The sequence below is a fragment of the Streptomyces sp. NPDC048277 genome, assembly GCF_040652235.1.
Classification (GTDB): Bacteria; Actinomycetota; Actinomycetes; order Streptomycetales; family Streptomycetaceae; genus Streptomyces.
In genome coordinates this window covers 172424-219042 of sequence record NZ_JBEZLQ010000019.1, presented here as the reverse complement: position 1 = coordinate 219042, position 46619 = coordinate 172424, and the positions used below count along the sequence as shown (strand labels likewise).

The window sequence follows — 46619 nt, the reverse complement described above, 5'->3', positions numbered from 1 at the left end:
ACGTGTGAGTTCCTGGTCGGCCAGGACGGCACGATCTCCTTCCTGGAGGTCAACACCCGCCTCCAGGTCGAGCACCCGGTGACCGAGGAGGTCGCGGGCATCGACCTGGTCCGTGAGATGTTCCGGATCGCCGACGGCGAGGAACTCGGTTACGGCGACCCGGAGCTGCGGGGGCATTCGTTCGAGTTCCGGATCAACGGTGAGGACCCGGGCCGTAACTTCCTGCCCGCTCCCGGCACCGTCACCCGCTTCGACGCGCCCTGCGGCCCCGGTGTCCGCCTGGACGCGGGCGTCGAAGCCGGCAGCGTCATCGGCCCGGCCTGGGACTCGCTGCTGGCCAAGCTGATCGTCACCGGCCGCACCCGCGCCGAAGCCCTCCAGCGGGCCGCCCGCGCACTGGACGAGTTCCAGGTCGAGGGCATGGCCACCGCGATCCCCTTCCACCGGGCCGTCGTCCGCGACCCCGCCTTCGCCCCTGCCGAGGGCCACTTCACCATTCACACCCGCTGGATCGAGACCGAGTTCGTCAACGAGATCAAGCCCTTCACGGTCCCGGCATCCGATACCGACGCCGAGGCCCAGGACGAGGCGGGCCGGGAGGCGGTCGTCGTCGAGGTCGGCGGCAAGCGCCTGGAGGTCTCGCTGCCCGCGTCGCTCGGCATGACCCTGGCCCGCACCGGCCTGGCCGCCGGTGCCAAGCCCCGGCGCCGGGCGGCGAGGAGGTCCGGCCCGGTCGCCTCCGGCGACAGCCTCGCCTCGCCGATGCAGGGCACGGTCGTCAAGGTCGCGGTCGAGGAGGGCCAGGAGGTCAAGGAAGGCGAGCTGATCGTCGTCCTGGAGGCCATGAAGATGGAGCAGCCGCTCAACGCGCACAAGGCCGGCACCGTCAAGGGCCTCGCCGCCGAGGTCGGCGTCGCCCTCACCTCCGGTGCCGTGATCTGCGAGATCAAGGACTGACCACACCCCCCGGGGAGGCGCGATCCAGATGTACTTCGACCCACGGGACGACCGCCGCGTCGTACGAGTCGTAGCCGTCCTGCCGGACGGCCACGGGCCCGCGACCCCGCCACCGCCCGCCTGGCGGCTGGCGGGCGAGGACGACGAGATCGATCGCGACCACCCGCACATCTGCCGGGGCGTCGACTGACGACCGGCACCGGCTCCACGGCCGACGCGGGCCCGGTTCCCGCCGGCCGCCCGCTCTCCCGGCACACCGGGCCTCCGGCACACCGGGCTTCCCGCAACACCGGGCTTTTCCCGCGGAATGCGACCCACTTTCCGCTCCCCCTGTCCCACGCACCATCACAAGGAGAGAGCTTCATGCACAGCACCTTGATCGTGGCACGCATGGAACCGGGCTCGGCAGCCGATGTCGCCAAGCTGTTCGGCGCGTTCGACGAGTCCGAGATGCCGCATCTCATGGGTACCCGGCGGCGTCAGCTGTTCCAGTACCGGGGCCTCTACTTCCATCTGCAGGACTTCGACGCGGACAACGGCGGCCGGCTCATCGAGGAGGCCAAGTCCGACGAGCGGTTCGTCCGCATCAGCGAGGACCTGAAGCCCTTCATCGAGGCGTACGACCCGGCCACCTGGCGGTCGCCCGCCGACGCGATGGCCACCCGCTTCTACACCTGGGAGGCGTCCGCATGACCGGCCGTCGCGTCGTCATCACGGGCATCGAGGCCCTCGCCCCCGGTGGCGTCGGCAAGGACAGTTTCTGGGAGCTGCTGAGCGAGGGCCGTACCGCGACCCGGCGGATCAGCTTCTTCGACCCCGGCCCGTTCCGCTCGCAGGTCGCCGCCGAGATGGACTTCGACCCCGAGCGGCACGGCCTCGCCCCGCAGGAGGCCCGCCGGATGGACCGGGCCGCCCAGTTCGCGGTGGTCGCCGCGCGCGGCGCCGTCGCCGACAGCGGGATCGACCTCGCCGCCCACGAACCGCACCGGGTGGGCGTCACCATCGGCAGCGCGGTGGGCGCCACGACCGGCCTCGACGAGGAGTACCGGATCGTCAGCGACGGCGGCCGGCTGCACCTGGTCGACCACGAGTACGCCATACCGCACCTGTACAACTACTTCGTCCCGAGCTCCTTCTCCGCCGAGGTCGCCTGGGCGGTCGGCGCCGAGGGCCCGAACACGGTGGTGTCCACCGGCTGCACCTCCGGTATCGACTCGGTCGGTTACGCGGTCGAGCTGATCCGCGAGGGCTCGGCCGACGTGATGATCGCCGGTTCGTCCGACGCGCCGATCTCGCCGATCACCATGGCCTGCTTCGACGCCATCAAGGCGACGACCCCGCGCCGGGAGGACCCGGAGCAGGCGTCCCGGCCCTTCGACGGCACCCGCAACGGCTTCGTGCTCGGCGAGGGCTGCGCGGTGTTCGTCCTGGAGGAACTGGAGAGCGCCCGCCGCCGCGGCGCGCACATCTACGCCGAGATCGCCGGCTACGCCACCCGCTCCAACGCCTACCACATGACCGGCCTCAGGCCCGACGGCGCGGAGATGGCCGAGGCCATCACGGTGGCGCTGGGCGAGGCCCGGATGAACGTGGACGCGATCGACTACATCAACGCCCACGGCTCCGGCACCAAGCAGAACGACCGGCACGAGACGGCCGCCTTCAAGAAGAGCCTCGGCGAGCACGCCTACCGCACGCCGGTCAGCTCCATCAAGTCCATGGTCGGGCACTCGCTCGGCGCCATCGGCTCGATCGAGATCGCGGCCTCGGCGCTGGCCATGGAGCACAACGTCGTACCGCCCACGGCGAACCTGCACACCCCCGACCCGGAGTGCGACCTGGACTACGTCCCGGTCACCGCCCGCGAGCAGCTCACCGACGCGGTGCTGACGGTGGGCAGCGGGTTCGGCGGCTTCCAGAGCGCGATGGTGCTCGCCCGTCCCGAGAGGAGCATGGCATGACCGCGGTGGTGGTGACGGGCCTCGGCGTCACAGCGCCCAACGGCCTGGGGGTCCAGGACTACTGGGAGGCGACCCTCGCAGGGAAGAGCGGCATCGGCCGCATCACCCGCTTCGACCCGGCGCAGTACCCGGCCCGGCTGGCCGGCGAGATACCCGGCTTCGAGGCCGAGGAGCACCTGCCGAGCCGGCTGCTGCCGCAGACCGACCGGATGACCCGGCTGGCCCTGGTCGCCGCCGACTGGGCCCTTGAGGACGCCGGGGTCCGGCCGCGTGACCTGCCCGAGTTCGGCATGGGCGTGGTCACGGCCAGCTCCTCCGGCGGCTTCGAGTTCGGCCAGGGCGAGCTGCAGGCCCTGTGGAGCCGGGGCAGCCAGTACGTCAGCGCGTACCAGTCGTTCGCCTGGTTCTACGCCGTCAACAGCGGCCAGATCTCCATCCGGCACGGGATGAAGGGCCCCAGCAGCGTGGTCGTCAGCGACCAGGCCGGCGGTCTGGACGCGGTGGCCCAGGCCCGCCGCCAGATCCGCAAGGGTACGGGCCTGGTGGTCTCCGGGGCCGTGGACGCCTCCATCTGCCCGTGGGGCTGGGTCGCCCAGCTCGCCGCGCAGGGGCTCACCACGAGCGACGAGCCGAGCCGGGCCTATCTGCCCTTCGACGAGGCGGCCGACGGGTACGTGCCGGGCGAGGGCGGCGCGCTGCTCGTCATGGAGTCCGAGGAGACGGCACGGGCACGCGGCGCGCGGATCTACGGCGAGGTCGCCGGGTACGCCGCCACGTTCGACCCGAAGCCGGGCAGCGGGCGCCCGCCGGCGCTCCGCCGGGCCATCGAACTCGCCCTGGACGACGCCGAGTTGGGCGCCGATGCGGTGGACGTGGTGTTCGCCGACGCGGCGGCCGATCCCGAGCTCGACCGGATCGAGGCGGAGGCGCTCACCGCGGTGTTCGGCCCCGCGGCCGTCCCGGTCACCGCCCCCAAGACGATGACGGGCCGCCTGTACTCGGGTGCCGCGCCCCTCGACCTGGCCGCCGCGTTCCTGGCGATCCGGGACGGCGTGATCCCCCCGACGGTGCACGTCACTCCGTCCCCCGAGCACAACCTCGACCTGGTGACCGACCGCCCCCGCGAGGCCCGGGTCCGCACCGCCCTGGTGGTGGCCCGCGGCCACGGCGGCTTCAACTCGGCGGCGGTGGTACGGGCCCTGCCCTGACCCCCGCCCCTCCGACCGGAAAACTGACCCGAAAGGAACAGCACGTGGACAAGCACGAGTTCACCCTCGACGACCTCAAGCGCATCCTGATCGAGGGCGCCGGAGCCGAGGAGTCCGTCGACCTCGACGGCGACATCCTCGACGAGGACTTCGAGCACCTCGGCTACGAGTCGCTGGCGCTCCTGGAGACCGGCGGCCGTATCGAGCGCGAGTACGGCATCGTCCTGGACGACGACGTCCTGACGGAGAGCAACACGCCCCGCGCCCTCATCGACGCGGTCAACGCCCAGCTGGACGAGGCGACCCAGACCGCCGCCTGACGTTCCGTCATCCCCCCCACTCCGCTGAACCGCCGCCGCCGGCACACCCCCCGACCGGCGGCGGCGCATCCCCCAACCAGCCCTCCAGCCAAGGGAGTTGAAAGAGCATGCCGGAAAAGACGCAGCGGGTCGCCCTGATCACCGGGGCCACCAGCGGAATCGGACTGGCGGTCGCCAGGCAGCTGGGTGCCGCCGGGCACAAGGTCTTCATCGGGGCACGCAACGCCGACAACGTGGCCGAGACGGTCAAGCAGCTCCAGGAGGAGGGCATCGAGGCCGACGGCGCCGCCCTGGACGTCCGTTCGGCGGACGCCGTCCGTGACTTCGTCCAGTCGGCCGTCGACCGCTTCGGCGCCGTCGACGTCCTCGTCAACAACGCCGGCCGCAGCGGCGGCGGAGTGACCGCCGACATCGCGGACGAGCTCTGGGACGACGTCATCGACACCAACCTCAACAGCGTCTTCCGGATGACCCGCGAGGTGCTCAACACCGGTGGCATGCGCGGCCGCAGCTGGGGCCGGATCGTCAACATCGCCTCCACCGCGGGCAAGCAGGGCGTGGTGCTCGGCGCCCCCTACTCCGCCTCCAAGCACGGCGTCGTCGGCTTCACCAAGGCCCTCGGCAACGAGCTCGCGCCGACCGGCATCACCGTCAACGCCGTCTGCCCCGGGTACGTCGAGACGCCGATGGCCCAGCGCGTCCGGCAGGGCTACGCCGCCGCCTACGACACCACCGAGGGCGCGATCCTCGAGAAGTTCCAGGCCAAGATCCCGCTCGGCCGCTACTCCACGCCGGAGGAGGTCGCGGGCATGGTCGGCTACCTCGCCTCCGACACCGCCGCGTCCGTCACCGCGCAGGCGATCAACGTCTGCGGCGGCCTGGGCAACTTCTGACCCCATCCGGACCCCCTGAGGAACCCCAGCCGGACCACCCGAAGAAGAGGACGAGGACGTGACCACGACGGACGCAACGACCACCCGCCAGGTAGCGCACGAGATCACCGTCTCGGCCCCCGCCGACGCCGTCTACCGGCTGATCGCCGAGGTGCAGAACTGGCCGCAGATCTTCCCCCCGACCATCCACGTCGACCACCTGGAGAAGGACGAGCGCGAGGAGCGCATCCGGATCTGGGCCACCGCCAACGGCGAGGCCAAGAACTGGACCTCGCGCCGCACCCTGGACCCGGACGGCCGCCGGATCACCTTCCGTCAGGAGGTCTCCGCGCCCCCGGTCGCCGCGATGGGCGGCGCCTGGGAGATCGAGGAGCGGGGCGGCGAGTCGCTGGTACGGCTGCTGCACGACTACCGGGCCGTCGACGACGACCCCGCGAGCCTCGCCTGGATCGACGAGGCGGTCGACCGCAACTCCCGCTCGGAGCTGGCCGCCCTGAAGGAGAACGTCGAACGCGCCCACTCCGCCCGCGAGCTGACCTTCTCCTTCGAGGACACGGTGCTGATCGAGGGCTCGGCCAAGGACGTCTACGACTTCATCAACGACGCCCACCTGTGGGTGGACCGGCTGCCGCACGTGGCCCGCGTCGGGTTCGAGGAGCCGACGCCCGGTCTGCAGGTCCTGGAGATGGACACCAGGGCCAAGGACGGCTCGACGCACACCACCAAGTCGTACCGGGTGACCTTCCCGCACCGCGCGATCGCCTACAAGCAGGTGACCCTGCCGGCCCTGATGACCCTGCACACCGGGCTGTGGACGTTCGAGGAGTACCCGCGCGGGGTCGCCGCCACCTCGCAGCACACGGTCGTGCTCAACCCGGACAACATCGCGCGGATCCTCGGCGCGCACGCCACGGTCGAGGACGCCCGCGAGTACGTCCAGGGCGCGCTGAGCACCAACAGCCGTGCCACGCTGCGGCACGCCAAGGACCACGCGGAGAAGAGCCGCTGACCATGGCCACCGACAGCTCCCCGGCCCGGCCCGCCAAGGGCCCGGCGGCAACCCGTGTGATCGTGGTGGGGGCGGGCCCCGTGGGGCTCTTCCTCGCCGGTGAACTCCGGCTGGGCGGCGCCGACGTGGTCGTCCTGGAGCGGCTGCGCACCCCCACCACGGAGTCCCGCGCCTCCACCCTGCACGCCCGCACCGTGGAACTGTTCGACTGCCGCGGGCTGCTGGCCGCGCTCGGCGATCCGCCGCGTGAACCGCGCGGCCACTTCGGCGGCGTGCCCATGGACCTGACCATGCCGAGCCCGCACTCGGGCCAGTGGAAGGTGCCCCAGACCCGGACCGAGGAACTGCTCCAGGAGTGGGCCGAGTCCCTCGGGGCGGATGTGCGCCGCGGCTGGGAGGTGCGCGGACTCACCCAGCGCGACGGGCACGTGGACGTCGTCGCCGAGACCCCGGACGGACCGCGGCGGCTGCGGGCGGCGTACCTCGTCGCCTGCGACGGCGAGGACAGCACCGTGCGCCGGCTGACCGGGGCGGACTTCCCCGGCACCCCCGCCGGACGGGAACTGCTGCGGGCGGACATCGCCGGGATCGACATCCCCGACCGGCGCTTCGAACGCCTCGACCGCGGCCTCGCCATCGCGGCCCGGATGCCCGGCGGCACCACCCGGGTCATGGTGCACGAGTTCGGCACCCCGGCCCCCGCCCGGACCGGCCCGCCCTCCTTCGCCGAGGTCGTCGGCGCCTGGCGGCGGGTCACCGGCGAGGACCTGAGCGGCGGCCGCCCGGTCTGGCTCAACGCCTTCGGCGACGCCAACCAGCAGCTCACGCAGTACCGGCACGGGCGGGTGCTGTTCGCCGGGGACGCCGCCCACCGCCAGATGCCCAGCGGCGGCCAGGCACTCAACCTCGGGCTGCAGGACGCGGCCAACCTCGGCTGGAAGCTGGCCGCGGTGGCCTGCGGCCGGGCCCCGCAGGGCCTGCTCGACACCTACCACGACGAACGGCACGAGGTCGGGCGCCGGGTGCTCGCCAACATCCGGGTGCAGGCACTGCTGCTGCTCGGCGACCGGGCGGTGGAACCGGCGCGCACCCTGCTCGGCGAGCTGATCGCCGCGGGACCCGCGCGGCAGCACCTCGCGGCGATGATCACCGGGCTCGACATCCGCCACCCCGTGGGCGGCGGCACCCATCCGCTGCTCGGCGCCCGGCTGCCGCTGGGCACCCTGCCGACGCCGGACGGACCGGTGAGCGTGGCCGGACTGCTGCGCACGGGACGCGGGCTGCTGCTCGTCTCCGAGTCCGCCCGCGCCGAACTGCGCTGGCTCGGCAAGGTCTGGTCGGACCGCGTCACCCCGGTCGCGGTACTGCCCGACGCCACCGGGCCGCTGCACGCCGCCGAGGGACGGCCGTACGAGGCCGAGGCACGGCCGTACGACGCCAAGTCGCCCCTGTACGACGCCGACGGGCTGCTGGTCCGCCCGGACGGCCATGTCGCCTGGGCCGGCACGGACCCCTGGGCGGCGACCGCGGCGATCCGCCACTGGTTCGGCCGCCCCGACCCGGGCCTGTGACCCCGGGTCCCCATCTGACTTGCCTTGCTCGTCCCCCTTGCTCGTCCCCCTTGTCCGACTCGGAGAGGAAAGTGCTGTGGACACGGATGTGATCGTTGTCGGCGCGGGGCCCTCGGGCCTCATGCTGGCCGGGGAACTGCGGCTGGGCGGCGCCCGCGTCGTCGTCGTGGAGAAACTGGCGGAGCCGACCGGGCAGTCCCGGGGGCTGGGATTCACGGCCCGCGCCATGGAGGCGTTCGACCAGCGCGGGCTGCTGCCCCGCTTCGGACAGCTGGAGAAGAGCCCGATGGGCCACTTCGGCGGCGTCCAGTTCGACTACACCGTCCTGGAGGACGCCCACTTCGGCGCCCGCGGCGTCCCGCAGTCCCAGACCGAGGCCGTCCTGGAGGACTGGGCCGGGGAACTGGGCGCGGACATCCGCCGGGGCTGGGAGCTGACCAAGCTGGCCGAGGACGCCGACGGCATCGAGATCGTGGCGGACACGCCCGAGGGCGAACGGCGGCTGCGCGCCGCGTACCTCGTGGGCTGCGACGGCGGCCAGAGCGCGGTGCGCAGGATGGCCGGGTTCGACTTCCCCGGCCTGCCGGCCACCCGCCGGATGTACCTGGCCGACGTCACCGGCTGCGAGATCCGGCCCCGCTTCCTCGGGGAGCGGCTGGAGAACGGCATGGTGATGGCCGCGCCGCTGGCGCCGGGCGTGGACCGGATCATCGTCTGCGAGCACGGCACCCCGGCCGGGGACCGGCCCGAGGACGTGCAGTTCGACGAGGTCGCGGCCGCCTGGGAGCGCATCACCGGCGAGTCGCTGGCCGGCGGCGGCGCCGACTGGGTCAGCTCCTTCACGGACGCCACCCGTCAGGTCTCCGTCTACCGCAAGGGCCGGGTGCTGCTCGCCGGGGACGCCGCGCACGTCCATCTGCCGGCCGGCGGCCAGGGGCTGAGCACGGGTGTGCAGGACGCGGTCAACCTCGGCTGGAAGCTGGCCGCGGTGGTCCGGGGCCGGGCTCCGGAGGGCCTGCTCGACACCTACCACGGCGAACGGCACCCCGTCGGCGCCCGGCTGCTGATGAACACCCGGGCCCAGGGCATGATCTTCCTCGGCGGTCCCGAGGCCGATCCGCTGCGGGCCGTGTTCACCGAGCTGATGGGGCTGCCGGAGGTACGCCGCCACCTGGCCGGTGTCGTAAGCCACTTGAACGTCGGCTACGACCTGGGCCCCGCCACCCACCCCCTGCTCGGCCGCCGCCTGCCGCCGCGCCCGCTGCACACGGCCGACGGCACGGAGACCACCACGACGGCCCTGCTGCACGCCGCCCGCGGTGTCCTCCTCGACCTCACCGACAACCCCGAACTCCGCGCGGCCGCGGCCCCGTGGGCGGACCGGGTCACGGTGGTCCGCGCCGCCCCCGACCACCTCGGCGTCTTCGCCGGCGCGACGGCGCTCCTGATCCGCCCCGACGGCCACGTGGCCTGGACGACGGGCGGCGGCCCTTCGCCGACCGGCCCTGGCTCCCTCATCGACGCCACCACCCGTCCCGCCTCCGAACCCGAATCCCGAGCGGAGTCCGCCTTGTCAGGCACCGGCGCACCCGATCCCCGTACGGCGGCCGCCCCGACAGCCCCCCGGCCCACGGGCGCCGTCTCCACCGCCCCCGCTCCCGCCTCCGTGTCCACCGCCTCCGTGTCCACCCGCACCGACCTCGCCACCTCGGTGGACGCCCTCGTCGTCGCCCTCCACCACTGGTTCGGTTCCCCGGAGGTGGGGTGAGCCATGGGCACCGCGTCCCTGTCCGTCGGCCCGCGGGTGCGGCGGATCACGCTCGACGCCGCCGGGCACACCCTGTCGGCCCTGCTGAGCGCACCCGAGGGCCCGCCGCGGGCCACCGTGGTCGCCCTGCACGGTGCCGGGATGAGCGCGGGGTACTTCGACGGCGGGGCGCAGCCCGACGCCTCCCTCTGCGCGCTGGGGGCGCATCTGGGGTTCGCGGTCCTCGCCGTCGACCGGCCCGGTTACGGCGACTCCGCGACCGGGCTCCCGCAGGGCCTGGACCTAGCCGGGCAGGCCCGCGTGCTGCGGGCCGCGCTCGACCGCTTCGGCGCCGAGTACGACATCGGCGGTGGAACGTTCCTGCTCGCCCACTCCTTCGGCGGCAAACTGGCCCTGACCCTGGCCGCCGAAGCCCCGCCGGCCGGACTGCTGGGCCTGGACATCTCCGGCTGCGGCCACCGCTACGCCCCGCGCTCCGCGGAACTGCTCGCCGGACCCGACCGGGCCCGCTGGAAGTACAACTGGGGCCGGCTCGCCCTGTACCCGCCCGCCACCTTCCAGTTCAGCGCGGCCCTGGTCAAGCCCATCCCGGAGCGGGAGCTGAGCGCCGCCCCGGACTGGCCGGGGGTGTTCGACACGCTCGCCCCGCACATCCGCGTCCCGGTACGGCTCACCTTCGCCGAGCACGAACTGTGGTGGCGGCACGACGCCGACGCCCTCGACGACCTGCGGGCCCGGCTCAGCGCCGCGCCCCGGGTGGTCGTCGACCGGCAGCCGGACGCCGGGCACAACATCAGCCTGGGCCGCACCGCCCGCTCCTACCACCTGCGCGCGCTCGCCTTCTTCGAGGAGTGCCTGCCGGAACGGGACGGGCCATGACACCGGCCGTCACCGAAGGACCGACCCGCCGGTTGCTGACCGGCAGCCTGCGCTCGCTGACCGTGCGGAACTTCCGGCTCTTCGCGGCCGGCCAGGTCGTGTCCGCCACCGGCACCTGGATGATGGTCGTCGCCCAGGACTGGCTCGTCCTCGACCTGTCCGGTGGCTCCGGCACCGCGCTCGCCACCGTCACCGCGCTGCAGTTCACCCCGATGCTGCTGCTGACCCTGTACGGCGGTCGGCTCGCCGACCGCCACGACAAGCGCGCCCTGCTGACCGGAGCCAACGTCGTCTCCGGGGTGCTCGCGCTGGCGCTCGGCCTGCTGGTCGTCTCCGGCGCGGCCCGGCTGTGGCAGGTCTGCGTGTTCGCCGCGGCCCTCGGCGTCGCCAACGCCGTCGAGGTGCCCGCCCGGCTGTCCTTCATCGCCGAACTCGTCGGACCCGACCTGGTGCCCAACGCCTCCGCGCTCAGCGGCGCCTACTTCAACATCGCCCGGGTGCTCGGCCCGTCCCTGGCCGGGCTGCTGATCGCGGCCACCGGCACCGGCACCGTGATGCTCCTCAACGCGGTGAGCTACGCGGCCACCGTGGCCGGGCTGCGCGCCATGCGGCCCGGGCAACTGCACCGCCCGCCCCGCCCGGCCGCCGACGCCCGGGTCATGGAAGGCCTGGCCGAACTCCGGTCGCGCCCCGACCTGGTGGCCACCCTGGCCCTGGTCGCGGCGGTGGCCCTGTTCGGCCTCAACCTCCAGCTCACCCTGCCGCTCATGGCGCGCACCGTGTTCCGCACGGACGCCGCGTCCTTCGGGCTGCTCACCGCCGCGCTCGCCGCCGGTTCACTGCTGGCCGCCTTCGCCGGCACCCTGCGCAGGGGCCGCCCCCCGGCCCGCCTGGTCACCGGCTGGGCCTGCGCCTTCGGCGCGCTCGCCGCGGCCACCGGATGGGCGCCGAACCTGCCGACGGCACTGGTCCTGCTCGTCCCGACCGGCTTCGCGTCCCTGTACTTCGCCCAGGCCGCCAACCACCGCGTCCAGCTGGGCAGCGACCCTGCCCACCGGGGCCGCGTCATGGCCGTCTACACGCTGATCCTGCAGGGCACCGCCCCGCTCGGCGCCCTCTTCGTCGGCACCGTCACCCACTACCTGGGAACCCGCTCCGCCCTCTGGGCGGGCGGCCTGATCTCGCTGGCCGCCGCACTCGTGGCGGCCGCCGCCGACCGCGGCGACGCACCCGCCGGGCCACCCCCGGCCACGCGGACGCCGGCCCACACCACCGGAACCGGGAGCCGCCCGTGAACCTCCCCCTCGTACCGAACGTCCCGCGCTCCACCCTGGAAGTGGGCGCGTCGGACCTGCACATCTGGCTGCTGCCGCCGCCCGCCTCGGAACGCGACGTACCGGTCGGCGAACTCGACATCGAGGAGCGACGGCGTGCCGCCGCCTACCGCCGCCAGGAGGACCGGCAGATGTACGCCGCCGCCCATGTGGGGCTGCGCCGGGTCCTCTCGGTCTACACCGGTGTCGCGCCCAAGCGGCTTCCCCTCGGCCGGGAGTGGTGCGAGGAGTGCGAGGAGCGGCACGGCCGTCCGGTCCTGGTCGACCTGCCCGGCGCCCCCGAGTTCTCCCTCTCGCACAGCCACGGTCTGGCCATGGTCGCGATCGCGCGCACCCGGGTCGGCGTCGACGTCCAGGTGCTGCCGTCGCCGGACACCGTGGAGGCCTGTCTGTCCTCGCTGCACCCGGCCGAACAGCAGGAGATCACCCGGCTGTCGGAGGACCGGCGGCAGATGGCCTTCGCCCGGCTGTGGTCCCGCAAGGAGGCCTATCTGAAGGGGCTCGGCACCGGCCTGGCCCGCGCGGCCGACATCGACTACCTCGGCGAGGCGGCCGAGTCCTGGCGCCCGACCGGCTGGGCGGTGCGCAACGTACCGCTGTGCGACGGCCATGTCGGCGCCGCGGCCGCGGCCGGCGACAAGGACTGGCGGGTCTCCATGTACTCCGTGCCCGCCGAGTGGCTCTACGCCCGGGACGCCGTGGAGCGGATCGCCACCGTCGAACCGGGCCTGCGCACCGTGCTGCGCGCCCACAATCCGTCCTCCGTCCAGACGCACGCCCTCATCGACACCCGGAACAGGAAGGAAAGGGCCCAGGCATCATGACCGTCATCGATCCCGGGACTCCCGTGCTGGAGACCGCCCCGGACGCCCCGGACGCCTGCGAGGTGGACCGGCTGACCGAGCTGCAGATCATCAAGGACCTGGCCCGTACGGGCCACGACCCCAAGGCCACCGAGCGCCAGCACGCCAAGGGCAAGCTGACCGCCCACGAACGCATCGAACTGCTCCTGGACCCGGGCTCGTTCACCGAGGTCGAGCAGTTGCGCCGGCACCGCGCCACCGGCTTCGGCCTGGAGAAGAAGCGCCCCTACACCGACGGCGTGATCACCGGCTGGGGCACGGTCCACGGCCGTACCGTCTTCGTCTACGCGCACGACTTCCGGATCTTCGGCGGCGCCCTCGGCGAGGCCCACGCCCAGAAGATCCACAAGATCATGGACATGGCCGTGGCGGCGGGGGCCCCGCTCGTGTCCCTGAACGACGGCGCCGGCGCCCGTATCCAGGAGGGCGTCTCCGCGCTCGCCGGCTACGGCGGCATCTTCCAGCGCAACACCCGCGCCTCCGGGGTGATCCCGCAGATCAGCGTGATGCTCGGCCCCTGCGCGGGCGGCGCCGCCTACTCGCCCGCCCTGACCGACTTCGTCTTCATGGTCCGCGACATCGCCCAGATGTTCATCACCGGCCCCGACGTGGTCAAGGCGGTCACCGGCGAGGAGATCACCCAGAACGACCTGGGCGGCGCCGACGTCCACGCCAGCGCCTCGGGTGTGGCCCACTTCGCCTACGACGACGTACGCAGCTGCATGGAGGACGTACGGCACCTGCTGTCGCTGCTGCCGTCCAACAACCGCGAGCTGCCGCCCAGGACACCGAGTTCGGACCCTGCCGACCGGCGCACCGACCGGGTGCTGGAACTGGTCCCCGGGGACCCCGGCCGGGTCTACGACATCCGTACCGTCATCGAGGAGATCGTCGACGACGGCGACTACTTCGAGGTGCACGCGGACTGGGCGACCAACGTGGTGTGCGCGCTGTCCCGGCTCGACGGCGACGTCGTCGGCATCGTCGCCAGCCAGCCGGCCTCCTTCGCCGGGGTCCTGGACATCGACGCCAGTGAAAAGGCCGCGCGGTTCGTGCAGTTCTGCGACGCCTTCAACATCCCGCTGGTCACGCTGATCGACGTACCGGGCTTCCTGCCGGGCGTGGCCCAGGAGCACAACGGCATCATCCGCCGCGGCGCCAAGCTCCTCTACGCCTACTGCAACGCCACCGTGCCCCGTATCTCCCTCGTCCTGCGCAAGGCCTACGGCGGCGCGTACATCGTCATGGACTCCCGCTCGATCGGCACCGACCTGGCCCTCGCCTGGCCCACCAACGAGATCGCGGTGATGGGCGCCGAGGGCGCGGCGAACGTGATCTTCCGCCGGGAGATCGCGGCGGCGGACGACCCGGAGGCCACCCGCGCCCAGAAGATCAAGGAGTACCAGTCGGAGCTGATGCACCCCTACTACGCGGCCGAACGCGGACTGATCGACGACGTCATCGACCCGCGCGAGACCCGCTCCACCCTCATCCGCGCCCTGGCGATGCTCCGCAGCAAGCAGGCCGACCTGCCGTCGCGCAAGCACGGCAACCCGCCTCAGTGAGCGCGCCGGAGGGGGCGGACGGCGCCCTGGTCATCAAGGTCGTGAAGGGACAGGCGAGCCCCGCCGAGCTCGCCGCCCTGACCACCGTCCTGCTCGCCCGCGCGGCCGCCCTGGCCGCCGCGGACGTCAGTCCTCTCGTACCCCGCCCGGTGGCCGGCTGGCACCGCCCGGAACGCCTCGCGACCCACCGCGACCCACGCGGCTGGCACGTCGCCGGCGCCCGAGCGGCCTGACGGCGCACGGACCCCCAATGCCCCCGCCCCCCGACCTCCCTCGACCGCGCCGACCCGGTCGAGGGACACACCGGGGCCACGGCCCGCCCACACGACGCACGACCGCACTGCATGACCGCGACCCGGGACCCGCGGCCCGGGACCCGCGGCCCGGGACCCGGGACCCGCGGCCCGGGACCCGGGACCCGCGGCCCGGGACCCGGGACCCGCGACCCGCGACCGCGACCCGGACCCGCGACCGCGACCCGGACCCGCGACCGCGACCCGGGACCCGCGACCTCGTCCCGCGTCCCGCGATCCACGACCGTGACGCACGATCGCGAACACCACCCGCGACCGCGGCGCATGACATCGACCCATGACCGCGACCCACGCCCCTCCCACGTCAGACGAAAGGACGATGAGACCGTGTCAGTCATACCGACGACGAATGCGCTGAACCTGGGCGCCCTGCGCGAGACCCCCGGTGACGACCGCCGGCGGGTGTTCGAGGTGTTCCTGTGCCGGAAGCTGGCGCAGCACCTGGACATCCCCCCGGCCCACCGCATCGCCCGCGACCGTCCCCTGCACACCCAGGGCCTCGACTCCCTCACGGCCCTGACCCTCCAGCGCACGCTGGAGACGGCCCTCCACATCCCGGTACCGGCCCACCACCTCCTGCGCGAACAGTCGGTCGGCGAACTGGCCGCGACCCTGAGCGAGCTGGTCGACCGGACCTGAGCCTCCTCAGACGATCCCGTGCACCGTCTTGGGCGGCGCCGATGCCGGTGCCTGGTAGGGCGGTGCGCCGGTGAAGGTGCCGAGCGCGGCCGCGGCCCTGCGGTGGGCGGCGGCCGTGCCGGGGTCGCCCAGCGCCTCCGCGGCGGCGGCCATGCCCAGCAGGGCACGGGCCTGCTCGACGCGGTAGCGGATCGCCGACGCCAGTTGGTGGGCGTGCGTGTGCAGGGCGAGCGCCTCGTCGTACTCGCCGCGGCGCAGCCGGAGCCGGCCGATGAGGTTCTCGACCTGCGCCTGGCGGGTGGGACTGTCGCTGGCGTGGGCGAGCCGGAGCGCGGGCCCCGCACAGGCCTCGACCTCGGCGTGGTCGCCGAGGCACTGGGCGACCTCGGCGGAGAGCGCGAGGACCAGGGCGAAGTCGCCGGGCGGACTGAAGTCGTCACAGCGCTCACGGGCGCGTCTCAGACAGGCCCGGGCTTCCCCGTACTCGCCGAGACCGACATGCGCGAAGGCGAGGTCGGTGAGGGCCATCACCTCGTTGTCGCGGTGGTCGACGTCCCGGTGGATCGCCAGGGCCTGCCGGGCCGCCTCGGCGGCCTCCGCGTACCTGCCCCGCTGCTCGTGCAGGGTGCTGAGGTTGGTGAGGGTCTCCGCCTCCGCCCGGGGGATGTCCAGTTCGCGCTCCAGGGCGATGGCGCGTTCCAGGTGCGGCAGCGCCTCGGCGTGCTGGCCGAGCACGGTCAGGAGCAGGCCGATCGTGGACTCGCTGTGCGCCTCGGTGTGCTTGTCGCCCAGGCGCCGGGCGATGTCCCGGCCCTCGCTGACGACCTCGATCCCCTCGTCGAAATGGCCGAGTTTCCAGCAGGCGACGCCCAGGTTGGACAGGCTCACGCCGAGCAGGGCGAGGTCCTCCAGCCGGCGGGCGGCGGCCACCGCGATCTGGCTGAGGTCCCGGAAGTCCTCGAACCGTCCACGCGTGTTGAGCTGGAAGACGATGTTCCGGGTGAGCGCGACCGTGTGCCGGTCGAGGCCGTGGCGGTCGGCCAGGGTGACGGCGGAGAGCAGGCTGGTGTGCTCGCGGTCGAACCACTGGGCGGCGCGTTCCGGGCCCGGGAGCGGCGGCAGCTCACCGGAGAAGGCGCCGATGCCGGTGGCACTGCGTTTGCGGCCGGGGAAGAGCAGCTGGCAGGCCTCCTCGGAGGCGGCCAGATAGTAGTCCAGAAGGCGTTCCACCGCCGCGGCGTCGTCGCGTTCGGTGGCGGGGCCGCGCTGGCTCTGGGCGAAGTTCCGTACCAGGTCGTGGAACCGGTAGAGGTCCATGTCCGGCTGCTGGAGGAGGTGCACGTCCAGGAGCCGCTCCAGGATGGTCTCCGAACCGCGGGGATCCATGCCGAGCAGGGCGGCCGTCGAGTGGGCGTCGAGGTCGGACCCCGGGTGCAGGCTCAGCATCCGGAAGGCGGCCCGGTGTTCCTCGTCCATCGCCTGGTACGACAGGCGCAGGCTGGCGGCGACGCTGCGCTCGCCGACGCTGAGCTCCTCGAGCCGGCGGGTCTCGTCGTGCAGCCGGTCGGCGAGGTAGCGGACGGTCCACCGGGGCCGGTTGCGCAGCCGGGCGGCGACGATCCGCAGGGCGAGGGGGAGCCGGCCGCAGAGTTCGACCAGTTCGGCCGTGGCATCCGGCTCGGCGGTGACCCGGGCGGTGCCGAGCATCTCGGTGAGGAGCTGCTCGCCGTCCCCGTGGGACATGGGGCCGATGGAGATCCACTCGGCGCCGTCGAGGTCGAACAGCCGGGACCGGCTGGTGACCAGGACCAGGCAGCCGTGGGCCGGCGGGAGGAGCGGCAGGATCTGCGCGGTGTCGTGCGCGTTGTCCAGAAGGAGCAGCACCCGGCGGTCGGCGAGCGCGGACCGCCACATCGCGGCACGGCCCTCGGCGTCGTCGGGGATGCGCTCGGCGGGCGTGCCGACCGCGCGCAGCAGGCTCTCCAGGGCCGCGGCCGGGGTGACGGAGCGCTCGCCGGGGGTGAAACCCTGCAGGTCTATGTGGAGTTGGCCGTCGGGGAAGAGGGCGGCGACCTGGCGGGCGGCGCGCACGGCGAGCGAGGTCTTGCCGCTGCCGCCCATGCCGTCTATGGCGACCATGGTGGTGCGCTGCGCGGGCGTACCGGCCGAGTCGGAATGCGGCGCATGCCCGGCCGCGCCCGAAGAATCGTTCTTTCGGTGAATGCAGGCGAGCAGGGCGGCGAGGTCCTCACGACGGCCGGTGAAGTCGGCGAGGTCGTAGGGGAGAGTACAGGGCGCCGGGGACGCGGACGGCGCGGTTCCGGCCACGCCGGTGCCCGGCCCGGTGGGTGCGCCGGCCACGAGGGCGGGTGGCGGGACGGGTGGGCCGGCCATGGCGGCGAGTGGTGGGGCGGGTGCGCCGGTCATGGCGACGGGGGGCAGGGCGGGCACGGGGACACCGGATACGGGCACACCGGACACGGGCACACCGGTACCGACAGCGGGGCCGGGGGTGAACGTGGGGGCAGCCGCGGGCTCGACGCGCTGAACGGCGTGATCCGGCTGAACCGACGGCAGGAGGGCTTGGCCGGGGTGGAGGGCCTGACCGAGTGGGCCGGGCTGGCCGGGCTGGAGGGCCTGAACAGGCTGGACGGTCCGACCGGAAGCAGGATCGGGCCGTGTGGGCAAGGGGGCCGAGGGCGCCAGGGGCGCCGGAGGCGTCGGCCGTTCCGGGGCGGCGAGTTCGGGGGCCTCCCGGAGGATGCCCTCGTAGAGGCGGGTCAGCGGGCGGCCGGGATCGATCCCGAGTTCCTCGGCGAGGAGTTCGCGGACCTTGCCGTACTCCTCCAGCGCCTCCGCCTGGCGGCCGCTGCGGTAGAGGGCGACCATCAGATGGCCGCGCAGGGTCTCCCGCAGCGGGTGCTCGGAGATCAGCCGGCGCAGGTCCGTGACGAGTTCGGCGGCCTCCCCGAGGCCGAGACGGAGTTCCAGGAGCTGCTCGGCGGCGGCGAGATGCCGTTCGCCGAGAGCGGTCGCGGCGGCCTCGATCACCGGGCCGTCCATGCCGGACAGCACCGGACCGCGCCAGAGCGCCAGGGCCCGGCGCAGCGCCGCGACGGCGTTCGCGGCGCGCCCTTCGGCGATGGCCCGGCTCGCGGTGGCGGTGCGGTCGGTGAACTCCAGGAGGTCCAGGCGGGTGCCGTCGACCGTCACGCGGTATCCGGGGCCCTGGGTGAGGATCAGCCCGCTGCCGCCGGGGATGCGCCGGCGCAGATGGGCGACGGCCTTGCGGACCTGGTGTGCCGCGGTGGTCGGCGGAGCCTCGCTCCAGACGGCCTCCACAAGCCGACTGACCGGTACGAGTCTGTGGGGTTCGAGCAGCAGCATGGCCAGGACCCGTTCCTGCACGGGTCCGCCGAGATGGAGTCTGGACGAACCCGACCAACCCTCGAGCGGGCCGAGGATGTTGAAACGTACGGCCTGTTGCTGCTTGCCTTCCTCGTACTCCGCGTTCTCCACATGCCCCCCTTGCCGGCCGAGGCGGTGGTTGGTCGCCTCACCGGTTCCCGCGTCCCCTGTCAGTAGCCGTGCGTACCGGCGAGATCATAGGCGGTCGTCCCGGGGGTTGACACCCTCAGTTACCGGCCGGGGGCGGAGGGCGGTACAGCGATGGGGGAATCGTTGGTTCCGCCTGCCGGGCGCGGCCGTGTCCACGGGACCGGCCCGGCCGTACCCGCCGGACCTGCGCGGTCGTACCGGCGGAAGCGGCGTCGCCGTGTCCACGGCGCCGGGAACGGCGTTGCCCGCAGGACCGGAACGGCGGCACCCGCGGGACGGTGACAGCCGTTCCCGCGCGGCCGTTCCCGCCCTTCCCGGCAAACCGGTACGGCGGTTTCCGCATGGCCGGTACGGCGATTTCCGCACCGTCGGTACGGCGGTTCCCGCACCGGCGGTACCGCCGTTCCCGGCCGCACGGGAACGGCGGTACCGGGGCCGGGAACAGGAGGGGACCGGTTCGGGAAGGGGCGGTTCGAGTATCGGTGCAGCCGAGCGAGAACCTCACCAACTCAAAGGGGAAACAGACGTGCGGAACAAGCCGAGCGGGTTCAAGGGATTCACCGGTCTCCTCACCGCGGCCACCCTGGCCCTGGGGCTGAGCCTGGGCCTGGGAGTGGCCGCCGGTACGTCGCTGACCGCCGGCGGGAGCGCCACCGGTGCCGTCACCCTCGCGGACAACCAGGGGCCGACGTCGGTCACCCCGTGAGGCCGCGGCCGGGCCGCACGCCGGTGAGTTCTCTTCGCCGGCCACCCTCCACCGATCCTGCCTTGGAGTCACCTTGGACATCCGTCAGCTGACGACCTTCCACAAGGTCGCCACACTCCTCAGCTTCACTCGTGCCGCCACCGAGCTCAAGTACGCGCAGTCCAGTGTGACGGCGCAGATCAAGGGGCTGGAGGCATCGCTCGGGGTCGAGCTCTTCGAGCGGCTCACGGGAAAGATCCAGCTCACCCCGGCCGGTCGGCGGCTGCTGCCCTACGCCGAACAGATGCTGTCGCTCGCGGGCGAGGCCCGTGGTGTCGCCCTCGGGGAGGGAGAGCCCTCGGGCGTCCTCACCATCGGCACCATGGAGAGCGTCACCTCCTACCGGATGCCGCCGGTACTGGAGCTCTTCCTGCACCGCTATCCGCTGGTGCACCTGGTGCTGCGGCCCAGCCTGTGCGCCGAGACCCTGCACTCGCTGCGTCAGGGCACCTTCGACATGGGCTTCCTGATGGAGGCCGAGACCCGGCACTCGGGTGTGGAGAGCGAGGTGCTGGGCCGCGAACCGCTGGTCCTGGTGGCCTCGCCCGGCCATCCGCTGGCCGGCGACGAGAAGGTCACCCTGGAGCAGCTGCGCGAGGTACAGGTACTGGCCCCGGAGGCCGGCTGCGCCTACCGGGAGCTGTTCGAGGCCGAGTTGAACGACGGGACCGGCGAGCCGGTGCCGTTCCTGGAGTTCGGCAACATCGAGTCCATCAAGCGGGGCCTGACGGTCGGGCTGGGTGTCAGCCTGCTGCCCAGGATGACCGTGGCCGACGACATCGCCGCGGGGGCGCTCACCGAGCTGGCCTGGGACCCGCCGTTCGAGGTCTACACCCAGCTCGCCTGGCGGCGCGGCCGGCGCATCAGCCGGGAGATGCGGCTGTTCATCGACCGGACGGTGGAGTGCATGGCAGGGGAGTACGCCACGCCGGCCGACAGCTGACCGGAGGCGGTACCGCCGCCAGGTGTGCGGTACCGCCCGCACAGCCTCAACCCGCAGATCGGACCGGATGATTCCCGGCATCGCGTATTCCGGGGGATCTTCCCTGGACGTCCTTGTACACACCCGGACATGATTTTTGGAGTCCGCTGGTCATGCTACGGAGGAGGAATACGTGTCGAACAATCTAGTGCGTAAGGGCCGGAAGTTCGTCGTCTCGAGCGTTTCCTCCGACGCACATATGTGGAACCTCGTTTTTCTCCAGCTATTACTGGAGGAACACGGCGGAGAAGTGCGCAATCTGGGCGCCTGCGTGCCTGATGAACTCATCATGGAGGAGTGCCGCGCCGAGCGTCCGGACGTCCTGGTCATCAGCACGGTCAACGGTCACGGGCACCTCGACGGCCTCCGGCTGATCCGGAAGATCCGTCAGGATCCCGGCCTCGCCGACCTGCGTGTCGTCATCGGCGGAAAACTCGGTGTGCGCGGCGCGGAGAACATCGCATTCGTCAAGGAACTCGTGACGGGCGGTTTTGACGCGGTGTTCGAGTCCGAGGGCGGACTGCAGGATTTCCAGGAATTCCTCTCCGGACTGGAGTCGGCCGCCCGGCCCGCACTCCCCGCGGCCGGCGGGATCACCGGAGTTTCCGGCACCTCCGCGACCACGGCCGCCGACCTCTTCGAACTCGCCCCGCTGGACGCGGCCGCATGAACACCGTCGGAGCACCCGGACAGTACACGGGCACCGGCCCGGCGCGGGGTCTGGTGGCACCGGTGGCCGCCCCCGGCCCGAGCCGCAGCCGTTTCTCCGCGTTCGTCCGGAAGTCCGCCGACGCCGGCCGGCTCGTCGTGCAGCCGCGCATGGGCTTCGCCGAACTTCCCGTCATGCGCGAGGGGTTGCGGGGCGTCCGGGCCGCCCGGGCCACCGCCGTCGGCACCATCACCCTGGACAGCTACACCCGGGTCAACGACCACGACTCCGCCCGTGCGGCGCTGCGCACCGGCGCCGAGCTCAACGGCTTCCCGCTGGTCGCCCACGGTCCGCAGGCGACCCGGGACATGCTCGGCGACCTGGCCGGACCCGACTTCCCGATCCAGGTCAGGCACGGCTCCGCGCTGCCGTACCCGCTGTTCCAGGCGATGGTGGAGGCGGGGATCGACGCCACCGAGGGCGGTCCCGTCTCGTACTGCCTGCCCTACAGCAGGGTGCCGCTCGCCGAGGCCACCGACGCCTGGGCGCGCTGCTGCGATCTGCTCGCGGCCCAGGACGAGCAGATGCATCTGGAGAGCTTCGGCGGCTGCATGCTCGGCCAGCTGTGCCCGCCGAGCCTGCTGGTGGCGCTCAGCGTGCTGGAGGCGCTGTTCTTCCGGGAGCACGGCCTGTCCAGCATCTCGCTGAGCTACGCCCAGCAGACCAACCAGGCCCAGGACCTGGAGGCACTGGCCGCGCTGCGCCGGCTGGCCGGCGAGCGGCTCGGGGCCACCGACTGGCATGTCGTCCTCTACACCTACATGGGCGTCTACCCGCGCACCCCGATGGGCTCCTTCCGGATCCTGGAGGACAGCGCACGCCTCGCGGTGCGCAGCGGCACCGAGCGGCTGATCGTGAAGACCCCGGCCGAGGCGTTCCGGATCCCGACCGTCGCCGAGAACGTCGACGCGCTGGAGTTCGCCGCCGCCGTCGCCGCCGACGCCGCCGAGCGCCCCGAGCCGGTGGCGGCCACCGCGACGGGCCTGTACGAGGAGGCCCGGATGCTGGTGGACAGCACCCTCGACCTGGCCCCGACGGTGGGCTCCGCGCTGGTGCGGGCCTTCGCCCGCGGCCACCTCGACGTGCCGTTCTGTCTGCACCAGGACAACGCCAACGTCTCCCGCGCCTATGTCGATCCGCACGGCCTGCTGCGCTGGGCGCGGCCCGGCGCGATGCCGCTGGAGCCGGCGGACACCGAGTCCGTGCGACCGCTCTCCGCGCAGAGCCTGATCGAGATGCTCGGCTACAACGAACGGCGCTTCGACCGCGAACAACTCGTCCGAGTCCGCCAGTGGAGTCTGTCATGAGCATCGCGACCGAGATCAACTCCCCGCTGACCACGGCCGCTTCGGCTCCGGCCGCGTTCCGCACCCTCGGCGAGGTCCGGGCGCGCGGTGCGCTGCGGGCCGCCGTCAGCCGGGGCATCGCCGGGCTCTCGCAGCGCGGTGCGGACGGGCGCTGGGCGGGGCTCGACACCGACATCGCACGGGCCGTGGCCGCCGCGGCCCTCGGCGACCCGGAGGCGGTCGAATGGCTGCCGTCCGACCCGGCCGAGCGGCTGGACCGGCTGGTGGCCCGCGAGGCCGAACTGACCGTCTGCAACCTGACCTGGACGCTCGGCCGAGAGGCGGCGTGGCCGGTGCTGTTCGCCGGGGTCACCTGTTACGACGGCGAGGGCTTCATGGTCCGCGCGGACAGCGGGATCGACCACCCGGAGCAGCTCGCCGGGGCCCGCCTCGCCGTGCAGGCCGGCACCACCAGCGCCGCCAACCTGGCCGCCTGGTACGGGAGAAGGGGCCTGGTGGCGGTCGAGCCGGTGGCCTTCCCGACCCCGGCCGCGACCCTCGCCGCGTACGCGGACGGCGACTGCCTCGCCTACGTCCTGGACCGTACGGCCCTCGCGGGCGAGCGGGCCGCGCTGCCGGACCCCTGGAACCACCGGGTCCTCGACGCCTCGATCTCCCGCGAGCCGATGGGCGCCGCCGTCCTGGACGACGACGCGCACTGGTACCGGCTGTGCCGCTGGGTGCTGCAACTGCTGACCGCCGCCGAGCACCACGTCGACGAGGCGGGCCCCGGCCACCGGGCCGAGGCGCTCGACGAGGCCGCCCGGCTCGCCGGACCGCACGGCCCCGCGGTGGGCCTCGACGAGAACTGGGCGCAGCGCGTCCTCGACGCCGTCGGCAGCTACGCCGACATCTACGAACGGAACCTGGGCGGCGCCTCCGGGCTGGGAGTGCCGCGCGGACTCAACGAGCTGTGGACCCGGGGCGGCCTGCACTACGCCGTCCCCCTGCACTGACCGGCGGGCCGGCCCCCCGCCGGCCCGACCCGCGGCCACCCCCGAAGTCTCCGAGGAGGGACTGTCCATGAGCACCGACCAACGTTCGACCAGCACGGAGCTGAAAGGAACGGTGGAACTGACGATCGCCATGGTGCTCTCGGGCACCCTCGGCGTCTTCGTCATCGAGTCCGGGGCCTCCCCGTTCAACGTCGTCTTCTTCCGCTGCGTCTTCGGCGCGGTCGCGCTGGGCCTCTACTGCCTGGCCCGCGGATTCTTCAGGAACCACAACTTCACCCCGAAGAAACTGGGCCTGGCCGCGCTGGGCGGTGTCTTCATCGTCTTCAACTGGGTCCTGCTGTTCTCGTCGTACAAGAACACCTCGATCTCCGTGGCGACCGTCGTCTACCACACCCAGCCGTTCTACGTGGTGCTGCTCGGGGTGCTGCTGTTCCGGGACAAGCTGACCGCCGCCAAGTTCGGCTGGCTGGTCGTCGCCTTCGCCGGTCTGATCCTGACCGCCGGGGTCTCGCTCTCCGACTTCGAGGGCGGCGGCGACTCGGCGTATCTGGTCGGCCTCGGCGAGGCGCTGCTCGCGGCCCTCTTCTACGCCCTGTCCACCGTCATCACCAAGCGGGTCACCGGGGTCCGGCCGCACCTGGTCGCGCTGGTGCAGGTGACCCTCGGCATCCCGCTGCTGCTGCCCTTCGCCTCCTTCGGCGCCATGTCGGGCATGGGCATGCGCTGGGGCTGGCTGGTCGGCCTCGGCCTGATCCACACCTGCCTGATGTACGTCCTCATGTACTCCTCGTACCAGAAGCTGCCCACCCCGAAGATCGCCGTCCTCGCCTTCATCTACCCGGCGGTCGCGATGCTCAGCGACTGGGCGGTCTACGGCCACCGGATCAGCCTCGTCCAGGCGCTCGGCATCCCGCTGATCGTCGCGGCCAGCCTGGGCGTGAACCTGGGCTGGACCTTCGGACCGCGCCGCCGCCCGGCCAAGGCCGAGGAGCCGGCCGCGGCCGCGCAGCCCGGCAGCGCACCGGCCGACGTTCCCGAGCCCGCGCAGGCCGCTGCCGCCGGCGCCGAGAAGCTCACGATCGGAGATTCCCGATGACCACCGCCACACCTTCCGCCGAGTCCCAGCCGGGCGGGGCCGACCCGTCCGCCGCGCCCCGGGTGGCGATCGTCGGTGCCACCGGCGCCGTCGGCAGCACCCTGATCGAGCTGATCGAGCAGCGCGGGCTGCGCTACCGCGAACTGCACCTGGTCGCCTCCTCCCGGTCCGCGGGCCGCGTGCTCACCGTCGGCGGGCAGGAGTACGAGGTCCAGGCGATCGAGAACTTCGACTTCGCACAGGCCGACGTGGCCTTCTTCTCCGCGGGCACGTCGGTCAGCGAGAAGTGGGTCCCGGTCGCCACCGCGGCCGGCACCCTGGTGATCGACAACACCATCGCCTTCCGCATGGACCCCGACTCCCCGCTGGTCGTGCCGCAGGTCAACGCCCACGAACTGGACCGCGCCCCGAAGAGCGGTGTGATCGCCAACCCGAACTGCTCCACCATCCCGCTGGTCCGGCTGCTGCGCGGTGTCGAGGACCGCTGGGGCATCCGGCACGTGGTGGTCAGCACCTACCAGGCCGCCTCGGGCCTCGGTTACTCCGGCATGGACGAGTTGCACGAGTCCAGCAGGGCCTCCCTGGACGGCGCCGGCGAGAAGTTCGAGTCGCGGCACTTCGAGCCGTCGCTCGCCTTCAACGTGATCCCGAAGATCGACCGCTTCCTGGACTCCGGTTTCACCCTGGAGGAGCAGAAGATGCTCCAGGAGTCCCGGAAGATCCTCGACCTGCCGCACCTGGACGTCACCACGACCTGTGTCCGGGTCCCGGTCGCCAACTGCCACTCCGAGGCCGTCTACGTCGAGTGCCACACACCGGTGGAGCGCGCCGAGCTGATGGAGGTGCTCTCCGGTCTCCCCGAGGTCGTCGTCGACGACCGGGACGACCCGAAGGAGTTCCCGACGCCGGCCGCCGTGGGCAGCTCGGACCTCGTCCACGTCGGGCGGGTCCGGATCACGCAGAGCAACCCCCGCGCGTTCTGGCTGTGGCTGGTCGCCGACAACCTCCGCATCGGTGCCGCGCTCAACGCCGTGCAGATCGCCGAGGAACTGGTGGAACGGGGCACTCTGTGACTGCCCCCTCCGCTCCGTCCGTACTGAAGTTCGGCGGCTCCAGCTTCCGCACCCTGGCGTCGTACGGGTCGCTGGCCGAGGCGCTGGGCCGCCGGATCGACGAGGACGGCACCAAGCTGGTGATCGTGGTCAGCGGCCAGCCGGGCGAGACCGAGCAGTTCCGGGACCGGCTCAGCCGGGTCAACCCGCACCCCGAGGACGAGACCGTGGCCGGTCTGCTGACCCTGGCGGACACCGTCGGCGCGCAGCTCCTGGCCACCGCCCTGCACCGGGCGGGCCGCAGCGCCACCGTGCTCGCCGGGCACCAGCTCGGCCTGGTGACCGACTCGGCGTTCATGTGGGCGCGGCTGGAGCACTCCGACCCGGAGCCGATCCGGACCGCGCTGCGCGAGCACGACGTGGTGGTCGTGCCCGGCGGCCAGGCGGCCGACTCCCAGGGTCGGCCGACCTGGCTCGGCAAGAACAGCTCCGACCTCTCCGCGGTGGCGCTGGCCGCCGCGCTGGGCGCCCCGCGCTGCGAGATCCACTCCGACGTGGACGGCATCTACAGCACCGACCCGCACCTGGTCAGCGGCACCCGGCTGCTCAAGGAGGTGTCGTACGACATCGCCGCGATGATGTCGCTCTACGGGGCGAAGGTGCTGCACCGCAGGTCCGTGCGGCTCGCGCAGAAGAACCGGGTGGAGATCGTCTGCCGGCTCAACAGGGCGCCGTTCCGGGCGGGTTCGGTCATCGGCACCCAGGGTGCCTCGGCCGCCGCCGTGGTCCTCAACCAGCGCTCGACCGTCCTGCGCTACGACCGTGAGCAGGACGCGGACCTCGCCTTCGCCGCGTTCCACGGCGCCAACATCGACACCGTCCGGCTCACCACCGGGCCGCTGGTCGCGGTGATCGGCGGCTTCGTCGACCTGGAGGAGTTCCAGCGCCGGAAGGGCCTGGTCCCCGGTGCGGTCGCGGGAGTTCCGGTCACGGCGCTGCGCGGCAGCAAGGCGGCCACCCATCTCGCCGCGGACGAGGACGACGCGCTGCACCTGGCGCAGCGCCTGCACGACGTACTGCAGGACCCCGACGCCCTGTTCCCCGAACCCGAACTGCTGGGAGTGTGACCAGAGATGAGCATCCTCGCCGACAGCGTTCCTCGTGTCGACGCGCCGCAGACCTTCGCCAGGATCGCGCTGTCCGACCGGGCGCGGGACGAACTGGGCGCCGGACTGGCCGAGTCGGGCGACCCCGGTGCCGACATCGACCGGTCGATGACCCGTTATCTGCAGATCTTCGCCGGACTTCCTACAGAAACGCTTCAGCAGATCCTCGACTTCGGCCGGCACGTGGACACCGCGGGGGTCGCCCTGGTCGACAACCTGCCGGTGGACGCGTACCTGCCCGACACCCCCTCGGACGGCGGCCCGTCCCGGAGCAAGCCGACCTTCGTCGCCGAGGGCGTGCTGCTAGGCCTGAGCGGGCTGATCGGCGAGCCGATGGGCGTACTGACCGAGAAGGCCGGACAGCTCGTCCACGACGTGATCCCCGTCCAGGGCGGCGCGAAGACCCAGACCAACGAGGGGTCGGAGGTCTTCCTCAACTTCCACAGCGACATCATGTACGACGCGATCGGCCGCTACGACATAGCCAACCCCGACTTCCTGGTGCTGAGCTGCCTGCGCGCCGACCACGAGGGCGTCGCCGCCACCCACTACGCCGACGCCCGCGACATCTCGGCGGCGCTCGCCCCCGGGACCCTGGAGACGCTCCGCTCCCCGCTGTTCCGGCTCAACGCGCCCGGCAGTTACACCCGCAGGGTGGCGGGCGGCGCGGAGGTGCTCTCGGAACCGGTGTCGCTGATCAGCGGCAGCGACGAGTACCCGGAGATCGCCATCTCGGCCAACGGCGTCCACCCGCTGACCAGCGGTGCGAGCGCCGCCCTCGAACGGCTCCAGGAGGTCTGCGGGGAGGTGGCGCACGGGGTGCGGCTCCGCCCGGGCCAGGCGCTGCTCATCAACAACCGCAAGGGAGTGCACGCCCGCACCACGTTCACGGCCCGCTACGACGGCCGGGACCGCTGGCTGCAGCGCACCTACGTACGGCGCAGCCTGTGGAGCGTCCGCTACCGGGTGACCCCGGAGAACCGCCGCGTGCACTACTGAGCGGGCGGCCGGCCCGGCCCACCGCGCGGCCGGCCCCGGTACAGATCCTTCCGTGCGGAACTGGAGTGGTGTGTCGTGTCAGGCAGGGACTCGCAAGAGGCACGGGGGAACGTGCCGACGCAGACGGAACCCGGTGACGGGGAACGGACGGAACAAACGGAACAAGGGGAGCAGGCCGGTCGGAGGGAGCGGGGGGCCGACCCCGTTCTCTCCTCCCTCGCTGCGCTGATCGGCCAGGACGAGACCTGTGTGGACGTGTACCGGCTCGTGATCGCGGAGCCCGACTGGGGAGCGGCCCGGATCGCCCGGGAGCTCGGCCTCCCGGAGCCGGAGGTGCGCTCCGCGCTCGACCGGCTGGCCCGGCTCCGTATGCTCGACCGCGCGGGCGGCGCCGCCGCCGACGTGGCGGCCATCAGCCCCGAGCTGGGCCTGGCCGCGCACATCCGGCGCCGCGAGTCCGAAATCCTGAGCCAGCAGCGCGAGCTGGCCGCCATGCAGGCGTACATCGCCGAACTCGGCGCGCTCTACGCGGCGCAGCGGGCCGGTCACGGCACCCAGGGCATGGAGCTCCTGGAGGGGCCGGGCGAGGTCCGGGCGCACCTGTCCGAGGCGGCCCGCACCGCCCGCAGCGAACTCCTGGCGTTCCTGCCCGGCGGTGCGCAGAGCCCCGAGGCCCTGGAGGCCAGCCGCCCGCTGGACGAGTGGAGCCTGCGCGCCGGGGTGCGGCTGCGGACCGTCTTCCTGGACAGCGTCCGCAACGACCGGTCGACCACCGAGTACGCGCACTGGCTCGCCGGACTCGGCGGCGAGGTCCGGACGATCCCCTCGCTGCCGGCCCGGATGCTGATCGCCGACCGGACGACCGCGCTGCTGCCGCTCAGCCCGGAGGACGGCCGGGGCGGGGCGGTCGTGCTGCGCACACCCGGGGTGATCGACGCCCTGCTCGCCCTGTTCGACCTGGTCTGGGAGCAGGCGGTGCCCTTCGGGGCGGCCCGCCAGCCGGCCGTCGAGGGGCCGTCGCAACAGGAGCTGGAGCTGCTGCGGCTGCTGGAGCGCGGACTCACCGACGAGGGCGCCGGGCGCAAACTGGGCCTCTCACTGCGGACCACCCGGCGCATGATGTCCGGGATCTGCTCCCGCCTCGGCGCCCGCAGCCGCTTCGAGGTGGGCGTCCTCGCGGAACGGGCGGGGTGGCTGTGAGCACCCGCCGAAATTCCCGGAATTCCGTTCGGAATGGGTGATCGCGCCTATCGGTTTTCCTGAACCGCTTTCCCCCGATGGACACTTGGCGCCATTGCACCTTGCTGCCAGAAGTCGCCCCTTGAGCTGGTGCGAAGGTATCTGAGACCTTTTTGGGGAAGGTCGGTGAAGTCGAATTCCGAACTCTCGATCCATATCGTGAACCGTTACCGGAAAGGTCTATGTCCGTGAATCCTGGCGCGAATTCCACCCTGCACGAGAACTTCGAACGCGTCGCCCGCCGGTACCCGGAGTCCGTGGCGGTCACCGACGCCCACGGCGACCTCACCTACCGCGAACTCGACGCCCGCGCCGGGCGCCTCGCGGCCGTCCTCGCCGCGGCCGGCGCCGGCCGGGACCGGCGGGTGGGCCTGTGCGTCGAGCGCGGCCGCGACCTGATCGTGGGCATGCTCGGCATCCTCAAGGCGGGCGCCGGCTATGTCCCCGTCGACCCGGCCTACCCGGCGGAGCGCCGTGACTTCGTCTTCGGCCAGTGCGACTCGGGCCTCGTCGTCACCGGCGCGGACACCGCGGACCTGGTCACCGGCGCGCGGGCGGTGCCGGTCGACGCCGAACCCGCCGACGGCGACACGGTGCCGACCGCGGCCACGGACGCCGCCGGGCTCGCCTATGTGATCTTCACGTCCGGTTCGTCCGGCGCCCCCAAGGGCGTGCAGATCGAACACCGCAACGTGGTGCGGCTGTTCACCGCCACCAGCGAGGTGTTCGGCTTCGACGAGACCGACGTGTGGGCCGGCTTCCACTCGGCCGCCTTCGACTTCTCCGTCTGGGAGATCTGGGGCGCCCTGCTGCACGGCGGCCGGCTGGTCGTCGTACCCCGGGACACCGCACGCGACCCGCGCGCCTTCCACGAGCTGCTGCGCCGCGAGCGCGTCACCGTCCTCAACCAGACCCCGTCCGCCTTCCGCAACCTCGCCAACGCCGACGCGGAGACCGGCGCCGAGACCGACACCGCCGCCTCCGGACTCGCCCTGCGGTACGTCGTGTTCGGCGGCGAGAAGCTGGACCACCGGACGCTCGCTCCGTGGGCCGCCCGCCATGGCCTGGACAGTCCCGCGCTGATCAACATGTACGGGATCACGGAGACCACCGTCCATGTCACCTGGCGGCGCGTCGAGGAGGCGGACCTGGCCGGCGAGGGCCCCAGCCCGATCGGCGTCCCCCTCTCCGACCTGCGCATCGACGTCGTCGGCGAGGACGGGCGGTCGCTGCCGCCGGGCGCGGAGGGCGTGCTGTACGTGGCCGGCGCCGGACTCGCCCGCGGCTACCTGGACCACCCGGAGCTCACCGCCGAGCGCTTCTTCGAGCGCACCGCCGCCGACGGCACCACCGAACGCTGGTACAACTCCGGCGACCTGGGCATCCAGGTGAGCCCCGGCGAGTACGCCTACGTCGGCCGTGCCGACCGCCAGCTGAAGATCCGCGGCTACCGGATCGAGCCCGGCGAGATCGAGGCCTGCCTCAGGAAGCACCCGGCCGTCCGCGACGCCGTCGTCACCGCGGCCGACTTCGGCGGCGGCGACCCCCGCCTGGTCGCCTACCCGGTGACCGACGCCGACCCGGAGACCCTCGCCGCCGAGCTGCGCGCCGAGGTCGCCCGCTCCCTGCCGTACTACATGGCCCCGTCGCTGTACCTGTGCATCGAGGAGATCCCGGTCACCGTCAACGGCAAGCTCGACCAGGCCGTCCTCGGCAAGCTCCTGGACGCCCGCCTCGCCGAGACCCGGGAGACCCGCGACGCGGCGGGCACGGAGACCGCCGCCGAGGCGTCGGTCGAGGAGACGCTGCGGACGATCTGGTCCGAACTCCTCGGCGTGGAGGGCCTCAAGGACACCGACGAGTTCTTCGACCTCGGCGGCACCTCCTTCTCGCTCATCCACATGCTGCAGACCGTCAACACGAGGTTCGAGCTCTCGCTCAACATCTCGACCCTCAGCAAGGGCGCCAACCTCGGCGTCCTCAGCGCCGCCGTCAACCGCCAGCTCGCCGCCGTATCCCGCTAGGAGCCCCCGGAATGACCACCACCCTGCCCGAGACGGGCCAGTCGTTCGCACTCTCCGAGGAGGAGCTCCGGCGCTTCCACCAGCAGGGCTTCATCGGCCCGTTCACCCTCTACGAACCCGACGAGATGCGGGAGATCTGGCGCACCACCCGCCTGGAACTGCTCGACCGCTCGGACGCCGTCTACCCCGCCGAGGACGCCGTCTCCGGCGCCACCAACATCGCCAACTACGACCGCCACCTGGACCACGACTTCCTCGCCTCGCACATCGGCCGCCGCGAGATCGTCGACCGGGTGGCGAGCATCCTGGGCCCGGACGTCATCTGCTGGCGCACCGAGTTCTTCCCCAAGCACCCCGGTGACGAGGGCACCGACTGGCACCAGGCCGACACCTTCGCCAACGCCTCCGGCAAGCCGCAGATCCTGTGGCCCGAGGACTCCGGCTTCGGCGGCACCATCACCGTCTGGTCCGCGTTCACCGAGGCGTCCACGGAGAACGGCTGCCTCCAGTTCATCCCCGGCACCCACCGGACGATGTTCTACGACGAGACCAAGAAGATGCACTACGACCCCGAGAAGATCAACGCGGTCGACAAGGACGGCATCCGCCGCGGCTTCTTCGGCTACGACTACCGCGAGCTCCAGAAGGACCCGGACTGGACGCCGGACGAGGACGCGGCCGTCGCCCAGATCATGCGGCCGGGCCAGTTCATCGTCTTCTGGTCCACCCTGATGCACGCCTCCTACCCGCACCTCGGCCACACCAACGACATGCGGATGGGCTTCGCCTCCCGCTACGTCCCCTCCAGCGTCCACGTCTACCCGGACAGCGACCACATCGAGGAGTACGGCGGCCGGATCAGCCTGGAGAAGTACGGCAGCGTCCTGGTCAACGGCGAGAACCGCCGGCCCGGCAACCGCATGGTCACCGAGACCACGCGCGGAAAGACGTTCTGACATGGCCGGCACCGAGCACCCGGCCGACGGCGGTGCCGGCGGCACGGCGCTCGCCGCGCTGCTGACCGTCCTCGACCTGGCCCAGCCGCTGCTGACCGCGGCCGACGGCACCCTGCGGGTGTTCCCCACCGACGAGGCCGAGGCCGCCGCCCTCGACGCGCGGGCGGTGGCCCGGTGCGACGAGGTGCTGGCCCGGCTCGGTGCCGCCCACGGGCTCACCGCGCCCCGGTTCACGGCGCCCGCGCCGGACACCCCGTCCAGCCTGGAGGTCGCCCTCAGCAACCTCTGCGACCTGGAACTCGGCGGACCCGGCGCCTGGCGGGCGCTCGCGGACGCGTCGGCCGGGGCGCCGGGGTCCGTGCGCTCCGGCGCCGCCGCCCTCCCGGGAGCCCACCGGGTGACCGCCCCCGGACTGCCCGCCTTCGACAGCTACGCGGTCGGCGACCCCGGCGACGAGGCGATCGTCCTGGTACCGCCCTGCGGAGTCCCGGCCACCCTCTTCGCCCCCTGGCTCGACCGGCTCTCCGCCCGCCACCGGGTCGTCACCTACGAGAACCCCTATCTCTTCGGCGACTGGGCGTCCCTGCCCACCCCGAGCGGCGACTTCGCCGAGGAGATCGCCCAGACCCTCGCCGTCGTCGAGGAGTACGGCCCCGGTCCGGTGCACCTGATCGGCGTCTGCGGCGGAGCCCCGGTGGCACTGGCCGCGGCGGCCCGGCTCGGCGACCGGGCCGGCTCGCTGACGATGCTCCACCCGGACCTCAACTTCGGCCCCGGCGCCACCCGCACCCCGTTCCAGACCCAGTTCCAGGGACTGCTCGCCGGCGCGGGCAGAAACCCGGCGCGGGCCCGCGAGGTGCTCACCATGTTCCTCGACCCCAACATGCTCTTCGGTGTACCGGTCCGCCTCGCACCGTTCGTGCTCTACCCCTACGGGAACCTCGAACTCTTCCACCGCTACGCGAGGCTGAACGACGCGCTGATGGCCTACGACGCGAACGACGCGGCGCACCGCACCGCCGCCCGCACGCTGATCGTCACCAGCCGCACCGACCGGATGACCCCCCCGGACACCGCACGCCACCTGCACGCACTGGTGCCGGGCAGCACGCTGGAGGAGCGGCCGACCGGCAGCCACCACGACATCCTCTTCCCGGACGACGAGATGTTCGCGCTGCTCCAGTCCTTCGTCGACGAGGCGACGACCCGCACCGGCGCCGCCACGACCGCACCCGCGCCTTCCGCACCGGCCTCCGCCCCGGCTCCGGCCCTGACCGTCGGGAGCCCACCGTGAACACACCGACGACGGTCTCGCCCCCCGCGGCCCGGCCGACGACGGCCCGGTCGGCAGCGGGCCTGCCACCCGCCGGAGATCTGCCACCCATCGGGGACCCTTCGGCAGCGGATCTGCCACCCACCGGGGACCTGTCGGCGGCGGCTCAGTCGGCAGCGGGCCTGCTGCCCGCCGGGGATCTGCCGGCAGCGGCTCGGTCGGCAGCGGATCTGCTGCCCGCCGGGGACCGACCGGGCGCGGCGGCGGGGGCCGCGGACCCGGAGGCCGCCGGGGCACCGGGGGTGAGGCCCGCCGTCGGCGGACCGGAGGTGAGGCCCGCCGCCGGGGGTCCGGCCGATGTGCCTCCGGCCGAGCGCGTCGTCGTGGTCACGCACGCGACGCTCTACGCAGGGCCGGGCGCGGTCGGTGCGCTCGGTGCCGCCGGGTTCACCGTCGTGTGCCACGACCAGACCTTCACGGACCCGGAGCACCGGGAGAAGTTCGAGGCCGCTCACCCATCGGCCGTGGCCTGCCCGGCCCGTACCCCGGCCGGGGCGGTGACCTGGGCGATCCGGCGGTACGGCCGCCTGGACGCGGTGATCAGCAACGACGTCTACCCCGGCAAGTACCTCCCGGTGGAGCAGGCGGACGTGACCGAGTTGCGGGCCGCCGCCGAGGCGCTCCTGGTCGCCCCGGTCGCCGTGGTCGCCAAGGCGGCCGCCCAGATGAAACGGCAGGGCCACGGCCGTATCGTCCTGGTCACCTCGGCGGCCCCCGTCCGCCCCGAGGCCGGTTTCTCCTACTACAGCTCGCTGCGCGCCGCGTCCTCCGCGTTCGCGCGCGCGGCCGCCCGTGAACTCGCGGCGCACTACGTCACGGTGAACGCCGTGGCCCCCAACTTCCTGGAGAGCGAGACCTATTACCCCGAGGAGGCCTGGGGCACCGAGGACGGCAAGGAGAGGCTGCGCGGTCTGCTGCCGATCGGACGGCTCGGCACCGCCCGCGAGATCGGCAACCTGATCGTCTTCCTCACCTCCGGCCGCGCCGACTTCGTCACCGGCGAGGTCGTCGGCTTCACCGGCGGCTGGGCCTGACCGAGCCCGGACCCACACGACACGAAAGGAACGCGCGCTGTGAGTACGCGACAGACGACCCTCCTGGAACCGGGGACCGCCTCGGAGCCGACCCTGGTCCAGCAGATCCTGCTGGACATCTGGCGCACCACGCTCGACCGGGACGTCACCGTCTCCGACGACTTCTTCGAGACCGGCGGCGACTCGCTGCTCGCCCTGGTCACCATCGAGCAGATCAACCAGCGGCTCGGCTGGACCCTCAACATGGGCGACCTGCTGCGGTTCCGCTCCATCGAGGGCCTGACCTCGAACAAGGCGCAGCCCCAGGCCGCCAACGGCGAACGCGCCGTCATCCGGATGAGCAACCAGGGCGCCCGCACCCCGATCGTCTTCCTGCACGCCGGCATCGGCATGGTCGACGGCTATGCCCGCCTGGTCCGGCTGCTGGGCGCCGACCGCGGCTGCTACGGCCTCCAGTCGCCGCTGCTGATGGCCACCGGCAACCGCGCCGTGCCCGACACCATGGAGGGCATCGCGGAGCTCTACGCCGACCTGCTGGAGGACGAGTTCGGCGAGGACGAGTTCCACCTGGTCGGCGCCTGCGCCGGCGGGGCGATCGCCCTGGAGCTGACCCGGCTGGCCGAGGAGCGCGGGCTCGGGCTGCGCCGTACCGTCGCCATCGACGGCTACCTGGACGTGCACTCCACCGGTGAACCCGACGCCCAGGAACTCCTCGTCCAGTTCCGCGAGGACATCATCCGGGTCTCCGGGGCGTCCGGCGCCTTCCCGGCCGTCGCGCCCGCCGACCTCGACGAGGACACCGCCATCCGGGACGCCTCGGCCGCGGTCTTCGGCGCAGCCAAGGCCGACGACCGGGCCGCCAACGCCTTCGCCCGCCGCATCTACGAGGCGCACCGCCTCTACGCCCGCGCCCTCACCGCCTACCGTCCCGAACCCGTCGACACGGACCTGCTGCTCCTGCTGGCCAGGGACAACTTCACGCTGGACGACTGGCGTTCGGCGGTGCGCGGTGAACTCACGGCCGAGGTCATGGAGTCGGAGTCGTACGGCCTGAAGCTGTGCGTCACCGACGCCGAGACCCTCGCGGCCCGTATCGAAGACTTCGTGGGCGGGGAGTGAGCCATGAGCACGAGCAGCAGCACCCATCCGTTCGAGGACGAGTCGGCCGTCTACCGTGTCCTGGCCAACGCCGAGGGCCAGTACTCGCTCTGGCCCGACTTCGCCGCCGTACCCGCGGGCTGGGACACCGTGCACGGCCCCGGCACCCGGGCGGCCTGCGTGGCCCACATCGACGAGCGCTGGACCGCCATGGCGGCGGCCGGAGGCGGGGCCGGCACGGACACGGTTCCGGCGGGTCCGGCACGGGAGAAGGTCCGCGTCTCATGACCGTCCAGCTGACCCGCACCGCGCACCTCACGGCCGACGACACCGGCCCGCTGGCCCCCTGGCCGGGGGGCCTCGTCGCGCGTTTCGAGGCACAGGCCGCGCGCACCCCCGACGCCCCGGCCCTGGTGTCGGGGGAGACCACGCTCACCTACCGGGAGGTCAACGACCGCGCCAACCGGGTCGCGCACCGGCTCATCGCCCTCGGCGTCGGCCCCGAGGACACCGTCGCCGTGGCGCTGCCGCCGTCGCCCGCGCTGGTGTACGGGCTGCTCGGCACCCTCAAGTCCGGCGCCTCCTACCTGCCGCTCGACCCGGGCTACCCGGCCGACCGGCTCGCCTACATGGTCGCCGACGCCGGCCCCCGGGCCCTCGTCACCACCCCGGAGACGGACGCGGCTCTCGACGGCGTCGGCGGCGCGCTGCCCCGCCTCCACCTGGGGGAGAACGAGTCCTCCGACGGTCCCGCCCCCGGCAACCCGGTGGGCCGCTGCCACGGCCTCGACCAGGCGGCGTACACGATCTACACCTCGGGCTCGACCGGCCGCCCCAAGGGCGTGGTCGTCACCCACCGCTCACTGGCGAACTTCCTCGCCTTCATGGCCTCGCTCCACGAGGTCGGCCCCCGCGACGTGGTGCTGTCCACCACCCCCGTCTCCTTCGACATCGCGGGCCTCGAACTCCATCTGCCGCTCGCCAGCGGGGCGTTGCTCCACCTGGTCCCGCGGGACGTCACGGTGGACGGCGTCGCGCTGCGCCGCCGGCTCACCACCGCCCGCCCCACCCTGGTCCAGGGCACCCCGGCCCTGTGGCAGCTGCTGCGCGAGGCCGGCTGGGACCCGCGCGAGCTGCCCGCGGGCACCCGGCTGCTGTGCGGCGGCGAGGCGCTGCCGCAGGACCTGGCCGACTTCCTCGCCGCCGACGGCCACGCCGAGGTGTGGAACCTCTACGGCCCCACCGAGACCACCATCTGGTCGCTGCTCTCCCCGGTGCGGACCGGTGAGCCGGTCTCCATCGGAACGCCCCTGTGGAACACCGGCGTTCACGTGCTCGACGAGCGCCTCGCCCCCGTGCCCCCGGGCGGGAGCGGCGAGCTGTACCTGTCCGGCGAGGGCCTGGCCCGCGGCTACCACCGCAGGCCCGCGCTCACCGCCGAACGGTTCGTCGCCTGCCCGTTCGGCTCCCCGGGCGGCCGGATGTACCGCACGGGCGACGTCGTACGCCAACACGCGGACGGCCGGCTGGAGTTCGTCGGCCGCGCCGACGAACAGGTCAAGATCCGCGGCTACCGCGTCGAACTCGGCGAGATCGAGGAGGCGTTGCGCCGGCTCCCCGAGGTGGCGCAGGCCCGCGTGGTGGCCCGCGAGGAGGCCCCGGGCGCGCCGCACCTCGCCGGATACGTGGTGCCCGCCGCCGGACACACCCCCCAACCGGCCAACCTGCGAGCCGCGTTGGGCGACTGGCTGCCCGCGCACATGGTCCCGGCCGGGATCGCGGTGCTCGACCGCTTCCCGCTCACCCCCGCCGGGAAGGTCGACCGCAAGGCGCTGCCACCGATCGACTTCACCCGCTCCTCGCCGTCCGGGCGCGCCCCGGCCACCGAGCACGAGCGTGCCCTGGCCGTCCTCTTCGGCGAGGTACTGGGCATCGACACCGTCGGCGCCGACGACGGCTTCTTCGACCTCGGCGGCAACTCGCTCCTCGCCACCCGTCTGGTGGCCCGGATCCGCGCCGGACTCGCCGCCGAACTCCCCATCCGCGCCGTCTTCGAGGACCGTACGGTCGCCGCCCTCGCCCGCCGCCTCGCCGGCGCCGGACGGGCCCGCCCCGCCCCGCGCCGGATGGAACGCGGCCCGCGCGTCCCGCTCTCCTACGCCCAGCAGCGGCTCTGGTTCCTGCACCGCCTGGAGGGCCCCAGCGCCACCTACAACCTGCCCGTCGCCGTCCGCCTGACGGGCGGCGAGCCGGACCTGGCGGCCCTGCGCGCCGCCGTACGGCACCTGGTCGCCCGCCACGAGAGCCTGCGCACGTACTTCGCGGACGGACCGGACGGCGCCGAACAGGTCGTGGTGCCCGCCGCGGCGGCGGACGTCGACCTCGCCGTCCACGACGTGACCCCCGAGGCGCTGCCCGCCGCCCTGGACCGCGCCGCGGCCCACCTCTTCGACCTGGCGGCGGAGATCCCCGCCCGCTTCGACCTGTTCCGCACCGGCGACCACGACCACGTCCTGCTGCTGTGCATCCACCACATCGCCAGCGACGGCTGGTCCCTGGCCCCCCTGGTCCGCGACCTGTGCGAGGCCTACGCCGCCCACCTCGACGGCACCGCGCCCGAGAGCTCCGCTCCGGACGTGGGGTACGTCGACTACACCCTCTGGCAGCGGGACGTCCTCGGCTCCCCGGACGACCCGGACAGCCCCATGTCCCGGCAGCTCGCCTACTGGCGGGACCGGCTCGCGGGCGCCCCCGAGCTCCTCGACCTGCCCACCGACCGCCCCCGCCCGGCGGAGGCCACCTACCGCGGTGACGTGGTCCCCTTCGAGGTGCCGGCCGGGCTCACCGACCGGCTGCTCGCCCTCGCCCGGCAGGAGCGGGTCAGCCTCTTCATGGTCCTGCAGGCCGCCGCGGCCACCCTGCTGACCAAGCTCGGCGCGGGCACCGACATCCCGCTGGGCTCCCCGCTCGCCGGACGCGCCGACAGCGCCTTCGACGACCTCGTGGGCTTCTTCGTCAACACCCTGGTGCTGCGCACCGACACCTCCGGCAACCCCTCCTTCACCGACCTGCTGGCCCGCGTCAGCACCGGCAACCTCGCCGCCTACGACCACCAGGACCTGCCCTTCGAGTACCTGGTCGAGGTCCTCAACCCGGCCCGCACCACCAGCCACCACCCGCTCTTCCAGGTGATGCTGGTGCTGCAGAACAACGTGGCCCCCGACTGGCGGCTGCCCGGACTCACCGCCGCCCACGAGACGGTGCCCACCCACACCGCCAAGTTCGACCTGACCTTCGAGCTGACCGAGCGCTTCGACGCGGCCGGCCGCCCCGACGGACTGCGCGGCGAGGTCGAGTACGCCACCGACCTGTTCGACCGCGCCACCGCCGCCGACTTCGCCGAACGGCTGCTGCGCGTCCTCGAAGCCGTCGCCGACGACCCGCGGCGCTCCCTCGCCTCCATCGACGTCCTCGGCGAACGCGAACGCGAACGGATCCTGCGGGACTGGAACGACACCGCCGTCGGCCTCCCCGACGCCACCTACCCCGACCTGCTCGCCGAACAGGTCGCCCGCACCCCCGACGCCGTCGCCCTGGTCCACGAGGACACCGAGCTCACCTTCGCCGAACTCGACCGGCGCTCCAGCCGGATCGCCCACTGGCTGATCGCCCGGGGCGTCGGCCGGGACGACGTGGTCGGGCTCTCGCTGCGCCGCTCCCCGGAGCTGCTCTGCGCGCTGCTCGGCATCCTCAAGGCGGGCGGTGTCTACCTGCCGCTCGACCCGGACTACCCGCCGGAGCGGCTCGGCTTCATGGTCGAGGACACCCGCCCCGCCCTCCTCCTCACCACCGGCGAGGTCGCCGCCAAGCTGCCCGAGGACGCCCGTGCCGTCCCGCGCCTGGAGTTCGACGACCCGGCCGCCCCGGCCGAACTCGACCGGATGCCCGCCACCGCCCCCACGGACGCCGACCGGCGCCTCCCGCTCCGCCTCGACGACCTCGCCTACGTCATCTACACCTCCGGCTCCACCGGCCGCCCCAAGGGCGTCGCCGTCACCCACCGGGGCATCCCCAACCTGGCCCGCGGCTACCTCGACCGCTTCCGCATCGACGGCACGTCCCGCTTCCTGCAGTTCTCCTCGATCAACTTCGACCCGACGTTCTGCGAGATGTGCTGCACCCTGCTCGCCGGGGCGACGGTGATCCTCACCTCCCCCGACGAACTGCTCTCCCCGGACCGGCAGCGCGCCCTGATGGCCCGTCACCACCCCACCCACATCACCTTCTCGCCGACGATCCTGGGCGGCATGGCCGAGGACGCCCTCGCCGACTGCGGCAACCTGATGGTCGCCGGCGAGGCGTGCCCGCCCGCCCTGGCCGCCAAGTGGTCGCGCGGCCGCCGCATGATCAACGCGTACGGTCCGACGGAGACCACCGTCGACGCCCTCTACTGGGAGTGCGGCTCCGGCGGCGACGGCTACGAGACCGACTCGGTCCCGATCGGCCGCCCGCTGCCCAACACCCGCGTCCACGTCCTCGACCAGGCACTGCAACCGGTGCCGCCGGGCGTCGTCGGCGAGCTCTACATCAGCGGCGCCGGCCTCGCCCGCGGCTACCTCAACCGGCCGGGCCTGACCGCGGAGCGCTTCGTGGCCTGCCCGTTCGGACCCGAGGGGTCCCGGATGTACCGCACCGGCGACCTCGTCCGCCGGCGGCCGGACGGAGTCGTCGACTTCGTGGGCCGCGCCGACGACCAGGTGAAGATCCGCGGCATGCGCATCGAACCGGGCGAGATCGAGGCGGTCCTCGACACCCACACGGGCGTGGCCCAGTCGGTGGTCGTGGTCCGCGAGGACACCCCGGGACACCAGCAGCTCATCGGCTACGTCGTCCCCGACACGGTCACGGGCGGACCCGGCGCCGCGGACGACATCGAGCACGTCGACCGCTGGCAGGAGATCCACGAACAGGGCTACAGCGAACAGCAGGACCTGGGCGGCGAACAGGACTTCACCGGCTGGAACAGCAGTTACGACAACGAGCCCATCCCTCTCGACCACATGCGGGAGTGGCAGGCCGCGACCGTCGACCGCATCCTGGAACTCCGCCCCCGCCGGGTGCTGGAGATCGGCGTCGGCTCCGGCCTCATCCTCTACCGGGTCGCCCCGCACGTGACCGCGTACACCGGCGTCGACTTCTCGCCCTCACTCATCCAGACCCTCGGCGCGAGCGTCGAACGCACCGAACTGCGCGACCGGGTGACCCTGCACAGCCTGGCCGCCCACGAGGTGGGCGAACTGGCCGGGTCCCGCTTCGACACGATCGTCGTCAACTCGGTGGCGCAGTACTTCCCCAGCGTCCGCTACCTCCTCGACGTGCTCCGCGCGGCCATGGACCTCCTGGAGCCCGGCGGCCGGATCTTCCTCGGCGACATCCGCAACTTCCGTCTGCTGCGCGCCTTCCTCACCGCGATCACCCTGCACAACGGCGCCCACGCAGGCGAAACCCTCGCCGCGGTACGGGACATGGTGTCCCACCTCGACGACCTGGAGAGCGAACTCCTCCTCGACCCGGCCTTCTTCGCCCGGATAGCGGAGGAGGTCCCGGACGTCGCGGGCGTCGACATCCGCCTCAAGCGCGGTCGGCTGAACAACGAACTGACCGACTACCGCTACGAGGTGGTGCTGCACAAGCGGGGCGCGCGACCGCTCTCCCTGGCCGGGGCACCCGAGCTGCCGTGGTCCGCACCGGCCGCACTGAAGACCACGCTCACCGAAGAGAAACCCGAACTCCTCCGCGTCACCGGCATCCCCAACCGCCGGGTGGCCGCAGAGGTGGCGACCGACCGAAGGGTGACCTCAGGAGCGGCGACCCTGGTGAGCGACCTGGGCACAGACGCGCCCCATAGGGGCGCGGGGAACTGCGCGACCAGCCACGACGCCGCCGCAGACGACCGACGGCAACGCCCCGGCATCTGCCCGGAGGAACTCGCGGAACTCGGCGCCGAGTTCGGCTACACCGTCCACACCACCTGGTCCGACGCCCCCGGCGCGAACGAGGACCTCTTCGACGCCCTGTTCCTCGCACCGAAGGCGACCGCACAGGCCGAACAGGCGGGCCTGACCGACGTGTTCACGGCCGAAGGCCCCCGCACCGACCTCCCCCTCCACGAACTCGCCAACGACCCCCAGTCCGTGGACCACGCCCGCGCGCTCGGCCAGGAACTCCGCCGGCACGCGGCCCAGCGGCTCCCGGACCACATGGTCCCCGCGGCCGTCGTCGTCCTCGACCGCCTGCCGCTCACCCCCAACGGCAAGCTCGACACCCGGCGGCTGCCCGCGCCGGACTTCACCTCACGGACGGTACGCCCGCCCCGCACCCCGCGGGAGGCCACGCTGGCCGGGCTGTTCGCCGAGGTGCTCGGTCTCGACGCGGTCGGTGTGGACGACCGCTTCTTCGACCTCGGCGGCGACAGCATCCGCTCCATCCAGCTGGTCAGCCGGGCCCGTGCGGAGGGCTTCCTGATCAGCCCGCGCGACGTGTTCCGCGACCAGACGGTCGAGGCCCTCGTCGCCCGCGCCGCCGAGGCGGCCGAGGCACCCGACCCGGCCGCCGTGGCCGCCGCCGAACTGGACGACTGGCTCAGGATCCTCGAAACCCCCGACCCGGAGTACCCCCCGCTGGGAGAAGCTCCGGGACCGGACAGCGGGCGACCGGGCGTGCTCGACCGCACGGTCACCGGCGACCTCGCCGGCGCACTGCTGCGGGACCTCCCCGCGATGTTCCGCTGCGGCCCCGAGCACATCGCGCTCGCCGCCCTCGCACCCGCGATCGTCGAGTGGCGCCGGGACCGGGTCGCGGACGTCCGCTCGGCGCTGCGTATCGACATCGCCACCGGCGCGTCCGGGACGCCGTACCCGGTGCGGCTCTCCCCGGGCCTCGCCGACCTCGGCAAGGCCCTGGGGGACCCGAAGTCGCTGGCCCGCGCGGTCAAACGGGTCAAGGAACAGATCCGTACGGTCCCGGCCGGCGGCGCCAACTACCGTGCGCTGCTCACCGGTCCGGAGACGGGACAGCATCTCTCCCGGTACCCCGGCTCCCAGGCCCGCTTTCGCTTCCTGCCACCGGAGTCCGCCGAGTCCGCCGAGTCCGCCGAGGCCACCGAGGCCACCGAGTCCACCGAGGCAGCCGAGGCCACCGAGTCCACCGAGTCCACCGAGGCCGCCGACGACAACGCATACGCCCTCCGCGTCGACATTCGCCCGAGTGCCGACGGCGCCACCGCGGCCGTCCGCTGGCGGTGGGACCCGTCCCGGTTCGGCACGGCCGGGGTCGCCGCCCTCGCCGACCGCTGGGCCGAGGTGCTGTCCGGACTCGGCGGCCTCGCCGGCCACCCGGAACTCGGCGGCCTCACCCCCTCGGACGTGGGCCTGGTCGCCCTCAAACAGTCCGCGCTGAGCGCCCTCGAATCCGACTACCCGGGCCTGACCGACGTCCTCCCCGTCGCCCCGCTCCAGCAGGGCCTGGTCCTGCACGCGGCCGGCATCCCGGAGGGACCGGACCCGTACCAGGGCCAGTCCCTCTTCGACCTGGCCGGACCGCTGGACGAGCGGCGCCTGCGGGAGGCGGCGCACACCCTGCTGATGCGGCACGACAACCTCCGCGCCGGGTTCGTCCACCGCGGCCTGGAGACACCCGTGCAGGTGGTCCGGGACCGCGTGGACGTACCGTGGCGGGTGCACGACCTGTCCGGCCTGACCCCCGCCGAGCAGGAGGAACGGACGGCGGCCGCCCTCGCCGAGGACGCGGCGCTCCGCTTCGACCTCGCGCACCCCCCGCTGCTGCGGTTCACCCTCCTGCGGTACTCCGCCACCCGGCACACGCTGCTCGTCGCCGACCACCACATCCTCCTCGACGGCTGGTCCACCCCCCTGGTCTGGGACGAACTGTTCGCCCTCTACCGGGGCGAGCAGCCCGGACCCGTCACCCCCTTCCGGGAGTACCTGGCCTGGCTGGCGGGGCAGGACCGGGCGGCGGCCGCCGACGCCTGGCGCGGCTACCTGGCCGGGGTCCCGGCACCGACCAGGGCCGGGGACGCGCCACCGGAGCCGGGCGTGCTGCCGCACACCACCGGCCTGCTGCTCTCCGAGGAGCTGACCGCCGCGCTGGGCCGCGCCGCCGCCGGGGCCGGGGTCACCCTGAACACCGCGCTGCAGACCGCCTGGGGCCTGCTCCTCGGCCGCCTCACCGGCCGTGACGACGTGCTGTTCGGTACGACCGTCTCGGAGCGCCCGGCGGAGATCGCCGGCATCGAGACCATGGTCGGCCTGCTGATCAACACCGTGCCGCTGCGGGTCCGCCGGGTCCCGGGCGAGCCGGTCCCGGCCACCCTGGCCCGGGTGCAGGAGGAGCAGCTGGAGATGTTCCCGCACCGGCACCTGGGGCTCACCGAGGTGCAGCGGCTGGCGGGCGCCGGCGAACTCTTCGACACGTACTACGTCTTCCAGAACTACCCGGACCCCCCGGACCAGGACGGCCGGGCCGACGGGCCGGACGCGCTGCGGGTCACCGAGCGCACCCACAGCGCCAAGGGCGTCTCGCACTTCCCGCTGGGCATCACGGTGATCCCGGGCGAGCGGATCGAGATCCTCTTCGGCCACCATCCCGGGCTGTTCGACGACGCCCGGATGGCGGAGATCAAGAAGTCCCTCGTGGACATCGTCGAGACGGTCGCGGCCGCCGGCCGCGACGGCACCGCCCCTCACACACCCCCCACGGAAGGCCTCTCATGAAAGACCTGCTGACGATGGTCAGGGGGCTGCCGCCCGCCGTGCGGATCCTGCTGCTCTGCGCCATGGCCCGGTCGCTGAGCTTCTTCGCGATCCTCGCCTACATGCCCATCTTCCTGCACGACCAGGCCGGCATGGGCGGCGCGACCGTCGGCTATGTCCTGGGCGCCGCCCTCCTGGTCGGCACGGTCGCCAGCGTCTACGGCGGCTACCTCGCCGACCGGTTCACCAAGGTCGACCTGATGATCGCCCTCGACGGCGTCCTCGTCCTGGTCTACCTCACGCTGCCGGCGTTCCACGGCCCGCTCACGGTGCTCGCCCTGCTGCTGGTGGCGAACACCGCCTCCTCCTCCATGGGGGTCACCGCCAACGCGCTCCTCGCCGACCTGGTCCCCTCGGAGCAGCGGGCGAAGGTGTTCTCGCTGCGGTACTCGCTGCAGAACATCGGTGCGGCCGTCGGCCCGTTCCTGGGCGTCGCGTCCGTCGCCGCGAGCTCCGGCGGGCCGTTCCTGCTCGCGGCCGGTGTCATCGTCGTCGCGCTCCTCCCGCTGATCGTCTTCCGGAGCCGCTTCACGGCGGCCGCTGCCGGCGGCACCACCACGGAGCGGGAGTCGGACCCGGAGCTGGAGTCGGAGTCGGAGGAGAAGCTCAACTTCCGTGAGGTGCTGCGGGTGATGCGGGCCGACCGCGCGCTCCTCTGGTTCACCCTGGGCGGCATCCTCAGCATCGTCGTCTACGGCCCGCTGCTGACCTTCATGTCGCAGTACCTGGTCATGGTGGAGAGCCGCGACACCGCCTACCAGCTTGTCGCCTACATCTCGGCGGCCAACGCGGTTGTGGTCATCTCCACCCAGTACCTCGTCGGCAGCAGGCTCAAGGACAACACCCTGATGCGCTGGCTGACCTGGGGCACCGCGGCGTTCGTGGTCGGCCTCATCGCCATGTCCCTCTCGACGCAGGCCGTGCTGCTGGTCGCCGCCGTCGCCCTGTTCACCCTCGGCGAGGTGATCGTGGTGCCCGCCGAGTACATGTTCATCGACTCGATCGCGCCGAGCCGGCTGCGCGGCAGCTACTTCGGCGCCCAGAACCTCGTCCACGTCGGGGTGGCGATCGGCCCGGTCCTCTGCGGGTTCCTGCTCGAACACTTCGCTCCGGCGGTCATGTTCTACGCCCTCGTCGCCGTCGTGATCGCCGGCTGGTGGTTCTACGCCATCGGCTGCCGGGCCGCGGCCGCGGCCTCCACCACGGCCTCGGCCCCGACCGCGCCGGCCAAAGGGAAGGCAGTGAGCGAAGTATGAGCTTCGACGAGATCTCCGAGCGCACGTACTGCCCGTTCGCCAGGGCGTCGAAGATGGGCCCGCCCGTCACCGTCACCACCGGCGACTTCGAGACAGAGCTGCGCGGGCACCGGGACACCGTCGCCGAGTTCTTCCGCACCGCCCGGGACAACGCCTACGACGGCATGATCATCACCTTCGAGGACCCCTCCGCCGGCGACACCCTCGACGCCCTGGTCGACCTGACCCGCCGCTTCTACCGGACGCTCGCCGAGCTCTATCCGACCGTCTACTTCCAGGACGAACCGGACCCCGACGAGCCCTGGTACGCGATGATCGAGGGGGAGCGGTTCTTCGTGGTCTCCTTCGCCCCCTGCTATCCGCCCGAGTCGCCCCGCCACACCTACGGCGACCCGCGCACCTACGTCCTGCTCCAGCCGGCCAGCACCTTCGAGCGGAACGCGGCGGCCATCGACCGGCGCCGCGAACGCATCCACCACGCCTTCACGGCCGTCGGCAAGCCGTACGACGCCCACCTGGCCAACGTGGAGAACGACATGTTCAAGTCGGTCATGCCCATCGACCCGATCGACCGTCACATCCCTTGGTGGGACGAGGCCTGGAAGGAGCGGCGCGAGGGCGCCGGCAGCGCGCAGGATGGGAGAGGCGGGGCTGTGGCGCCCCGCCCCGCCGCCTGACAGCAGTCCCACCGCACGAGGGAGCAACCCCGTTGAGCACCAACAGCCCGTCCCCGGACCAGGCGTCCGATCCGCTCGCGGCCTACGGCTGGGACGCGGCCTGGGCGGCCGAGTTCGCCCCGTACGCCGCCGAGGGCCTGGTCCCGGGACGGGTCGCACGAGTCGACCGCGGCCGCTGCGAGATCGTGATCGCACCCGCCCCGGCCCCCCGCCGGGCTCCCACCGACGCACCGACCCCCTTACGGGCCGACACCGGGGCTTCTGCCGACGGCGCGGCTGCT

At 72.8% G+C, this 46619-nt stretch carries 36 protein-coding genes and 1 pseudogene; 36 read left to right on the top strand and 1 reads right to left on the bottom strand.

Translation table 11 applies throughout. The features are described 5' to 3' along the window. The 16 genes from AB0D85_RS35100 to AB0D85_RS35025 all read left to right on the top strand — a co-directional run. Positions 1–957 (top strand): biotin/lipoyl-containing protein (locus tag AB0D85_RS35100; protein WP_362329138.1); only part of this gene is annotated, 957 nt, incomplete at its 5' end. 28 nt (positions 958–985) lie between these two features. Next, entirely contained in the window at positions 986–1147 is a 162-nt protein-coding gene (locus AB0D85_RS35095; protein ID WP_362329136.1) for a hypothetical protein, read from the top strand. Positions 1148–1320: 173 nt separating this feature from the next. Beyond that, positions 1321–1650, top strand: a complete 330-nt coding sequence (locus AB0D85_RS35090) for a TcmI family type II polyketide cyclase (protein ID WP_362329134.1) — start codon at positions 1321–1323, stop codon at positions 1648–1650. After that, positions 1647–2918 (top strand): beta-ketoacyl-[acyl-carrier-protein] synthase family protein, encoded by a 1272-nt coding sequence (locus AB0D85_RS35085; protein WP_362329131.1) that lies wholly within the window; start codon positions 1647–1649, stop codon positions 2916–2918. The genes AB0D85_RS35090 and AB0D85_RS35085 overlap by 4 nt, the downstream gene beginning before the upstream one ends. Further along, positions 2915–4126: a ketosynthase chain-length factor gene (locus AB0D85_RS35080; protein WP_362329129.1), complete on the top strand. Its 1212-nt coding sequence runs from the start codon at positions 2915–2917 to the stop codon at positions 4124–4126. Before AB0D85_RS35085 ends, AB0D85_RS35080 begins: the two co-directional genes overlap by 4 nt. A 44-nt stretch (positions 4127–4170) precedes the next feature. After that, on the top strand, positions 4171–4446 hold the full coding sequence (locus tag AB0D85_RS35075) for an acyl carrier protein (RefSeq protein WP_362329127.1): 276 nt from the start codon (positions 4171–4173) through the stop codon (positions 4444–4446). 107 nt (positions 4447–4553) lie between these two features. Next, the gene (fabG, locus tag AB0D85_RS35070; RefSeq protein WP_362329125.1) at positions 4554–5339 is read left to right on the top strand and encodes a 3-oxoacyl-ACP reductase FabG; all 786 of its coding nucleotides are present in this window, start codon (positions 4554–4556) and stop codon (positions 5337–5339) included. Positions 5340–5397: 58 nt separating this feature from the next. Continuing rightward, positions 5398–6348: an aromatase/cyclase gene (locus tag AB0D85_RS35065; protein WP_362329123.1), complete on the top strand. Its 951-nt coding sequence runs from the start codon at positions 5398–5400 to the stop codon at positions 6346–6348. Between the two features lie 2 nt (positions 6349–6350). Next, the gene (locus tag AB0D85_RS35060; protein WP_362329121.1) at positions 6351–7919 is read left to right on the top strand and encodes an FAD-dependent monooxygenase; all 1569 of its coding nucleotides are present in this window, start codon (positions 6351–6353) and stop codon (positions 7917–7919) included. A 76-nt stretch (positions 7920–7995) separates the two neighbouring features. Next, the gene (locus tag AB0D85_RS35055; RefSeq protein ID WP_362329119.1) at positions 7996–9687 is read left to right on the top strand and encodes an FAD-dependent monooxygenase; all 1692 of its coding nucleotides are present in this window, start codon (positions 7996–7998) and stop codon (positions 9685–9687) included. A 3-nt stretch (positions 9688–9690) separates the two neighbouring features. Further along, entirely contained in the window at positions 9691–10566 is an 876-nt protein-coding gene (locus AB0D85_RS35050) for an alpha/beta fold hydrolase (RefSeq protein ID WP_362329117.1), read from the top strand. Then, entirely contained in the window at positions 10563–11861 is a 1299-nt protein-coding gene (locus AB0D85_RS35045) for an MFS transporter (protein WP_362329115.1), read from the top strand. The genes AB0D85_RS35050 and AB0D85_RS35045 overlap by 4 nt, the downstream gene beginning before the upstream one ends. After that, a complete protein-coding gene (locus AB0D85_RS35040; protein ID WP_362329113.1) occupies positions 11858–12724 on the top strand; it encodes a 4'-phosphopantetheinyl transferase superfamily protein in 867 nt (288 codons plus the stop codon). Before AB0D85_RS35045 ends, AB0D85_RS35040 begins: the two co-directional genes overlap by 4 nt. Then, positions 12721–14328, top strand: coding sequence for an acyl-CoA carboxylase subunit beta (locus AB0D85_RS35035; protein WP_362329111.1), 1608 nt, complete (start codon positions 12721–12723; stop codon positions 14326–14328). Before AB0D85_RS35040 ends, AB0D85_RS35035 begins: the two co-directional genes overlap by 4 nt. Beyond that, a complete protein-coding gene (locus AB0D85_RS35030; protein ID WP_362329109.1) occupies positions 14325–14561 on the top strand; it encodes an acyl-CoA carboxylase epsilon subunit in 237 nt (78 codons plus the stop codon). The genes AB0D85_RS35035 and AB0D85_RS35030 overlap by 4 nt, the downstream gene beginning before the upstream one ends. A gap of 408 nt (positions 14562–14969) precedes the next feature. Then, positions 14970–15281 (top strand): acyl carrier protein, encoded by a 312-nt coding sequence (locus AB0D85_RS35025; RefSeq protein ID WP_362329107.1) that lies wholly within the window; start codon positions 14970–14972, stop codon positions 15279–15281. Positions 15282–15287: 6 nt separating this feature from the next. Here the strand turns inward: AB0D85_RS35025 and AB0D85_RS35020 are convergent, their stop codons facing one another. Continuing rightward, entirely contained in the window at positions 15288–18800 is a 3513-nt protein-coding gene (locus AB0D85_RS35020; protein ID WP_362329105.1) for a BTAD domain-containing putative transcriptional regulator, read from the bottom strand. A 565-nt stretch (positions 18801–19365) separates the two neighbouring features. Here AB0D85_RS35020 and AB0D85_RS35015 point away from each other — a divergent pair. From AB0D85_RS35015 to AB0D85_RS34920, 20 genes and pseudogenes are all read left to right on the top strand, one after another. Next, positions 19366–19545 carry a hypothetical protein gene (locus tag AB0D85_RS35015; RefSeq protein ID WP_362329103.1) on the top strand — a complete coding sequence of 60 codons (180 nt, stop codon included), beginning with the start codon at positions 19366–19368 and terminating at the stop codon, positions 19543–19545. Between the two features lie 73 nt (positions 19546–19618). Continuing rightward, the gene (locus AB0D85_RS35010) at positions 19619–20527 is read left to right on the top strand and encodes a LysR family transcriptional regulator (protein WP_362329101.1); all 909 of its coding nucleotides are present in this window, start codon (positions 19619–19621) and stop codon (positions 20525–20527) included. A gap of 172 nt (positions 20528–20699) precedes the next feature. Further along, on the top strand, positions 20700–21236 hold the full coding sequence (locus AB0D85_RS35005; protein ID WP_362329099.1) for a cobalamin-dependent protein: 537 nt from the start codon (positions 20700–20702) through the stop codon (positions 21234–21236). Next, a complete protein-coding gene (locus AB0D85_RS35000; RefSeq protein WP_362329097.1) occupies positions 21233–22582 on the top strand; it encodes a methylaspartate mutase in 1350 nt (449 codons plus the stop codon). The genes AB0D85_RS35005 and AB0D85_RS35000 overlap by 4 nt, the downstream gene beginning before the upstream one ends. Continuing rightward, positions 22579–23577 carry a transporter substrate-binding domain-containing protein gene (locus tag AB0D85_RS34995; RefSeq protein WP_362329095.1) on the top strand — a complete coding sequence of 333 codons (999 nt, stop codon included), beginning with the start codon at positions 22579–22581 and terminating at the stop codon, positions 23575–23577. Before AB0D85_RS35000 ends, AB0D85_RS34995 begins: the two co-directional genes overlap by 4 nt. Before the next feature lie 67 nt (positions 23578–23644). Further along, entirely contained in the window at positions 23645–24673 is a 1029-nt protein-coding gene (locus tag AB0D85_RS34990; protein ID WP_362329093.1) for a DMT family transporter, read from the top strand. Beyond that, positions 24670–25746, top strand: a complete 1077-nt coding sequence (locus tag AB0D85_RS34985; protein WP_362329090.1) for an aspartate-semialdehyde dehydrogenase — start codon at positions 24670–24672, stop codon at positions 25744–25746. Before AB0D85_RS34990 ends, AB0D85_RS34985 begins: the two co-directional genes overlap by 4 nt. Next, positions 25743–26852 (top strand): aspartate kinase, encoded by a 1110-nt coding sequence (locus tag AB0D85_RS34980; protein ID WP_362329088.1) that lies wholly within the window; start codon positions 25743–25745, stop codon positions 26850–26852. The genes AB0D85_RS34985 and AB0D85_RS34980 overlap by 4 nt, the downstream gene beginning before the upstream one ends. A gap of 6 nt (positions 26853–26858) precedes the next feature. Continuing rightward, the gene (locus tag AB0D85_RS34975) at positions 26859–27890 is read left to right on the top strand and encodes a TauD/TfdA family dioxygenase (protein ID WP_362329086.1); all 1032 of its coding nucleotides are present in this window, start codon (positions 26859–26861) and stop codon (positions 27888–27890) included. 111 nt (positions 27891–28001) lie between these two features. Beyond that, positions 28002–29090: a helix-turn-helix transcriptional regulator gene (locus tag AB0D85_RS34970; RefSeq protein ID WP_362329084.1), complete on the top strand. Its 1089-nt coding sequence runs from the start codon at positions 28002–28004 to the stop codon at positions 29088–29090. 221 nt (positions 29091–29311) lie between these two features. Next, on the top strand, positions 29312–31153 hold the full coding sequence (locus AB0D85_RS34965; protein ID WP_362329082.1) for an amino acid adenylation domain-containing protein: 1842 nt from the start codon (positions 29312–29314) through the stop codon (positions 31151–31153). An 11-nt stretch (positions 31154–31164) separates the two neighbouring features. Next, positions 31165–32109, top strand: a complete 945-nt coding sequence (locus AB0D85_RS34960; RefSeq protein ID WP_362329080.1) for a chlorinating enzyme — start codon at positions 31165–31167, stop codon at positions 32107–32109. A gap of 1 nt (position 32110) precedes the next feature. Further along, a complete protein-coding gene (locus AB0D85_RS34955) occupies positions 32111–33403 on the top strand; it encodes an alpha/beta hydrolase (protein ID WP_362329078.1) in 1293 nt (430 codons plus the stop codon). Continuing rightward, entirely contained in the window at positions 33400–34476 is a 1077-nt protein-coding gene (locus AB0D85_RS34950) for an SDR family oxidoreductase (protein ID WP_362329076.1), read from the top strand. Before AB0D85_RS34955 ends, AB0D85_RS34950 begins: the two co-directional genes overlap by 4 nt. Positions 34477–34515: 39 nt before the next feature. Next, complete coding sequence (locus tag AB0D85_RS34945) at positions 34516–35595, top strand: alpha/beta fold hydrolase (protein ID WP_362329074.1); 1080 nt, start codon at positions 34516–34518, stop codon at positions 35593–35595. A 3-nt stretch (positions 35596–35598) separates the two neighbouring features. Next, positions 35599–35862, top strand: coding sequence for an MbtH family protein (locus AB0D85_RS34940; RefSeq protein WP_362329072.1), 264 nt, complete (start codon positions 35599–35601; stop codon positions 35860–35862). Continuing rightward, the gene (locus AB0D85_RS34935) at positions 35859–44366 is read left to right on the top strand and encodes an amino acid adenylation domain-containing protein (RefSeq protein WP_362329070.1); all 8508 of its coding nucleotides are present in this window, start codon (positions 35859–35861) and stop codon (positions 44364–44366) included. Before AB0D85_RS34940 ends, AB0D85_RS34935 begins: the two co-directional genes overlap by 4 nt. Continuing rightward, positions 44363–45661 carry an MFS transporter gene (locus AB0D85_RS34930; protein ID WP_362329068.1) on the top strand — a complete coding sequence of 433 codons (1299 nt, stop codon included), beginning with the start codon at positions 44363–44365 and terminating at the stop codon, positions 45659–45661. Before AB0D85_RS34935 ends, AB0D85_RS34930 begins: the two co-directional genes overlap by 4 nt. Further along, positions 45658–46338, top strand: a complete 681-nt coding sequence (locus AB0D85_RS34925) for a hypothetical protein (RefSeq protein WP_362329066.1) — start codon at positions 45658–45660, stop codon at positions 46336–46338. Before AB0D85_RS34930 ends, AB0D85_RS34925 begins: the two co-directional genes overlap by 4 nt. A 32-nt stretch (positions 46339–46370) precedes the next feature. Further along, positions 46371–46619: pseudogene (locus AB0D85_RS34920) on the top strand (hypothetical protein); the annotation flags it as partial.

Coding starts and splice junctions, on each gene's coding strand:
- AB0D85_RS35095 (WP_362329136.1), top strand. CDS start 986: ATGTACTTCGACCCACGGGACGACCGCCGCGTCGTACGAGTCGTAGCC.
- AB0D85_RS35090 (WP_362329134.1), top strand. CDS start 1,321: ATGCACAGCACCTTGATCGTGGCACGCATGGAACCGGGCTCGGCAGCC.
- AB0D85_RS35085 (WP_362329131.1), top strand. CDS start 1,647: ATGACCGGCCGTCGCGTCGTCATCACGGGCATCGAGGCCCTCGCCCCC.
- AB0D85_RS35080 (WP_362329129.1), top strand. CDS start 2,915: ATGACCGCGGTGGTGGTGACGGGCCTCGGCGTCACAGCGCCCAACGGC.
- fabG (WP_362329125.1), top strand. CDS start 4,554: ATGCCGGAAAAGACGCAGCGGGTCGCCCTGATCACCGGGGCCACCAGC.
- AB0D85_RS35060 (WP_362329121.1), top strand. CDS start 6,351: ATGGCCACCGACAGCTCCCCGGCCCGGCCCGCCAAGGGCCCGGCGGCA.
- AB0D85_RS35050 (WP_362329117.1), top strand. CDS start 9,691: ATGGGCACCGCGTCCCTGTCCGTCGGCCCGCGGGTGCGGCGGATCACG.
- AB0D85_RS35045 (WP_362329115.1), top strand. CDS start 10,563: ATGACACCGGCCGTCACCGAAGGACCGACCCGCCGGTTGCTGACCGGC.
- AB0D85_RS35035 (WP_362329111.1), top strand. CDS start 12,721: ATGACCGTCATCGATCCCGGGACTCCCGTGCTGGAGACCGCCCCGGAC.
- AB0D85_RS35000 (WP_362329097.1), top strand. CDS start 21,233: ATGAACACCGTCGGAGCACCCGGACAGTACACGGGCACCGGCCCGGCG.
- AB0D85_RS34995 (WP_362329095.1), top strand. CDS start 22,579: ATGAGCATCGCGACCGAGATCAACTCCCCGCTGACCACGGCCGCTTCG.
- AB0D85_RS34990 (WP_362329093.1), top strand. CDS start 23,645: ATGAGCACCGACCAACGTTCGACCAGCACGGAGCTGAAAGGAACGGTG.
- AB0D85_RS34985 (WP_362329090.1), top strand. CDS start 24,670: ATGACCACCGCCACACCTTCCGCCGAGTCCCAGCCGGGCGGGGCCGAC.
- AB0D85_RS34975 (WP_362329086.1), top strand. CDS start 26,859: ATGAGCATCCTCGCCGACAGCGTTCCTCGTGTCGACGCGCCGCAGACC.
- AB0D85_RS34965 (WP_362329082.1), top strand. CDS start 29,312: ATGTCCGTGAATCCTGGCGCGAATTCCACCCTGCACGAGAACTTCGAA.
- AB0D85_RS34960 (WP_362329080.1), top strand. CDS start 31,165: ATGACCACCACCCTGCCCGAGACGGGCCAGTCGTTCGCACTCTCCGAG.
- AB0D85_RS34955 (WP_362329078.1), top strand. CDS start 32,111: ATGGCCGGCACCGAGCACCCGGCCGACGGCGGTGCCGGCGGCACGGCG.
- AB0D85_RS34940 (WP_362329072.1), top strand. CDS start 35,599: ATGAGCACGAGCAGCAGCACCCATCCGTTCGAGGACGAGTCGGCCGTC.
- AB0D85_RS34935 (WP_362329070.1), top strand. CDS start 35,859: ATGACCGTCCAGCTGACCCGCACCGCGCACCTCACGGCCGACGACACC.
- AB0D85_RS34930 (WP_362329068.1), top strand. CDS start 44,363: ATGAAAGACCTGCTGACGATGGTCAGGGGGCTGCCGCCCGCCGTGCGG.
- AB0D85_RS34925 (WP_362329066.1), top strand. CDS start 45,658: ATGAGCTTCGACGAGATCTCCGAGCGCACGTACTGCCCGTTCGCCAGG.